The following is a 55,572-nucleotide window of genomic DNA, read 5'->3' on the forward strand; positions in this document are numbered from 1 at the left end:
TCCTTCACGCCGAGGTGGCGGCGATCCGAAGTGACGCTGGCGCCTCGCGCCAGTTGTTGGTGGCGGCTTTGGGGCGCCGGCTGACGCTCATCGCTCCGTGCCGTTGGTGATCGGTACCAAGCGGTCAAGACAAGGCCCGAGCGCCTTGAGGCTCCCAACCTGTCCGCCGAGGATGTGAACGCGTGCTAGATAAGCGCGGGGTTCTGTCGGCAATTTGTCAGTAGGCGCGTAGAAGCCTGCTTCGATCTGGTCACGCGGCGCATCTGCGACCTCCGAAACGAACGACCTGCGGGACGTTCGATGTTCGACCTGCTGCATGGGTCCTCCAACTTTTGCGGGCCATGACGTCGCATACTCCCGGCGCAAGATAAAATCGAAGTCATCATACGAAAATTCAGCTTCCGAGGGCGAGATTGCTAAAGTCATCATGTGCCCTCTGCTATGCACCGCATCTCGCTCGCCGGTCGGCTGCGCGCTTTTCCAGCAGGCAGAACTGCGGGCGATGGCGGCGATGATTGTCCTCGGATAGCGAGCTGAGCGCGTGCAAGCCGCAGGTATCAATTAGCGGACATCAGCTCAATGCAGTAATCGGCCGAAAGGGGCCCGCCATAATTCGCCTGGCCTATTCGAAGGAATAGGTAAACCCTTGGCCTGAGGCGCCAACCGTGACCTTCGTCATCTTTTCGCCCGTGAGCGACCGGTTCAGCACGCCGCGGCTCAGTTCCGGAAGAAGCGTGTTGGTTAGGATGGCGTCAATCATTCTGCCGCCGGATTCGATCTCCGTGCAGCGGGTCTTGACCAGATCCATTACACCGTCGCCGATCACCAATTCCGCATCGTTGGTCGCGCGCAGCCGGCGAGCAATCTTGGCGAACTGATGACGGGTGATCGCTTCGATCATCGAATCCGAAAGCGGAAAGTAGGGGATGGTCACCACCCGGCCGAGAAAGGCCGCAGGGAAGACTTTCAGCAATGGGCTGCGTAATGCGGTGTCCAGTTCGTCGAGCCCTGCCCGGACCGTGCCATTCCTTGTCCGGTCCATAATCACTTCGGAGCCGACATTCGACGTAAGAAGGATCAGCGTGTTCTTGAAATCGATGCGTCTACCTTCACTGTCGTCCATCATCCCTTTGTCAAAGACCTGGAAGAAGATTTCGTGCACGTCTGGATGCGCCTTCTCGACCTCGTCGAGCAGGATCACCGAATAGGGTTTGCGTCGCACCGCCTCGGTGAGAATTCCTCCCTTGCCGTAGCCGACATAGCCGGGCGGCGCGCCCTTCAAGGTAGAGACCGTATGCGCCTCCTGGAATTCAGACATGTTGATCGAGATCAGGTTCTGCTCTCCGCCGTATAGCGTTTCGGCCAGTGCCAAGGCGGTTTCGGTCTTGCCGACGCCCGAGGGGCCGCAAAGCAGGAATACACCCACCGGCTTTTCCGGAGCGCCGAGACCGGCGCGGCTGGTCTGCACGCGCTTGGCGATCATCTCCATGGCGTGATCCTGTCCGACAACGCGCTCGGACAGAGTGGCCGCGAGCCGCAGCGCCTTCTCGGTCTGACTCGACAGCATCCGCCCCGTCGGGATGCCCGTCCAGTCCTGGACCACGGCCGCCACGGCGTTGCGGTCGACCGATGGCAGGATCAGCGGTGTTTCGCCTTGCGCCTCGGCCAGTTCGCTCATCAGTTCGCGCAGCCGAGCGAGATCGGCAGCCGGATCGGGAGGAGAAGTACCGCCTCCCGCCGCAACCTTCGTCCCGGCGTTGGACCGTTCGGTCTCCGGCAGGTCCACGCTCTCTGTCTCAGTGGCGGCCTCCTGCCCTTCCACGGCATCGAGAGGCACGCCGTCACCGCGTAGCCTGGCGCGCAGTTCGAGTATCTCGGCCACCAGCGCCTTTTCGCGCTCCCAGCGCTGTTGCGCGGCTGCTAGCGTGCGTTCGGTCTCAGCAAGCCCAGCCTCGACCCGTGCCTGCCGCTCAGCCACTTCGATGCCGATTGCAGCCTCGCGGCCGATAATGCCGCGCTCGACCTCCAGCGCCTGACGACGGCGCATGATGTCCTCGACCTCGGCCGGCGTGGCGTGCTGCGATACGGCGACACGCGCGCAGGCGGTGTCGAGAAGGCTGACCGCCTTGTCCGGCAACTGCCGCGCCGGGATGTAGCGATGCGACAGGGCGACCGCCGCGTCGATCGCCTCGTCCAATATCTGCACTTCGTGGTGCTGTTCGAGAACGCCGGCTACGCCGCGCAACATGAGGATGGCAACCGATTCCGAAGGCTCGTCGATCTTTATCACCTGGAAGCGGCGGGTCAGTGCCGGGTCTTTCTCGATGTGCTGCTTGTATTCCGACCAGGTCGTTGCCGCTATCGTGCGAAGTTCGCCGCGCGCCAGCGCCGGCTTGAGCAGATTGGCAGCGTCGCCGGTTCCGGCAGCACCACCGGCACCGATCAGGGTATGAGCTTCGTCGATGAAGAGGATGACCGGCGCTTCAGAGGATTGAACTTCGTCGATTACGGCCTTCAGCCGCTTTTCGAATTCACCCTTTACGCTAGCGCCTGCCTGCATCAATCCAACGTCGAGCATGCGCACGCTCACTCCCTGCAGTGGGGGCGGCACATCGCCTTTGGCGATGCGCAGAGCAAAACCCTCCACGACTGCGGTCTTGCCGACACCCGCCTCCCCGGTCAGGATCGGGTTGTTCTGGCGGCGCCGCATCAGTATGTCGACAATCTGCCTGATCTCCGGATCGCGGCCGACGACCGGATCAATCTTTCCGTCGCGGGCGCGCTGAGTCAGGTCGGTGGCATATTTGGCCAGTGCCGAATCCCCGCCCGGAACCCGCCGCGGCGCCTCTGCCGCGGCGACCGTAGGCGAAGCGCCGGCTTCGAGTGAGCCCTCCGTGATATCGGCGAAGCGCGCCACTACGGCGTCGGCGTCAATTTTGTCGAACTCGCCGCTGATCTTCGACAGCAGGCCTTCCAGTACCGGTGTCTTCAGGCAAGCAAGCAGAACATGTGCGCTGCGAACCTCCTCCACGCCGAATTCCAGTGTTGCCAGATTCCATGCCTCCTGGATGGCGTGGAAGATATGGTCCGAAAACTCTTCGATCGAGGTTGCGCCATAAGGCAGTTTGTCCACCGCGCGCGTCATATCGGCCGTAAGTCGGCTCGCATCCAGTCCCGCATCGGCGATCATCATTTGCACATCCGAGCGGTCGGAGAGCACGAGCTGCTCAATGAAGTGGACGAGTTCGACGTAAGGATTGCCGCGCAGCTTGGCGCTGTCGGCCGCTGCCTTGAAGGCGCGCAACCCTAGAGGATTGAGCTTGCCGACCAGTTCCTTGCGCTTGAAACTCTGCGATGACCGGCGCTGTTCCATCGAACGTGCTCCTGCACTCTGCAAGTGGATAACCTGCCACATAAGCAGCCGCTTGACAAAGTGCGGGATGAACAAAGGTTTCGATCCCCGATTATGCGGGCTCCCATCATTGGTGGAAGATCCTGCATCGCCGGCTGCAAACAACCACGAGCCTGAGATCCCAGGCACGACATTTCCGGTCCAGGGCTCGGCAATCACGCCTTTCGGATTCCACAATCAAGACAAGGCTGCATTAGCTTTTGTTAATTTTTCCGCACTCGCTGAATTGTGGAAAAGCGCAACCGTGTGATAACGTAGGGGCAGGTCGGCCTCAGGGCCGGCGACTGGGGGATCGGTGTGATCGACGTCGCACTCTGGCTTGCTCCGCTCGACGGTGAAAATCCGTCGGGAGAGGATTTGCGTAACGATCCGGCGTTTCACGAACTGGAGCGCCTGACGGAGCCCCAGGTCAAGGTTGTCCATGACGGCAACAACAGGCCGGTCTCGCAAAGCACCATTCCCGTTGACTGGCCAGCAGTGCTCACCAAGGCTGAGGAATTGCGCGCGCGTGGCCGCGACTTGCGCCTGATTGTAATTGTCACACGCGCACTGGCCAACGAGCAGGGACTGGCCGGGTTGGCGCAGGGTCTGACGCTTATTGGGCGGACGTTCGACCTGCATTGGGAAACCATGCACCCGGCGCTGCGCCCCAACACGTCGCCTCGCGAGGCCGCCTTGCGCCGCATCAACGCGCTGCTCGACCTTCAAAATGGTCAGGACGGGCTGCTGGCCAACCTGCGGCAAATGACTTTCTTTGCGCCACGCTCGATCGGGCCGATCAGCGGACGCGACCTGGAACACGCTGCGCTCGACGACCGCGTCATGCTGCAAGAAGCAGCGTCAGGATTGAATGCGGCCGAAAAGGCAGCGCTTGTCAGTGCGCACGGACAACTGTTGAATCGGGTCCGTGCCGGGTGCGCGGCACAGGCGGATCAAGCCAATGAGGAAATGCAGTCGCTCATCGCCAATGCGCGCGCGGCGGTCGCGGCACTGGAAGCCATCGAGACAGCCCTCAACGCTCGCCTTGAAGGCAGCGGCGGGACCACCGTTCCGGAATTAAAACGGTTCCTGCAGCGTTTGTTGACAACCCTCGAGCGCAACTCGGCTGCCGGCGCGATGGCGAATGGCTCGGCAAAGCCGTCCCCTTCGCTTGCAGAACCGGTAATGCCTGCCCGAAACGGTCATGGAGCCGATGCAATGGCAAGTGTGGCTGGCTGCGCGGACTCGAGCACCGGACTCCCTGACAGGATTTCATCGCGCGACGACGTGGTGAAATGCCTGGACCTCGTAGTCGCCTTTTATGACCGCACCGAACCGTCGAGCCCGATTCCCCACCTCGCCCGCCGTGTGCGCCGGATGGTGCATATGGATTTTGTAGAACTGATGGAAGATCTCGCCCCGTCGGGATTGAAGGAGTTCCGGCTTCTTGCCGGCGTTCCCGATGCCAAGAAGACGGCTCAGAAGGATGAAAGGTAGCAAGCAATGCCAGCCGAAAGCAAAGCCAAGGTCATCGAACGAAATCGCGCGCCGCGGGTGCAGATCGCCTATGACGTGGAAACCTATGGCAGTCCAACGACAATCGAGCTGCCGTTCGTCATGGCCGTCATGGCGGACCTTTCAGGCGCTTCGCAGACCAAGGAAGCGTCGAAGTCGATACTGGACCGCTCCCTTGTCGAGACCGATGCGAACCGTTTCCCGCGTTTCATGGAGGCACTTGGACCACGCGTGAAAGCCCGCGTGAAGAATACGCTGCCCCAGGCCGAAGGCGCCGAGCGGGACGAGGAGCTGGCGCTCGACCTCACCTTCACCAAGATGGGCGATTTTGCGCCGGACAAGATTGCCGAGCAGGTGCCCCAATTGGCCGAAATCCTCAAGATGCGCCGCCAACTCGAGGAACTTCTCGGCTTCATGGACGGGCGCGTCGACGCCGAAAAGCGTATTGCGCAACTGCTGAACAATGAACCGCTTCTTGGCCAGATCGCCAGCCAGGCACTGGCGGACGACAAGGCAGGGGAATGACCATGGCCGAACAGCAAAAAACCGCCGCCGTCGCCGAGGCGGAAACCATTGATCTTGGAGAATTCAGCGGACTCCTCGAGAAGGATTTCAAGGTCAAGAAGGACGACAGCGAAAAGCTGCAGCAATTGGTGCGCAATCTCGCACTTGCAGCGCAGACACGTTCCGATACCACGACCATCTCGTCGAATGCGATCAAGTCGATCAAGTCGCTGATTGCCGGAATCGACAAGATGCTTTCCGAACAGGTCAACGAGATCCTGCACGCGCCGGAAGTGCGCGAAATGGAGGGCACATGGCGTGGCCTGTGGTATCTCGTAAACAATACCGAGACGGATCAGAAGCTGAAGATCCGGGTGATGAACATCTCCAAGGAGCAGCTGGCCGACACGCTTGAGGATTATGAGGGCCAGATGTGGGATCAGAGCCCGATCTTCAAGAAAGTCTACACGGACGAGTATTCGATGCTTGGCGGCGAGCCGATCGGCTGTGTGATCGGTGCGTACGAATTCTCCAACCACCCGCGCGACGTCGGTCTGCTGCGCAACATCTCCGGCATCTGCGCCTCAGCGCACACGCCTTTTATCGCAGCTGCCTCGCCTCGCCTGTTCCGCATGGATAGCTGGCAGGAATTGCCGAATCCGCAGGACCTGCAGCAGATCGTCTCCAACCCCGCCTATGCCTCCTGGCAGTCGCTGCGCGAGAGCGAGGATGCACGCTACATCGGCCTGACCATGCCTCGCGTTCTGGCGCGGCTGCCGTATGGCACCGATACCGTTCCGGTGAAGGGCTTCACCTTCGAGGAGGAGGTGCATGGCGACCACAATAAATATGTCTGGATGAACGCTGCCTTCCCGATGGGCGTGAACATAAACCGCAGCCACAAGCTCTATGGCTGGGGTACGCAGATCCGCGGCGTCGAAAATGGCGGCACGGTCCTCAACCTGCCAGTGCACAGCTTCCCGACCGATGATGGCTCGATAGCGATGAAATGTCCGACGGAGGTCGCCATCGACGACCGGCGCGAGGCGGAGCTGGCCAAGCTCGGCCTGATGCCCATCCTGCATCGAAAAAACACCGATCTCGCCGCCTTCATTGGCGCCCATTCGCTGCAGGACGACGAGACAAGGGCGGGACGGCTGGTCGACCCCGATGCGCAGGCCAACGAGCGGCTGAGCGCCAACCTGCCCTACCTTTTCCCGGTCTCGCGCTTTGCCCACTACCTCAAGGCGATCGCGCGCGACAAGGTCGGTTCGTTCAAGGAGCGCTCCGACATGCAGATCTGGCTGACCGAATGGATCAACCGGTATGTGCTGGCCAACCCGGCGTTTGCCGATGACAAGGCGCGCGCCAAGCGCCCGCTCGCCGCCGCCGAGGTTCAGGTGGACAGCGTGGAGGGACGCCCAGGCTACTACAATGCCCGCTTCTATCTGCGCCCGCATTATCAGCTGGAGGGTATCAATGCCTCGCTCCGGCTGGTTTCGGAACTTCCGTCCGTAAAGACTTGATTTGCAGCAACAACATCTTGGTTTTTGAAAGCGGTGGAGAAAGACAATGCCCACAAATACGAAGATTGATGGCTTTCTAAAGGTTCCGGATATCAAAGGTCCAAGCACTCGTGATGGCCATGAGGACGAAATCGAAATCCATGGCGTCGATTACAAGATGATCGCACCCTATGATCCAAACTCGCTCTCGCGCCGCGGTCGTGTATCCTTGGGTATGATCAAGTTCACCAAGCATTATGACAAGTCCTCGCCCTACCTGAAAAAGGCGCTGTTCGAAAACAAGGCCCTGGACGAAGTCGTGTTTTCGGCACGGCGGACCATTGATGGCGAGACCAAGGATTACCTGGTCGTCACACTCACCGACGCCTCGATCATGGAATACGACATGTCGCAGGCCGAGGATGAGGAGGACCTGATCGAGGAAGAGGTCAGCTTTGCCTACAAGAAAATAAAGTTCGTCTACGACGACAACGACGAAATCGAAATGGATGTCTATGTCGGCAAGTGAGGCCCGGCGGCCCGGCGCGGACAAGTCGCTGGGTAGCGGCAGCTCGCGAGCAAAGCGCGAAGCCGTCCAGCCCTCTCTATGGGACCGCCTCGTAAACGATCTGCCGGGTATGACCTCCGAGATAGACGGGCTGCGCCAGGCACTGCAGGACGAGCTTGGCGCGGAGCGGCTGGACAATCTTGTTGCGGCCAGCGCGCGGCTCATCGACGCCGACGCGGAGTTGGCGGCCGACCAGAAGCGGCGTCTGCATCGCCTGGCCTTTCAGAGCCAGCACCGCGCTGAAATCGAAAGCCGCGGCGTGGTGGTGTCGGCGCGTGTGCTCAAGGAAGCCGTGCGGCGCGATGTCGAGGCTTTGTTCAATACCGAGCGCTTCGAGGCCGTTCCGCTGCTTTCCGACCTTGAAAGCGAACAGGCCACGGACAACCCACCGTCGCTCGCCGATTTTCCGGAGGTGCGTCGCAGCGTCGTCAATTACGGAGTGCCTTCCTTCTCGGGCCGTTCTTCCCGCGACTTTGATCGCGAGGCCCTTGCGCGCGAGATCCGCTCGGTGCTTGCCACCTTCGAGCCGCGTCTCAAGGACAGTGCAACAAAGGTTGCCGTAACCCTTGGCGACAAAACCGTGGGCCTGAGGATCGAGATAGATGCGGTGTTGATCATGACGCCCACGCCCGAACGTATGCGCCTGCGCACCACGATCAATCTCGATAACGGCTTGGCTCGGACCGAATTTAGGGAAGCCTGAGATGGACCGGGTCTTCGTAGAATATTACGAGGAGGAACTGACCCATATCCGCGCGCTCGCGGCAGAATTTGCCGACATGCATCCCGCGGTGGCGCGCAACCTTTCACTCGATACGGTCCCCTGTCCGGACCCTTACGTCGAGCGGCTGCTTGACGGCGTTGCTTTTTTGGCCGCGCGGACCCGACTCAAGGTCGATGCGGAACGCTCGCGTTTCTCGCGCGCCGTCCTTGATGTTCTCTATCCCGATCTTGTCACGCCGGCGCCGGCAACGGCCGTGGTGGTGTTCAAACCCGGCCAGCAGGTCCAGACAATGATTGGGGGCCATGTCGTCAAACGCAATACGCGTCTGGTTTCCAGCCTCCAGCCAGGCCTGTCGACGCGTTGCACGTTCACCACCGCCCAGGACATCACGCTGTGGCCGATTGCCATCACCTCGGTCGGCTATTTTCAGGATCGCAGCGCCTTGGCTGCAGCCGGCATCGCGCGGATCGGCGGTGTGGATGGCGAGGCGGCGCTTCGCATCACGCTGGCTCGTACCGGAAAAGGCAAGCTCGACGAACTGTCGCTCGACCGGCTTGATCTCTACTTTTCCGCGCGCACCAAGGCACCACTGCTTTTCGACGCGATTTTCGGCGCCTGCGCGGCCGTTGGTGCACGGCCGGAAGGCAAGGCCAACCCGATATCGCCGTTGCCGGTACCTGAAATGGTCGGCATCAACGATGACGAGGCGCTGATGCCTCGTACACGTCCGACCTTCGAAGGGTACCGTCTTCTGCGCGAATATTTCATGATGCCGGAGCGCTTTCATTATGCTCGGGTTTCGGGATTGCAGCCCATCGTGCGCACATGCACAGCCGAACTCGAGATAATCTTCATCTTCAGGCGTCCGGTGCCTGAAGTTGCCGATGTGACGGCGGCCGATTTTGAACTTTTCGCAACGCCGATCATCAATCTGTTCGAACGTGAGTGCAACGTCGTCGAGCTCGATCCACGCAAGACGCGGCAGGTGCTGCATGCCGACCGCACGCGAGCGCGGGACTTCGAAATCTATCGGGTTATCCGCGTCGAGGACGCCGACAGCGAGGGGAGCGACGCCGCAATCCCGGAGCTCTTCAGCCTGGGACAGAACCGCGGCAGCGGTTGGGTTTATTCCACCGAACGGCGCCCACGCCGCCCGACGGAGGAGGAACGGCGCGACGGCCTCACCCGTACTTCATACACGGGCGACGACGTTTTCCTGGCGATTTCGCGTCCCGCGGAAAGTCCTCCGAACCGGCCGCTGAAGCGCGTCGACGTCGTGGCGCTCTGCACCAACCGCGATCTGCCGATTCTTGACGACAACCCTACCTTGACTCTGGAAGCCGGCGATCCGGTCGAGACGATCCGGCTTCTCGGCGCATTGCGCCCGCCTCGCCCAGCCATCCCCGCAGCGCTGCCGGCGGGCGCGGCGGGTGAATCGCGAGCCGACAATCTCGCCTGGCGGCTTGTAGCGCAGCTCGCGCTCAACTTTCTAAGCCTTGCAAAAGAAGGTCGCGGCGTCGATCCGCTGCATGCGCTGCTTGAGCTTTACGCCGACAGGGGAGACCCGAGCCTCGCCCGCAATGTGCACTCGATCGTGCGCATCGACTCCCGGTCGGTCATCGAACGGCTGCAGATCGATGGGCCGATGTGCTTCGGACGAGGCACGGAGGTGACATTGCATGTCGATCAATCGGTTCTGGCGGGGCAGAGCACCTTGCTGCTTTCGGCCTTGCTGGCACGGCTGTTTGCCCGTCATGCCGGAATAAACGGCTTTGTGCGAACCCGCACATGGCTGCTGCAGAAGCAGGAGGATGTGCCATGGCCCATGACGCCCGGCAATCGCTACCTGATCTAGACAAGCCTGGCCGGTCCGAAGAGCTGTCGGATGCATTCGACTTCTTCGAGTTGTTGCGGCGACTCGAACGAAGAGGCGGGCTGTTCGGCTATTCCGGCCCGCCGGAGCGCGAGCCGTCGCGGCTCGGGCAGCATGTCCGTCTCAGCTTTTTCGCCAAGGACTTGGCAGAATTCCGCGAAGCGACTGACAAAGCGCCCGCTCGGGTCACGGTCGCAAACATTGGTCTGATGGGGCCTGAAGGTCCGATGCCCCTGCATTTGACGCGCTGGGTACTCGATCGCCTGTCGCAACGCTGGTTCACCGGCGCCGATGCGCAGCAGACCAGCGACACGACGTTCATGGACTTCGTCAACATTCTTCAGAACCGCATGATTGCGCTGTATTACAGGGCGTGGGCGGATGCGCATCCGGCGGTTCAGGTCGAGCGCCCGGTAGGTGGGCGCGTTCGCGCCATGCTTGAAGCCATGGCGGGAATAGGGCTTCCCGGCACCTACAACCCCGAACTGGACGCAGTGAAGCTGCGCCAGGCCGCTTCGCTTGCCAATCAGGTCGACGGCCCCGAGCGGCTGACATTGTTCCTGGCTGAGGCGTTCAAGGTGCCGGTCCAGATCAGGGAGTTCATCGCTGCCTGGATGACCATACCAGCCGCGCTCCAGACCCGCGTTGGCAAAGCCTACGCAGGGCTCGGTCGGGAAGCGACGATCGGTCCGCGCGTCTTCAACCGTCAAAGCAGGATCGAGCTCCGCGTCGGCCCGCTGGGCTATGAGGAGTTCAAGGCGTTCCTGCCGGGCGGTCAACGCCTCAAATTGTTCAAGCAAGCCGTTAGGGACATGGTCGGCGCATCGCTCGACGTCGATCTGCGCATCGTGCTGGCGCGCGATGCCGTTCCGCCGCCGCGTATTGGAACCGTGCAACTCGCCCGGACCGCGTGGCTTGCGCGGCCCGCTGAAAGGGGCGATGCTGACGACATGCGGCTGCGGACACTAGTCGGCTGGCGGCAGGAAGGGGCGGAGGTCGCGGCATGAGTCTGCTGCTGACGCTGGAGCAAGGGCCACGCACCCAGGCGGTACGGCAGACCCGGCTTGACGAGGGGGAACTGGTGATCGGCCGCAGCGCGGACGCCGGCTGGCAGATCGACGATCCCGACATGTTCGTTTCGCGCGCCCATTGCAGGATCAGCGGTGGGCGCGACGGATATTTCGTCACCGATACGTCGAGCAGCGGATTGTTCATAGACGACTCCGACAGCCCGCTCGGCGCCGGCAAGTCGACGCGTCTTCGCAATGGCATGCGGCTGAGACTGGGCGATTACATCGTGCATGTCGATCTGCAGACGTCTAGTGCCCAAGCTACAGCAGCAGCCGCAGCGCCGGTTCCGGAGCGCTCACCGCTGGCGTCTCGGGCGCCGGTCAGCATCGGCCGTGACGATTTCTTTTCAGCCGCCGTGGAAGAGGAGCCGCAGCGGCCACGTCCAGCCGAGCTGCCGAACCCGTTCGAGCAGCCGATCCCGGGTGCGTTCGAACGCGCCAATTCCAGACAGCGCAGCTCGCCTGCTTTCGACGACCCGTTCAGCCTCGATCCGATCGCAACACCAGTATCCAAAGGCACCGCAAACTATCCAGAACCAGCCAGCGCACCCAAGCAGACAGACCCATTTGGCCTCGAGTCGGTGTCGTTCCCCAACGGCGCTACGGAGCCTGCGACGGCAAAGCTGCCGGAATTCAGCGACGACTTCGGTTTTGGTCCAGCCACAGCGCCCAACCCGGGAAGCGGCGCCAGCTCAACCGGGCAGCGCGAGGGCGACGCCCAGCCACAGCAAGCGGCCAATCCCTGGGACGTGCCCGTGCGAGGGGCAGATGCCCCTCCCCCAATACGGGCAGGCGCAGCCGCCAGCCCAGCCCGCCAGCCGCCTGCGAGGCAGCACGCCGACATGGCGCTTCGCACCGCATTCCTGCGCGGTATGGGTGTCGCGGAAGCCGATTTTCCCGGGCGCGACGCCGTCGCCGAGATGGAAAAGTTCGGCCGCGAATACCGGCTTATGATGGAAGGATTGATGCAGCTGCTGCGCAAGCGTGCCGAAGAAAAGGGAAATGCCCGCGTTGCCCAGACAATGGTCGGAGCCTCCGAGGTCAATCCACTCAAGTTTCTGCCCACGGTCGACGACTCAATCGTGATGCTTATCGCCGAACGCAGCCCCGGATTTCTCGCCGGCGAAGCGGCTATCGCGGATGCGGTTCGCGATCTGGCACAGCATCACGTGCGCGCCTGGCGCGGCGTGCAGGCTGCCTTGCGGCGGATGGTCGACCGTTTTGAGCCGGCAGCCATCGAAGAAGAGCTGAAATCGAGTTCCGCGATCGGCACGCTGTTGTCGGGCGGGCGCGGCGCCAGGCTGTGGGAGCTCTACCAGAAACGCCATCGTGAAATCGCCGAGAGCGCGGAAAAGAGCTTTCTCGGCGAAATCGGCGCCGATTTTCGGGATGCATATGAGGAGGAGTAAGACATGATCGATCGACGAGAATTTATCGTTGCCTTGGGTGCGACCGGGCTGCTTACGGCCTGTCAAAGCGCCGGGCCGCCAAAACCGTCGGTCATCACGGTCAAGCTGACAGGAGCGGCCGGCATGAACCCTGGACCAGGCGGCGGCGACCGGCCTGTGACGATGCTGGTCATGCGGCTGCGCAGCACCGGTAAGTTCAACTCTGCCGACTACTTTGCCTTGCAGGGGGATGCCGGCTCGGCACTGGCAGGTGATCTCATCGGATCCGACCAGATTGCCGTCGCGCCTGGAAAAACTGCGACCAAGACCATTACGGTCGAACCGGATGCGACGGCCCTGGGCTTCGTTGCACTTATCCGTGAGCCTGGCGGGCGAAACTGGCGGACGACCAAATCGGTTTCGTCCGGATCAAACTTTACGATCAATGTCACACTCGGCAGCGGCGGCATTTCCGCCTGACGGCCAAGGCAAGGGGAGCTCGATGCAGAGAGTAGCCGGATGAGCGATGCAAACAGGGTGCTGTGGTCCGAGGGCCTTTTTCTGCGGACCCAGCATTTCCAGCAGCAGGATCGTTTCTTCGAGGCGACTGTGCGCGGCGCGTTGCAGGCCGGCCAGTTGCATACGTTCGGCTTTCAGCAATTGACCCTGGATAAGGCATTGCTCGATGCCGGCCAGATCTCGATCCTGTCTGCACGAGGCATTTTCCCGGACGGAACCCCCTTCTCCATTCCGGATCTGATGGACGCGCCGCGTCCGCTGCCGGTCACCCCGGATACAGGCGCCGGCCCAGTGCTGGTCGCCCTGCCCCTCGAGCCGGCCGGCGGCGTTGGCTTCGATCCGGCGCATGCGTCACCCAGCGGTGCGCGCTATCATGGACGGATCGTTTCGGTGCGCGATGCCGTCCAGGGCGGTTCAGATCCCGAAGAAATCGAAATCGCCCGACCGCAATCGCTGTTGCTTGCACCCGGCAAATCGGTCGGCGGCTATACCGCCCTGCCGATAGCCGGCATCAAGGGGGTTCGTGCCGATGGCGGCGTTTCGCTAGACGAGACGTTCCTGCCACCGGCCCTGGTTACTGGTGCAGTGGCCTGGTACCGGCAATTGCTTCTGGAAGTCGTCACAGGCCTTGACCAGATCGCCGAGGCGCATGGCAAGATGGTCATGGGCGGGCCAGGGCGCAGCGTCGAAGACCTGTTGATGCTCAACCTCGCCAACGCGGCGCGTCCGCGACTGGCCCATATGCTGGCGCAGGATGTCTTCCATCCGGCCGAACTTTACTTGGAACTGGCCGGGCTTGCCGGCTCGATGGCGACCTACGGCTCGAGCGCGCGGCGACTGGGCGAGCTGCCGGCTTACGATCACATGGCGCCCGGCCCACCGTTTTCGGCGCTGGCGGATGCATTGCGCTCACTGATCCTGAGCCTGCGCTACATCGAGCCGAAATCGCGCGCGCTGCCCGTCATGCGCCATTCGACCAATGTTTGGAAAATCCGCATCGACAATCCGAAGCTGCTGGTGGCCAGCCGGATCGTCATCCGGGTCGGTTCGGAACTGTCGGAGGACGCGCTACGCAAGATATTCGTCAACCAGGCGACCGTGGGCTCGGCGGATGAGTTCGAGGGCCTGTGGAAGTCCCGCCTGCCCGGCATCCCGCTGAAACCGCTTCATTCGCAACCGCGCGAGATTCCTTACGACGGCGATCGGCTGTGCCTTGAGCTCGACCAGAAAAGCGAGCACTGGGCATCGCTGCTCGGTGCCCCAGGCTTCGTCATTGGCGTTTCGGGTGTACTGCCGAGCGAACCGCAGGTGGACTGCTATTCGGTGAACAGGTGAAACCATGAGCCGGGATGATCCTTTCGGACTGTCGGAGGATCGCGAACGCACTCGCATCAGGCTGACCGGCACGCCGATGCCGCGACCGATGGCGGCATCCTTGCCGGGCGGGCCGGTAAAACGCTCGCGCACCCACCCGAACGGCCTTGTCAACGCCTTCGCGCCCCTGCTCGAGTTTGCGCCGGAGCTTGAGAGCGCGCTGCCACCGGAGAATCCGGAAGTGTTACGCACTCGGCTGCTCGAAGAACTGGTTCGGGCACGCGACACGGCAATGGCGGCGGGGTCGTCGATGGAACGGGCCGATCAGGCAGCATGGGTAGTGGCTGCCTTGCTCGACGATCTGGCCCTGAACACGCCCTGGGGCGGGGCCAGCGTATGGCCGCGTCAGCCGCTTGTGGTCATGTTGCGCGGCGACGTCGACGCCGGCACGCAGTTCTTCACACGGCTCGACGAACTGGAACGCCATCCGAACCGCGATCGCGAATTGCTGGAACTTCAATATGACTGCCTGGCACTCGGTTTTCGCGGCAAGTATCGCGTGCCCGGCCGGTCGGGCGATCGCTCGCTCAATGCCGTTCGTGTGGCGGCGGCACGTTTCCTGCGCGATGCCGACGCCGAGAATGCCCCGCTGTCGCCAAACTGGAAAGGCGTCATCACATCCGATGAGCCGCAGCGCTTCATCGTTCCGATCTGGGTGATGGCCCTGGCCGCAGCGGTTATCGCCACCGCGACTTATGTCGGGCTCTCGGTGGGACTAAGCAGCCAGGCGGTTGAGCTTTCAGCGCTGGTCCGCGCCTTGCCGCCGCCGACACGGGGCGACATCAGGCGCGTGTCGCCAACGGTCGATGTCCCGCCGCCGGAGACCGTGGATTTCGCACTGCTGCCCGAATTTGAGGCCGGCGCGCCGGGCAATCTCAGATCGGCTCTGAGCGGCACGGAGAGCGTTTCGCTGGCCAAGCTGGTCATCCAGGCCTCCAATCCCGAACTGTTCCAGTCGTCGCGGCCAACGCTGACGGAAGGATTCGAGCCGCTGATCGGCTCGATCGCCAAGGTGATCCTGGCCAATCAGGACCTGATCGGCAACATCACTGTGCTCGGACATACGGACGGCGTCCCTCTGCAAAGAACCAATCCGCTGTCGACCAACCAGCGACTGTCAGAGGCTCGCGCCCAGACCATTGCCGACATGCTGGTACAAAACGGAGTGCCGCAGGAACGCGTCCATTCCGAGGGCCGGGCAGCCACGGATCCAGTGGCCGACGACGGCACGCGCGACGGCCGGGCCCTGAACCGGCGCGTTGAGGTGCTGGTCGAAAAGAGGCTGTGAGATGTTCATCCTGCGCTTCCTCTGGGCGGTCCTGACATCGCGCTGGCTGTGGACACTGATTGGGATCACGCTGCTTTCGTTGGTGATCTGGGTATTCGGGCCGATCGTCAGGGTCGGGCCCTACGACCCTTTCGCCTCGGACAATGTGCGCATCGTCATCATCGCGCTGCTGGTCATCTTCTGGCTGATCTGGCTGATCGTTGCCCAGCGTCGGGCGATCCGTGCCAACCGGATGTTCGTCGCCGAAATCGCCGCGCCGGCGGTAGAGAAGCCACTCAGTCCCGGCGAAGAGAATGTCGCTGCCGTCGGTGCCAAGTTCGCCGAGGTCATGGCCGAGTTGAAGCGCCGCAAACTGGGCGGTCGCAAGTTCCTGCGCGAGATGCCTTGGTACGTTATCGTCGGGCCGCCGGCCACCGGCAAGACCACGGCCTTGCGCCAGTCGGGGTTGAATTTTCCGATCGACCTGACCGACGACCTGCAAGGGGTCGGCGGCACGCGCAATTGCGACTGGTTCTTTTCGGAGAGTGCGGTTCTGATCGACACTGCAGGCCGCTATGTCCAACAGGAGAGCCAACCCGACGTCGACGCAGTGGAGTGGCTGGGCTTTCTCGACCTTTTGAAGAAGCACCGGGGCCGTCGCGCGCTCAACGGTGTGATCGTCGCGCTTTCGATCGATGTGCTTTCGGAGGGCGACGACACCATCAAGGCGCATGGCCGCAAGATCCGCCGTCGGCTGGCCGAGCTCAACGATCGCCTCGAAATCCGCCTTCCGGTCTATCTGATGCTGACCAAAGCCGACCTGATCAAGGGGTTCGAGGCTTTCTTCGGCGGTTTGTCGACGGCTGCGCGCGAGCAGGTCTGGGGGACTACGTTCGCACTCGACGCGCATGTCGATGCAAGGACCATCGAGCGGGAAATCGCGACGTTAGCAACCGAGCTCGAGCGGCGGCTGGTGCCCCGGCTGGAGGACGAAGACAAGCTTGCTGCCCGCGCCGAAATCTTCAGGTTTCCCGCCCAACTCGCCAGCCTGTCCGAGCCGATCCAGGTACTGATCGAGGCGATGTTCGGCGAAAGCCGGTATGAGGAGGCCGCTTGGCTGCGTGGCCTTTATCTGACGTCGGCGACCCAGGAAGGGGCGCCCATCGATCGGCTGACCGCAGCGCTGTCTGCCTCCTTCGGCCTTCCGCCGCGCCGGGCGTTGGCCGCGCCGCGTGTCGAAAAACGCAGCTTCTTCCTAAAGAACCTGCTCACAGAAGTCATCTTCAAGGAAGCCGGCCTCGGCACCTTCGATCCGCTGGCGCAACGCCGCCGCGCCTGGATCTGGCGTGGCGCGGCCGCCGCATGTGCCGCAGCCGCCCTGCTGGTCAGCGGCCTATTCACCTGGTCCTACTACGACAACCGCAACGCGATCACGGCCCAGGCAAGCCAGTTCGAGGCGCTGCAAACGCCACTGACCTCGGCCGCGGCAAACCCGGCATCCGTAGAACAGCCTGCCATCGATGTCGCCCTCAGTGCCCTGGATGAGGTCGCAAATGCCCGCACCCCGCCGCCTGGCGCAGCACAGGATTTGCTGGGGCCATCATCCTCGGCGGAACTGGTGCGGGCACAGACCGACACTTACGACCATGCTTTGCGTAACGTTCTCGAGCCGCACATGGTGGCGCTGCTCGAAGCGACGATGTGGCGGCAGATCCGCGATCCGGATTTCATGCTTGGCGCGCTGAAGACCTATCGCATGATGACCGGCCTTTCTCAGATGGATCCAGACTTCGCCCAGAGCTGGTGGGTCAACAGTCTGCCTGAATTCGCCGCGGCTGCCCCCTTTCCGACAGCTGACGCCGAAGAGCACCAGCTTGCCGCGATCCGTCGCATGGCGGTTGACGCCAGTTATATCGCCCCGGACCAGGCACTGGTTGCAGAGGCACTGAAAACCGTCTGCACGATTTCCTTGCCGGCGCGTGCCTACAAGCAGCTGCTGGCCGACCCGGCGGTGGCTGCGCTCAAGGAATGGATTCCTGCCAACTTCGCCGGCCCCAACGGCGCCAAGGTCTTTGCGCGGCGTTCCGACAAGACGCTTCGGGTCGGCATTTCGGGAGCATTCACCTATGCCGGCTTCCATGACGCCATTCTCGACCGGGTCGAGGATGTCGCCGCCCAGGCAGCACTCGACCGGGCGGTGTTCGCCGGCGGTTGCTCGGAAAATTCCGAAACCTCGGTGTCGGCGCTGTCAGAGGATATTCTGAAGCTTTATTACGACGACTATATCGCGCAATGGGACAGCTTCCTGCGCGACATGAGGCTCGCGCCATTGACCGACCTCAATGTCGCCAGTGAGAACCTCAAGGATCTTTCAAGCGCCGACTCCGCGCTGAAGCGCCTGGTTACCGCGGTGGTCCAGGAGACCGAGCTTACGCGATCCGATGAAGCGCCGACAAACGACAAGGCCGCGGCGGCAGGTGGCTCGAAACTGCTCGGCAAGCTGGGCAAGCTTGGCAAGATCGTAAAAACCGGAGCAAAGCTTTTGCCGCGTGCGGGCTCCGCCGACGAAGTGGATCTTACCGGCAGTCTGGTAGCCGAGCATTTCAAGCCGCTCAAGGGTGCCATCGCCGAGGTCGACGGCCAGCCGCCGGCGCTCGACGCCGCCATTGTCGCGCTCACCGCACTGTCCAACGTGCTGCAGACGGTGACGGCCAATCCCGATCCCCAGGACGCCATCAAGAAACAGGGCGGCCTCGCCGAACTGACTGGAGCGGTTGCCAGGCAGGCGCAGATCCTGCCCGACCCGGTCGACGACTGGTTGGGCGGCATTGCTGGCGATACCAGCGGGCTGACGCAGAAGGCGGTCACCTCGGAGCTCAACGCCATCTGGCGCGCCGACATCCTGCCGTTCTGCCAGGCAGCACTCAACAACCGCTATCCTTTCAGCCCGGACAGCGCCGTCGACGTCAATGTCCGCGACTTCGCCCGCCTGTTCGGACCAGCAGGACTGATCGACACCTTCATCAACGACCACCTGATCAGCTATGTCGACACGTCGGCGCAGCCATGGAAATGGCGCGCTGATTTCGGCCTCGACCCCTCGGCACTGGCCGCGTTTGAACAGGCAAGGCGGATCCGCGATGATCTCTTTCCCGGCGGTACTGGCCCGCTTATGAGCTTCACGCTCGAACCGAAGGATCTGTCGCCCAATGTCGCGCGCGTGACGCTCAATCTCGATGGCCAGAACCTCGTCTATTATAACAACGCAACGAGGCCGCAGCCGATGACGTGGCCTGGCAAGGACGGCACGGGCGTCATCTCGCTTGCCTTCCAGCCGATCGATGGCTCGCCCGAAATCTTGCTCAACGAGACCGGCAGCTGGGCGTGGCTGAGAATGTTGCGCAGCGGTCGCTTCACAGGCACCTCGCTGTCGGACGTCTACAGCCTGCGCCTTGGCACAAAAGGCATGTACGCCGATTTCCAACTCAAGGCCGCCAGCGTCGAAAACCCGTACAACCTGCAAATGTTCAAGAAATTTTCATGTCCGCCGCAGATATGATCCTGCCCGGCTTTTACGGCAAGATGCCTGCCACCGGCGATTTCGTCACGCGGCGGCTGCCGGGGGATTTTGTGCGCGTCTGGGACCGCTGGCTGGCGCAGCACATTGTGCCGCTGATGGGCTCGGAAACCTGGCCGCGCGGCACGGCGCTACGGTTCCTAACGGGTCCGGGCTTTGTCGACGCGTCGGCGGGCATTATCTTGCAGAGCGTCGATAGGGTTGGCAGGCAGTTTCCGTTGAGCGTCGTCGCGCAGCTTTCTGAGGCTTCCGTTCAGCTGGCTCGCGCCGATGCGTGGTTTTCCGGGATCGAAGAAGCGGCCGTCGCCGCCCAGCAGGGCGAGCTGACGCCTGGCGAATTGGATACCGCTTTAAGCGCACTGCCAGTACCGCCTGTCGAGCCGGGCGAAGAGGTCATCAGCGATATGGTGATGTGGACAGCGCGTTCGGACATTTTCGACGTCGATCCGCTGTCGCCGCAAGCTACGCTGGAGCAGATCTTTGCCGCCAACTGGGAGACCAGTTGATGCAGATCTGGAACCAGATGGGGTATCCGCACGAATTCACCATGGGCATGGACAAGGCCGGCCATGAGTGGATCGTCGTGGTGGTCAAAGGCACGTTCGACTTTCCCGCCACGCCCGGCGGACCGGTACAAAAATCGGTGGAACAGATTCCGCTGGTCATGGCCGACACGCACACCGGCGTGCCTGGTTATTCGGCCACGTTATGGGAAACCGATTTCGCCTTCCGCAAGCCGCGTTGTGACGTGATTGCCAATGCCTTTGCCTATGCGCCGGGAGGACGTCCGGCCGAACGCGTGCCGGTCGGCATCAAGGTGGGCAATTGGTCGAAGCTCTTCGAGGTCGTGGGCCACCGCGAGTGGCGCTCCGTCGGGCCAGTGTTTACTGCCACGTCGCCACAGCCCTTCTTGCGCATGGCAATTTCCTACGATGTCGCCTGGGGTGGCACCGACCGGCTCGATCCAGAGGACAAACTGCCAGCGAGTCACAAATACAACCCGGTCGGCACCGGCTGGTCGCGAACCAAGAACCAGCGCCTCATTCCCGGCCTGCGGCTACCGAATACGCAAGCTGTCGGTGAAGAAATCCGCTCGCCATTCGGCGACTATAAGCCGATGAGTTTCGGTCCGATGGGCCGCGGCTGGCCGGGACGCATCGAATTTGGCGGCACCTATGACCAGAACTGGATCGACAATGTCTTCCCCTTCCTGCCCCAGGATTTCGACGAGCGCTACTTCCAGATGGCACCGCCGGACCAGCAGATCGACCTGCCAAGAGGTGGCGAAGAAGTGCAACTGGTGAATCTGACACCTGACGGGCGGGTGAGTTTTCGGCTGCCATCGACAGCATTGCCGTTGACGCTGTTCGAGGGTAGGCAGAAGGCCCCCGAGCGCGTCACCTTTCCAGACACTGTCCTCTTCGACCCGGAGAACAGACGCTTCTCGTTGGTCTGGCGCGTATCGCAGCGCATTCACCGTACTATTCTCGATTTCAGCGAATGCTGGATCGGCCCGCCGACCGAGGCAATGGTGCGGATACGAGCTGCGGCTCGTGCTTATTCTCTCTTCGATGAAACGACTGCGGCGCAGAAGGCGGAGAACACGTGAGGCCGGCACTCGACATTCTTTCGGTCGGCATGGTTACGGCGGTTGGCCTTGACGCACCATCGGCTTGCGCAGCGATCCGGGCTGGGATTGATGGCTTTCAGGAAACGCGTTTCAAGGATGAAAATGACGAGTGGCTGATCGGCGCGCCGGTACCTCTGCCACGCAATTGGATCGGCGAGAAACGAATGGCGCATCTCGCCGCAGGCGCAATTGTCGAGGCATTCGAAGAAGTTCCGGAAGCGCGTGGGCAAGCCGCGCTGATCCTTTGCTTGGCAGAGGAAGACCGCCCAGGGCGGCCGGTAAGAAGCACGCTGCGTCTGCTCGACCGTATCGCCGAGATCACCGAAGTCGAAAAGCATTCGCGGTCACGGGTGGTTGCCCATGGGCGACCGTCCGGACACGTGGCGCTTGATCATGCGCGTCGGATGATTGTATCGGGCGAAATACCATACGTGATGGTTGCCGGCGTTGATAGCTATTTGACGACCTTGGCCACGACGTATTACCTTAAGGAGCGTCGACTCCTAACGTCCGACAATCCAAACGGGTTTATTCCTGGGGAAGCGGCGGCGGCAGTTTTGTGCGGGCCACCGAGGCGGGGGGGATTTCGGCTAGCGGGACTAGGCCTTTCGCGCGAGGCGGCCTCTATTTACAACAAGCAAGACTTGCCGCTCAGGGCGGACGGTATGACGTCCGCTTATCGCCATGCGTTGGGTGAGACTGGAATAGAGATGAACCGCCTCGGCTATCGAATTTCAGATCTCATCGGCGAACAGTATTGGTTTAAGCAGACGGCGCTGGCATCGATACGGCTGGTGCGCAATCCGTGTCCGTCCCAGGATCTGTGGTCGCCTGCGGAAACCCTTGGCAATGTTGGTGCGGCGGTCACGCCTCTGATGCTCGGAATGGCACTAATGGCGGCAAGAAAGAACTACGCGACGGGGAACCCGGTGCTTGTCGAGGCTTCCAACGATGCAGGCGCTTGTGGAGCTGCCGTGCTGGCTGCGAGGGCCGCCTGGTGACTGTCTTCGCCAACGGACTGGAGGTGGCCGCAAAGGCCCAGGGCAACAAGGTCATCGCGGCCTTTCCAGATGTCTGTTTCACTCCGCCCGAAAATCCAGCGACACCGCCAGGGGTACCGATCCCGTATCCGTCATTTGGAATGGACTCGGATACTGAGAAGGGCACCGGTACCGTCAAAATCGGCGGAGAGAACATCACCCAAAAGGACAAATCGGACTACAGCAAGACCACTGGCACGGAAGCCGGCAGCGCAGCCAAGAAAGGAGTCATCTCGTCCACTAACACCAGTAAGGAATACGCGCGAGCGTGGTCAAGCAATGTAAAGGCGGACAGCCTCCCTGTCAGCCGGTTCTCAGATATCTCGACAAACAATCATACAAGCGATCAGGTTGGAAACACACCTCCGCAGGCTAAGGTGGGGAGACCGGGACCTGGTGGCGGGTCGGCGCCAAAGACCAAGTGCCCGTGCTGCGGGACAGAACCCGCCCACGCCAATCAGGTGAAAGCCAACGGCGAGATGTGTGATACTGTCCCCGAGGCCGAATACTACAAGGAGCGCATGCAGCGGGCGAACGCTAAGATCGTCAATATTGAGGAAACAGCCAAAGCCGGTACGTTAGGCTTGGTGCCTCGCATGAAAGCGTGGGATCAGTACGAAAAACGCAAGGAGGCGTCTAAGACCGTAGCAAATGCACGAGCAACGGGAGAAAAATGCCCAAACCTGCATGAGGAGGATAAAGATTGCGGTGTCCACTTCAAGGGAACGCGTAGCTATTCCGAAATTCTTGAGCAAGCAGACCCGGAAAAGAAGAGAGAATTAGAAACCAAGCACGCTGGAAGAAAGAACGAAAAAGACCTTATTCACGTCGACATACTGCATCATGTCCGTACAAAAATACTTGGAATTACCGATTCTGTGAAAAAAGCGATAATAAAACGGGACGGCAAAGGCACCGGAACAAACACGGGCAAAGTGCACCACATGACCCCCATAGATGCCGGTGGATGTCCCGATTCCCCCAAGAACTTGATAGGCCAAGGCGCCCTTTCCGGCGAATGCGACAAAATCAATGAGGCGCAAGGCACGCTTCAAGGAATAAACCCTTATCCATGACATTCTCGGCGCGCGGCAAACTTTTCCACTTCGGGACGAACGAGTTTCGCAGCCGTTCGACGCCAGCCGGAGCGCGGCTGCTGCAGATATTTGAAGAGTGCAAGAAGGGAAACTTCGCATCATCTGCAATGTTTCCAACAGTCTTCGAAGCCTCCCCCTCGGTGGAAGTAGTTATCGACGCGTTTGCGCTGTTGCCGTACGTCACACCAAGGACCTTGCTCCTGGATGTGGCGGACCCAATTCGCCAATCGCTGCAGCAAGATAGCCAATCCATTGAATGGCTCTGCATCGCTCTCTCAAGGAGCGGCATTTTGGATGCGACGCAGAAGGCGGTCTGGTTCTACAGAGATGAAGTCACCGTCGACAGCGATACCGACCTTCCATACCATTTGTCGATCACCTTGGAGGCTTCGGTCGGAGATATCTTCGATGGACCGCAAGTTGTGCCGGATTCGATCGATGAGTATGAACCTGGGCGTCGCCAATATGACGTAGTTGAATACGCGAAAGCCGTTGAGCTAAAAATCAATGAGATCCGTGCAAATTTTCCTAATTCTTCGCGCCAGTCCTTTCTCTACGGCAAGCCCGTAAACATTGAGGATCTGGCGCTCAATTTGTTGAATACCCTTGGGGAGACCTATGACAACGAAGACGTCGTTACCGCCAGAAACCTAATAGAGGCATTCACCGGATTCGACCTTTCGCAATTTTACAAGAATATTCAGCTGAACCGAAAACCTGCGGCCGCTGCCCTTGAGCAACTCTTCGACGAAGTCGACCTGTTCGAATTCAGACCGGGAGTTCGCTATTTCTTTGGGAGGGAAATACCAGACTGACCAGGAGCACGTACGCTAGCCGCAACCGATGTGCCCGCATTGGTGAGATATTTTCGAACCTTCTCAAGATTGAGATCGACGATGCGAACAGTCGATCTGGTCGTCAGCATTCGAAGGACGAAAAGCTCTCCAGCCTCAGGAAACTCGTCGTAGCGCTCCTTGACGATTTCCTTTCCCGCATCTCCGGCCAACCGCAGCCCATCCAGATGTGCTTCTAGTCTCTCGACCAATCTAGCCATCCGCTCATCGTCCATCTCGGGATTTTCGCCGGGATGCAGCAGATTGTAGTCGTAGACAGTCCATAGAAACGCCGCCATTTCGGCGTGCTGGCGGACGATTTCGCGTAGGATGGGCGCCGGCATCAGTTCAGATTCACGGAACCGCCCCGGATACGATTCGCGGCACTGGCATGACTCGTCACATAGGTGCCGCGAATGGTGATGCGGCCATCCTTTTCCATGATGATCACGGCCTTGCCACAGCGCAGTTCGATGCGTTCCTCGCCTGTGATTCTCACCCGTTCGCCGTCGCGGACGACATGAGGAGCTACCGATTTTCCCTTTGGTTCAACGATACGCCCGACAATTAGTGGCCGGCCTAGGTCGCCGTCCTCAAACAACAATGCGACCTCGGAGCCAATCATATCGGAATTCAGCTCAGCGAGACTACGAGCCGGAAGGGCCGTATCCTTCGGATTGCCCGGAAACACAACGAGCGGGCCACCTTCGCCGAAACCGAGAAAAATCCCGATTACGACGCCTTCGATTCGTTCGATGATCTTTGCCACCTGACGGTTTCCTCAGTTTTGTTTGATTTCCGAACCCTTCATGACAATGTCACCGGACGCTTTGGCGAATATCTTGCCGCTGCCGGTTATTGTTATGTCCTTTCCTTTGATGCCGATCGTTCCATCCTTCTTCATTATAATGGAGGCGTCGCCGCATTTGATCGTGATCTCGTCTCCGGCGTCTATGACCAGCTTCTTCCCGACACCAATCGAGCCGTCCTCGGCAATGGTAATCCCGCTGCCCTTTGCTATCTTGAGCGCGTGGGCTCCGCCGATATCGGTGATATCATCCGCGGCTACCTTGGCTGTCCGAGCCTTGCCGATCTCTGTTGATTGCCCACCGCCGATGTTGACGCTCTGGTTGCCAGTTATGTCGATGCCCTGGTTGGCTCCGATCTTCCAACTGTCGGAAGCGCCGATGTCGTGACTTTGGCCGAGACCCACGCTGACCGACCGTGTCGCCCCGATAGTGTTCATCTGCACCGCCCCGACGGTTCGGGTCTCGGCGGCGCCGACCGAATCGATACGAGCCGCGCCAACAGTGATTGTTTGAACTAATCCTACGGTCTGCGAATGGTTGGCATCGATATTCTCGGTCGAATTCGCCACAACGTGAATCGTCTCGTTCGATCCGACCGTCAGCGACCTGTTCACCCCCACCGTCTCGGTATCGTTGTTGCCGATATCCGTGGTCTGGTCGACGCCCACCTTGACCGTCTTGTTGTTGCCGACGTCCTCGTCGAGGTTGTGGCCGACGGAGTGCTTGGCGTCGTGGTCGATGCGGTCGGACTGGTCGTGCTGCACAAGCTTGGTGCGGTCGTTCTTGATCAGAAGGTTGTGGTCCTTCTGCGCCTGGAAATTGACCAGTTCGGAGCCGGCCTTGTCCTCGAACATCAGCTCGTTGTAGCCGCCGCCGCCTTTCGACGAGTCGGATTTCCAGCCGGATTGCGTGGCGCTGCCCGGCAGTCCGTAGGGCGGCATCTGCGAGGCGTTGTAGACCCGGCCGGTGATGATCGGCAGATCCGGGTCGCCTTCGATGAAGTCGACGATCACCTCCTGGCCGATGCGCGGGATCTGGATGAAACCCCAGCCGCTGCCGGCCCAGGTCTGCGAGACCCGCACGAAGCAGGAGCTGTTCTGGTCCTTCTTGCCGAGACGGTCCCAGTGGAACTGCACCTTCACCCGTGCATATTTGTCGGTGAATATTTCCTCGCCGGACGGGCCGACCACCGTCGCCGTCTGCGGGCCGCGCATGATCGGCCGTGTCGTGACCCGCGGCGGGCGATAGGCCAAGGCGGTCGGCGCCACGCCGAGGATCACCTTGAAGTTTTCGCTTTCGACATCGGCAAGGGCTCTGTAGCCCGGATCGAACAGCCTGTATTCGGCGCTGACCACCAGATACTCCTGGTTCTGGTCTTCGCGCGGAAAACCGTCCAGCTTGAACGTGCAGCCGGAATACAGGCCGCGCACGGTGCCGACTGCAGCAATGCGCTGGTGCACCGCCTGGATTTCCTCGCGCCGGATTGCCGCCAGGCTGTCGCCGCGGCCTACTTCGAGATGCGCGCCGGGCTGACGGTAATTTTCACCCGTAGCCAGCTTATGACTGAACGGCTGGGCCGATTTGGCCATCAGGTCGGCGCCCGGCTTCTTGAAGTCATAGTCGGTATGGACATAGGCGCCCGGCCGCACGGAGCTGCCCGGAATCCATTCGGTGATGTATTCGACATCGCGCCGGGAGCCCTGCCCTTCAAAGTGATAGGGCACCTTCTCGTACCCCGGCGCCGGCTTGAGCTTGTTCATGGCATCGGCGAGCACAAGCGTGTGCTTGCCCTCGCCATGCTCGAAGAAATACAGGATGCCCTCATGCTCGAGCAGCCGCTGCACGAAGTCGAGATCGGTCTCATCATATTGCACGCAATATTCGCGCGGCGGATAGGAACCTTGCAGGCGTTTCTCGAATTTTGCCGTGCTGTATTTCGAGAAAACCTCTTCGACGATTTCGATGACGCTCATGTTCTGGAAAATACGGCAGTCGGTCGTATTGCCGAGAAACCAGAGCCATGGCCTGACGACTGCTTCGTAATAGGCCAGTCGATCCTCGATCCGGGTGAGGCGAAACTCCGACACGATGCCGCTGAACCAGCGCTGGGGGTCGGCTTCACCTTCGATCGAGACGGGGCCACCCAGCATCTCCAGCGGATCGATATCGTGGCTGGGGCTCACGAACCCGACCGTATAGGCCAGACAACGACTGATCTCATCGCGCCCGACGAGATGTGTAAAGGTCAACAGTTCAGCGCCAACTGGCGTTTGCACAACCGTGGCACGTTGTTCACTTGGCATGGGTCGTGCCCCTCCTCGGCCTGGCGGCCAGCCCAGTGGATTTGAAGATCCTAATCAGGAACTCGAAATCACATCAAACCCTGATGGTTGCCAGTCCATTTCGAGCGTACCACATGTTTGTTGTGCAGGCCAAAGCTGACCACGAATAGGACCGACTGGGATGCGAATATTGGGATTAGCCACGCTAAAAACATGGAGTATCCTGTCGGCAAGGCCGCCAGCGATCACACAGGCGATTTCGCATGTTAATCAGTCTGCAGATCAGCAACGTCGATGCCCTGCCCGCTGGCGTGTCGCCCGGTTACAGATCGCGTAATCGCAGCTTCAAAATCGGGCGCGAACATTGCGACTGGATCTTGCCCGACCCTGACAAGTTCATCTCCGGCCGGCATTGCCAGATCCGATACGAGGCAGGCGCGTTTTGGCTGCACGACATTTCGCGCAATGGCACTTTCATCAATGGATCGAGCCAACGCATCACCGGTCCGCGCCGGCTAGACCACGGCGACAGGCTCCTGGTCGGCCGCTATGTCATCCTTGTATCGATTGACGACGAGCACGCAACGCCAGGTCATCCGGAGGCTGACCGAGGTTCGACGCAACGACACATGCCGGTCGCGGCCGATCGGCTGCCCGATTCCGGAGGCGAGCCTTTTTTCAGTTCGGCAGAGCGATGGCTCGGGCAAGCGCCGCCATCGACATCGTCGCTGCCTGCAACCTTGCCTTCGACGACAGACGAGGTGCTGCGGGAAATTGCAATCGCCGCAGGCATTTCGCCGGAATTGTTCCAGTTGCGTGATCCGCATGAAGTCGCTGCCGAAATCGGCGCGGTGCTGCGCACGGTGGTCGAGCAACTGGCCATGCTGCTGAAGGCACGTGCGGCTGCAAAGACATTAGCCAAGAGCCCACACCGGACGATGATAAGCTCCGCTGAAAACAATCCTCTCAAATTTGTCCCAGGCACCGACGACATACTCGAAATCATGTTCGCGCGGCGCAGGGCCGGCTATCTCGATGCCAGGCACAGCGTCGAGGACGCATTCCGCGATCTCAAGGCGCACGAATTTGCCACCTATGCCGCCATGCAAGCAGCGCTCTCGCGACTGCTTGATGACCTTTCGCCGGAGGCGATCGGTAAAAAGCTCCCGCCGACATCGTTTACCTCGAAGAAGGCCCAAGCATGGGACGCGTTTGTCGGGACGTGGAGGAGCATGGAGGAACCACACGAAAACGGCATGCTTGATATATTCTTGGCCTATTTTGGCGAAGCCTATGCAAAAGCTGACAAGCAAAAATAGACCGGCCCAACAGACTGCGGCGCTTTAGCAGACGAAGAAAGACGCATCGGCGCGCCGCATCATGTTCCAATCGACAACATCTGGGATTACGATCACATACGACAGTTCGCCAAGCGGGTAAGCCTGATTGACCTGGGGGTCTGCGGCAAATGTCACATTGCGGCGCCATAGTTTCTTGTAGCTCCGGACCGCCTTGCCGGAAGGACCATTGCCTGCCCTATCCAGCCAGGAAAGATCTGGCGCCTCTCGCACGCGAGCGCGGACACTGCACGGCAGCGGCATATCGGCGATGAGCTCGAAGGACGATCCTTTCGGCCCGGTCCGCAAGACCGTCATCCGCACCAATCCACGACGCGGGCAGAATGCGAAACCAGCCGCAAACGAACCGATTGCGAAGACCGTCGCGCCCCCGCATGTCAAGGAATCGACAGTTTTCGATCCTGACATAGGTCGGCATATGCCGCCGGACTGGAGATCCGGAACCATTCTTTATCAGGGAGCATCGTCCGGTACAGCGGCCAGAGCCGAGGCGGCCGGGTCAAGGCCGAGCATTCAGCAGGAGGTGCTGCTCGGCGCCACAGACACGGTAAAATATTCGACGGCAAATCCGATCCTCGCTGGGTCAGCACCGTTGCTCGTCCTGTTCGGGCATCTCAGGCTCGTGCCGGTCGAAAGACAGGCGGCGCCATTGGCCGAACATATCGCCGATGCGATCGAGAGGTTCGACTGGACGCTGGAGAAGTCAGGGGTTCCCGAAGAGGATACGCGGATCGCGAAGTTTGCCCTTTGCGAAACGGCCGACGATCTTGTCGGCAACCTGCCTTGGGCCGGCGAGGACACCTGGGCACAGCACAGTATGCTGTCGCGGTTCTTTCACATCGAGCCCACCGGCGCCGGCTTTTACGAAGCACTGAACAAGGTGCTGGCCAATCCTGAGCCACACTTAGACCTGCTCGAGCTGATGCATGTCTGCCTATCCCTGGGATTTGAGGGCCAGTATCGTGGCCTGGCGCGCGACGATACCAGTCTCGAACCTGTGCGGCGCGACGTCTACGAGACGCTTCGCTACTTCAGAGCCCGCGCCGGAGAGGACATCTCCCCCCGCTGGCAAGGCATGGCCGCTATGATGGTGCCGTCTTCGACCCGCCTGCCGCTCTGGGGAGTTGCTGCAGCGGCGTCAGCCCTGGTGACGGCCGCGTTCTTCACGTTGCGGGCGTTCATGACCGATGAAGGCGATGCTGCAGCCAGACAATTGCTGGCGCTCAATCCCTCGACGCCTGTGACGATCGAGCGCGCCAGTGTGGTACCCCCACTCGCCAAACCGGTGACAGCCGCCTCGCCTGCCGTGACCGGCCAGATCGACCGCATCCGCTCAGCACTGCCCACGCAAGTTGAGCGCGGCGGGATGACCATCGGCACAAAAGGCGACTTCATCGTAGTGGAGATCAACAATCAATTGTTGTTTCAGCCAGGCAAGACCGAAGTGAAGCCCGAGTTTCTGCCACTGGCCACACAGATTGCCGCAGCCCTTGAGCACGAGCCAGGGCCAATCACGATCGTTGGCCACACGGATAATGTGAAACCACGGAAATCAAGCACGTTCAAATCGAATTTTGACCTTTCGGTCGCCCGCGCGAAGGCTGTTGAGACAATGATCGCCGCGAAGCTTAGCGATCCCTCGCGAGTAACCGCCGAGGGCAAGGGCGAAGATGAGCCAATTGCCGACAATGCGACGTCCGAGGGCCGCGCCAAGAACCGCCGTGTCGACGTGATGATCCTCAAGGAGGAAACGCTGTGAACACCGCCGGTGGGAAACGCCAATGATGCGTTGGCTGCCGCGGATATTCAGCACGGCCGCGTTGGCCGGTTTTGCGGCGGCGATCTGGTTTGCTGGACCTTTGATCCGCTTCGCCGATATCCGGCCGCTGGGACCTGTCTGGTTGCGTGCGACAATCATCGGCACGATCATGGCGACCGCGGCCCTCGTTTACGGAGTGCGCGCTTGGCATGTGAGAAAGGCGCAAAAAGCGATCGAGACGGTCATTGCCCGCAACGACGGGCGCAATGACGATTCACCGGTGCTCGAGGCGCGCATGAGTGAGGCCATCGCAACACTCAAGCGGTCGAGCGGCAAGCGCAATTTCCTTTACGACATTCCCTGGTACATCGTCATTGGCCCGCCGGGCGCCGGCAAGACGACGGCACTGGTCAATTCGGGTTTGAATTTTCCGCTTGCCGGTTCAGGACACGCCCAGCCGGTGGCCGGTGTTGGCGGCACCCGCTCCTGCGACTGGTGGTTTACCGAAAAGGCTGTGCTGATCGACACGGCGGGACGCTACACCACGCAGGATTCCAATGCTGGAAGCGACAGCAAGAGCTGGCTTGCGTTTTTGTCACTGCTCAAAAAACACCGCACCAGACAACCGATCAACGGGGTTATCCTGGCCATCAGCCTTGCCGATCTCATCAGCCTCGATGACCAGCAGCTTGACGCCCATGTCGTTGAAATGCGCAGTCGCCTGAGGGAGATCCACGAGACGCTGAAAATCCAGTTTCCGGTGTACCTGCTGTTCACCAAGGCCGATCTTGTTGCCGGCTTCATGGATTATTTCGGCAGTTTCGAGGAGCCGCGCAGGCGCAAGGTCTGGGGCGCGACATTCCAGACCACGGACCGCAACAAGAACATGGCCGGTGAGGCTTCGGCCGAATTCGATGCACTGGCGATCCGCTTGGCGGACGAGATGCCTGATCGCCTGCAGGAAGAGCCTGACCCGGTCTCGCGCATATCGATCTTTGGCTTTCCGGCCCAGTTTTACGCGCTCAAGGGCCGAATTGCCAATTTCGTGACCAGCCTGTTCGATCCGGTCCGTAGCCAAGTGAACGTCAGCTTGCGTGGGCTCTACTTCTCGTCGGGGACCCAAGAGGGAACGCCGATCGATCAAGTGTTGGGCGCAATCGGCCGCAGTTTCGGCAACAATTCCCGCCCCCACCTGTCCGGGACCGGCAAGAGCTTCTTTTTGCACGATCTCCTGACTGATGTCATTTTCGCCGAATCCGGATGGGTTTCCTATAACCGAGCGAGCGAGAGGCGGGCAGCGGCCCTCAGATATGGCGGCTTTGGCATCATAGCCTTGATCACTGCAGCGGCCCTTGGCGCGCTCGGGATGAGCTTCATGGCCAACCGCTCGCTGATTGCCTCCACGACGCAGGCCACGAGCCAATATCGCGAGACAGCCGACGCTCTGCTCAAAAGCACGACGGTCACCTATGTCGACCTTGAAAACGTCATCGGGCCGCTCGACCAGTTGCGCAACATGCCGGCCGGTTTTGAAACCAGTGACTTACCGACCCCGATCGAGGAAACGATCGGCCTTAGCCAGCGGGAAAGGCTTCTTTCGGCATCGACAACGGCCTACCGGCAAGCACTGGAACGAATGTTGCGGTCGCGTCTGCTTGTGCAGGCGGAGCGGACCGTCCAGGCGACGACGGCTGAGCCCGCCGCGCTCTACGAACCGCTCAAGATCTACCTGATGCTCGGCGGCAAGGCACCCAAGGTCGATGACGCATTGATCATCTCCTGGATGAAGCAGGATTGGGAACAGAACCGGTATCCAGGCGAGAGCAACCGCGAAGGACGTGCGCAGCTCGAAAAGCACCTGCGCGCCATGCTTGCGTTGGACGATGCCTATGATCCGGTTTTCGAACTCAACCAGCCGCTTGTGGAAGCCGCCCAACGTTCACTCGGGCGCATGAGCCTTACCGATCGTGCGTCCGCATTGATCAAGTCGGCGGTGTACGCGGCTGCGCTGGACGATTTTTCTGTTTCGCAAAAAGGCGGGCCGGAAGCGCAGCTTGTGTTCGAGCGCGTCGATGGCGGCGATCTGTCGAAGCTTCGTATTCCCGGTCTCTACACCCATGCCGGATTCAACAGCTTTTATCTCGGACAGCTTTCGCGCATTGCGCAGACGCTCGTCGACGACCAGTGGGTCCTGGGCGGTGGCGGCGAGCAAGGCGGCATCGATCAGGAGTTGCTCCAGCTCGGCCCCGAACTTCTCGATCGCTACGGCAAGGAGTTCGCAGCCGCGTGGAACAGCGTTCTCGATGGTTTGAAATTCAAAGCCATGCTGAACGACAAGCCGCACTATGTCGCGCTTTCCGCCGTTGCCGCACCAAGCTCGCCGATCGAACAGCTTTTTACCGCGATTGCCGAGGAAACAGCCCTGGCGCGCGACCCTGTCTCCGGCGAAGACTCGGGCACTGGGGTGATAGCCGGCACCCTCATGCGCCAGTATCAGGATGTCGCGGACATGGCCAAGGGCCTGGCTCGCATCGGCATTCAAATTAGCTCCGCAAAGTCGCAAAGCCGTGCCGGTACGGGGTCCGCGAAATTTCAAAGCCAGAGCCCTGGGGCAAACATCGAAGCGCAGTTCAGGTCCTTCCAGGCTCTGGTAAGCGGGCCTTTTGGACACCGACCCATCGATGCGCTGACCCAGAATTTTCGCGACATCCACCAGAGTCTGCAACTGGCAACCGAGGTCCCCTTGCAGACGGAACGTGTCAACGCCAACCTGCAGCTGCAGATAGCCACCCTTCGCGCCAATGCATCGCGTCTGCCCAAGCAACTCGGCAGAATGGTCAACGCAACTGCAAACGAATTTGAGGGCAACGCGGCTGAAATTTCCTTGACGAATTTGAACGAGATGCTCGGCCAGGCCGTCACGCAGCCCTGCGAGGAGGCGGTCAACGGCCGCTACCCCTTCGCCGGCGATGGTACCCAGGATGTTGCGATGGCGGACTTCGCCAAGTTGTTCTCTCCAGGCGGCCTGATGGACCGGTTCTTCGCACAAAACCTTGCTTCCTTGATCGACATGAGCGGCCAGGACTGGAGCTGGAAACGGGATGCGCGCTTTGGGCGCGACCTGTCGAAGTCGACGCTGAAAAACTTTCAGCTGGCTGCTGAGATCCGCGGCGCATTTTTCCCGTCGGGTGGGTCAATGCCGTCGGTCAACCTGACCTTTACCCCGTTCTCGCTGAACGGTGATGCAGATACTGCGGTGCTCGACGTCGATGGCCAGATCGTCCAGAGCAATCAGGCGGGTAACACGCCAAGCACTGTGTCCTGGCCGAGCGGTGCGGCCTCGGCATCCGCCAGTCTGAGACTGATGCCGGAAATGCCGGGCCGCGAATCCGCTATCAGCTTCGAAGGGCCGTGGTCGCTCAAGAGGTTGCTGGACAAGGCGACGATCACCAGCAAAGACGGCACTGTTGAGGCGCGCTTCGTAATCGGCGGACGCGACGTCAGCTACACGATCCAGACCGGTTCCGGACCCAGTCCCTTCTTACTTCCCGCACTTTCCGCATTCAGCTGCCCGAAGGCGTTTTGAGAGGATTTGAGCCTCACCTGGTGCAACTAGGGCGCCAAAGCTGGCTGCGATCCCGCGTCACGGGCTCAAAGCTAAATTTCGATACTTTAATATTCCAGCCTGTGGCAAAGTGGCAGCAGCGAGCGCCTGAAGATGCGCCGCAGAGGACGCTTTGAGAAGCGCTTGGTGGCAAGGTGAGCGATGTCGCCCTTTCCTTTGAAAGCTTCGGCGTGAGCCACAATGGCTGTGTCCGTGAGCACAATGAAGACAACTATCTAGTCGAGCCACGAACCGGCCTGTGGGTGGTGGCCGACGGAATGGGTGGACATGAAGCCGGAGAGGTCGCTTCAGCCAGCATTGTCGATCATCTGGCCACGATCGGCATTGCTAGTTCCGCGCCGGATCTTCGTGCGCGCTTCGAAGACAGGCTGAGCCGCGCCAACGCCGACATCCGCAGGATCTCCGAATCTCGCGGCATAACCATCGGCTCCACCGTTGCCGCCCTGTTGGCGATGGATGGGCGATTTGCCTGCCTGTGGGCGGGCGACAGCCGGGTTTATCTGGTCCGTAATGCCTCGATCTCGCAGATCTCGAGGGACCACACCGAAGTTCAGGAACTTCTCGATCGCGGCATGATCAGCGCAGCCGAGGCGCTCACCTGGCCGCGCCGCAATGTCATCACGCATGCGGTCGGCGTCAGCGACGAAATCGTCATCGATTTCCAGCAAGGCGAAATTATGCCGGGAGACATCTTCGTGTTGTGCACAGATGGGCTGACGGCGCATTTGACCGACGCCGAAATCGGGGCCGTGGTGGTGTCTGCGACCCCTCAGGCGGCTTGCGAAAATCTGCTGCAAATGGTGCTGGCGCGGGGCGGAACAGACAATGTCACCATTGTGCTGGTGAAGTTCGCAAACGGGCACAACGGACACCCCCCCTACCCTGATCTGTCCAGAGCGGAGGGTTGAGGCTGATGAGCGCCGACGACAAGACGCGAATATCGCCGCAACTGGCCAATACCGCGGTCGGCACGCAACTCAGCGGCATCTACGAACTTGACGAGCGGATCGCATTCGGTGGCATGGGCGAGGTCTACCGTGGCCACAACATCCAGACTGGCGACCACGTCGCGATCAAGATCGTCCTGCCCGAATTTGCCCGCGACCCGACGATCTTGTCCTTGTTCCGCAAGGAAGCGTCAATCCTCAATCACCTGTCGCATGATGCGGTCGTGCGATATCACGTCTTCACCATCGATCCAGGCATCGGCCGTCCCTACCTTGCCATGGAATTTGTCGACGGCGAGTCGCTGTACGACATCATGCGACGTGGCCCGATGCCGACTGAAGAGGTACGCAAGCTCTGCCATCGCCTCACGTCGGGTCTGAGCGCCGTGCATCAAGCGGGAGCAATTCACCGCGACCTCTCGCCCGATAACATCATCTTGCCAGGGGGTAGAGTCGACCACGCCAAGATCATCGATTTCGGTATTGCGCGATCGGCGACCGTCGGCGGGGAGACCCTGATCGGCGGAAAATTCGCGGGAAAGTACAACTACGTTTCGCCCGAACAGCTGGGGCTGTACAGCGGCGACGTCAGCGAGCAATCCGACATCTACAGCCTGGGGCTGGTGCTGGTTGCCGCTCTGCGCGGGAAGCCGATCGACATGAGCGGGTCGCAATTCGAGATCATCGAAAAGCGCCGGACCGTGCCCGACCTGTCCGACATCGAGGACGATTTTCGTGGCATTGTTGAAGCCATGCTGCAGCCGGATCCGCGAGACCGCCCAGTGAGCATGGCGGAAATCGCCAGAATGACGCGTGACGAGGACGAAGGGACAACGCCACCAACGTTCGTCCCGACCCGCGATCGGCCGGGTTTGCCACGAGCGGGGCAAACCCTTGCGCCTGAGCCCAAGGCCCAGCCTTCCTATGATTTGGGGCGCAACGCGCCTGTGACGGCAGCTTCCGGTGGGCAGCGCTTCGTCCCGCATGTCCGGCCTGCGCTGCTGTCCGAACCGCGGGCTTCAGCAGTCGCCAGCCCGGCACGCGCGGTCGCGCGTGGCGGGCCTGGAAAATCCACAAAGACCCGAACCATCGCGATTTCTGCCTTCGCGACGCTGGCTCTCGGCGCGGTTGCTGGCCTCTATGTCAGCGGTTTTATGACGCCTACCACGCCGAGCGCAGGCACGACATCGTTGTCCGCCCCAGAACCATCAGAGCCCGCACCAGAGGCATCAAAGCCGGTCGCGACGGACAATGTGCCGCCAGAGGTAGCTCCACCCGCGCAGCCGCAAACGCAGACCACCGCTTCGCCAACTGAAAATCAGGCAGAGGCGGCTGTGCCTCAAAAGCAGTCGGCAGCGTCGCCCAAGATGCTCCCACAAACCGGGGAAGCCCCGAAGCCATCAGCTAGCGCAGCGCTGCCGCCGGCCGAAAACGTATCGCCGGCAATTCAGCCCGATACCGCGGCCAACGCCAGCCCGACAACGCTTCCGCCGCCTGACAAGCTCGTTCCAGCCCCAACACCGGCCGAAAAAACGTCATCGCCGCCAGCGCCGCGCACCGACGTCGCGGAGAGCCAAAAGCCGCAGCCGGAAGAGCCCACCAAGATCCCTCTGCAAGCCAGGGAAACACCGAAATCGTCAGCAAGCGCGACACAGCCGCCGGCCGAAAAAATGTCGCCGGCAGTTCAGCCCGACATCGCGGCCGGCGGCAGCCCGAAGACGCCTCCCCCGCTTAGCAAGATCGCTCCAATCGCTCCACCAGCCGAAAAAGCTTTAACGCCGCCAGCCCCTCAGCCCGATGTCGCGGTGAGCCAAAAGCCTGAACGACAGGCAAGCCAGCCGGCGGAGGCGAAATCGGCCGCGCCCTTTCCCGAGCCGGCTGCAGGCCAGGCGGATGCGATGAGCGCAAAGGGGCAGCAGGCCGACCAGCAAGCCGCCAGACAGCCAGACCAGGCCACGGTCGCCTTGAACGTGCCCAAGCCGGAAGTTCCTCCGGTCATCGACGACGTAGCGCAACGGGTCTCGTGGGTTCGCGACTTCAGCGGCGGCGACTGTTTCTATGCGGCCGTCACGTCGATAACCGACAAGACGGCGGCCATCGAAGGATTTGGAACGGCGGTTCATCCATTCGAACAAATGTTGACTGATTTCCAGGCAAAGTTCCACGTTGAACCGGACATAAGCGTGCGCCTCATCGAGCCGCCCCAGTGCGAAGTCACCAACTTCCTGCGCTTTCTGGGCCAGACTGCAGTCGTCAAGCCGCAGCTGGTTCTCGATCGAACATCGGTGCCGAACGGCACGCCGATCAGCGGCACGCTGGTGACGCATGGCGGGCTCATTTCCAGCGTGCTGTTGATCGACCACAAAGGCATGATGTTCAACCTCGACGATCGCATGGTCGTACAGTCGGACAAGGCCACCTTCAGCATCCCGATCGGCCTCGGCGCCGCCGACAGGGCTGCAGGCAAGGCCGTACCGCAGATCATTATGGTGATCACCGGCCCCCAGGACATTCAGGCGGCTGCGTTCTCTACGCCAATGCCGGCCTCGCAACTGTTGCCCAAAATTCTCGAAGAAATCGAGACCAACGGGTCTCAGTTCTCGGCCAGTGCCAAATATTTCCGGCTCGGCGGTTAACATGGCCGCCCGATGGAACGCCACCGCTCGCCTTTGCCCCGCTCGTCTGACGGCCTGCCCGTAAAGCAGCGCGATCGGTTTCGAGCGTTGCTTGTCTTGACAGGCCGCATGAGGCTTGCGGTCGTTTCGGGCGCGGCACTCCTGGCCGTGCTCTCATGCAATGAAGCGCGCGCCGAATTCACGGTCTGCAATCAGACACTCGACGTCGTCAACCTCGCTATCGGCCAGACAATCGACAATGCCGACCAGACCGATGGCTGGTGGACCATCGGCGCAAATCAGTGCGTGAACGTCATTCGCGAGGAACTGACGAACCGCTACATCTACATCTACGCCACGGACGTTTTTGGCCACGCGATCCTGACCGGGTCGACCGAAATGTGCATCGAGCGTCGACGGTTCTCGATACGCGGCATCGACGAGTGCTGGCAGCGCGGCCATATCGCGGCGCGATTTGTTGAAGTCGACACACTTGAACAGGTGCGGTGGACGTTTTTCCTGACCGGAAGCACTCCGTGACGCACGCGATCGACACCAGCTTCAAGGCGAAAAAGCAGGCGCGCGCCGCCCTTCGCCGGCGCACGCTTTGGCGCAGGCTTTTTGCCGGCTTCGCCTTGATTTTCCTGTGTTCGATCGCCGTCGGCTTCTACCTCACCGCGGACTATTGGTCATTTGGCGACGAAGACGAGGAGTTGCGCGCGGTAGAAGGAGCCGACGATGTGCCGGCCGATGCATCTGTCTACGTGCCTGCGATTATCGGCCTGGCGGGGGACCCTATGTGGATCACGCTCGCACCCGATAACGGCGCATCAACGAAAGGCCGCGTGATTCCGCGTCCGGCAGAACTCGACCCGGCAGGGGTTTCGCCACAGATCGAGATTTTGTCCGACGTCATGCTTAGCGCCAGCGTGAAATTCATGACCACCATACCGTCGACGCAGGAGGATTTTGCATTCTTCCAGGCGCAACGAAAGACGGCTCCAGCAGCCTCCAGCGATCTGCAGAACAATCTTCAGCCATTTCCTGCCCCGGATGAACCCGCGCCTGCTGCCGATCAACTGGCCGAAGCCGACGACCCGGAGGCCGGCTGGGGTGAGACAATCGATGCAGGCGATGCAGCTCTTCCGGCGTTCCACAAGACCCAGATCGAAAACAACACCAGCGTCGCAACTGTCACGAATGAATATCAGCGGTTCGAGGCCACCGAAGACACTTTCGTGAAGATCCTCAACAGTCGCAGTCTGGACAGCGTTGCGCTCGATGCGCATTTCTCCGCCGAGGACGCCAGGCTGGCAGGCGAGGCCCTGAAGGCGCTCTTTAGCCGGGACGGCCTGGAACCGGGTTATGTCGTCGCCCTGCGTGGATACCGACCCAACCGCGAGACGACAACAATGTCCCTCATGCAGGTGTCGATCTACGCCAAGAACGTTTTTGTCGGGACGCTGACGCGCGATGGCGCAGGCGTGTTCGTCTCGGGGGCTGATCCCTGGGTACGCGAAGATTTGTTCAACTACTCGGGTGCGCCGGAAGAAGGCGCACACAAAAGGCAGTATCGTCTGCTCGACGCGATTTACTCGACAGCGGCACGCAACAGCGTTCCGACCGGCGTGATCGGCGAAGCGATCATGTATCTGTCGAGAGGACAGGATCTGGACGCTTTCGCAAGCGAGGACCAGCGTCTTGTGCTGATCTATTCGCAGACGCCGCGCGGCAAGGACGAAGGCGCCGGGCGGGTGCTATATGTGGGTGTCCAGGGCACGACAAAAAGTCTCGACTGTTTCGTCTTTCAGCAGGGCGATGGCCAGTTTGCATGCGTGACAGGCGACGATCAGGTCCGCTCGCTGACGGTCACCAACGGCATGGTCACACCGGTCAACGGGGTCTTGACCTCGACCTTCGGGCCGCGCAAGCATCCAATTCTAGGCACCGTTCGCATCCACAAGGGCGTCGATTGGGCGGCGCCGGTCGGCACGCCGATCGCAGCCGCCTTTGATGGCGAAATTACCTTCCAGGGCGATGGGGGCGGCTACGGCAATCTGGTCAAGATTTCGCACGGAAACGGGCGCGAGACGCGCTACGCTCATATGCAGAAATTCGCAATCGAGGGCGGCGTCGGCACCAAGGTGAAGGCTGGCGACATCATTGGCTATATCGGCACGACCGGCCTTTCGACCGGACCGCATTTGCATTTCGAACTCTATCAGAATGGCGCGGCGATCGACCCACTGGGCACGGTTACCGCGGTCGCTTCGGATCTTTCCGCCGTGGAAACGCTCACCGACCGTATCGTTCATGTCGAAAGTGGCGGCAGCGCCCGTGCCAAGAACCCAAATTCTTCAGCGACCGGCGCCGGCCAATTCATCACAAAGACCTGGATCCGGATGATGAACACTTACCGCCCCGAACTTGCACGCACACTCTCGACTGCCGACCTGCTCGCCCTACGATACGACGCCACGATCTCGCGCGAGATGGTTCGCAATCTGGCGCGAGAAGGCGAAGCCTATCTTCGGGCGCGCGGCCACCAGATCACAGCCGGCCGGCTCTATCTCTGCCACTTTCTCGGCATGGAGGGCGCGCATCAGGTGCTGTCGGCATCGGGTTCGGCGCAATTGAGCGCCGTGCTCGGGTCAGCCGTCATTCAGGCCAATCCCTTTCTGACGGGCAAGACCGCCAGCTATGTCGCGGACTGGGCCGAAAGAAAGATGGGTCGCAAGCTGAGCCCAGCCACAACCACCGCGGGCCAGCAGACGACGACCACCACGGAGGTCCGGCAGACATCGCCCGAGTTCGCAAAGTACAAACAGGTGATCACGGCGATGCTGAGCTCTGTTCAGAATGCGCTTTGAGCCTGTGCATGGCCCCGGCAAATCGTAACCGCATGGGTGCACGCAGACGACCGGTTTTCGGTCCAACGAGTGCTGTACTTCGACCTTGTTAGCAGATGTTTTTCTGGTCTGCGCACTATCGAACCGTGGCCAAGACGCCACGGCGGTTGTATTCGTCACGTTCTGCAAGAATGGCCGGCTATTTTCGAGTAGAAGCGTCCGGCAGCGAGAGAATTCAAGGCGATCGCTGATGCGGCCGATGGCGGTGCTGAGCCGAGCCTGCCCGGTTTCGACAATTTCAAGGTGAAGCAAACACCTGAACGCGAGGGCCGCAACCCGTCGACGGGCGCGACCATCAAGATCTCCGCCTCGAAGAAGCTGTCCTTCACCCCGGCTAAGGCCACCAACGGCTGATCCTTTGCCGGTATGTACCCTGACAGAAAGAGCCCCGCGGTCTACCTTGTGGGGATCAGGTGCAGTGTAGTCTTCCCGGCCTTCACCGCCGCCGCTGACAGCTTGCGGTCAAAGCTGGCAAGTTGGCCGCCATGCGCCTTGGCGAGCGCAAGAAGATAGGTATCGGTGACCTGTGCCGAGGTCAGGATTTTCGCCGCATCGATATCGCCGGAGCCAGCCAGGCTCACATCGTCGGACCAGAAGCTGTGCCCGTGCAGGGCTCGCAACTTGGTAACGATTTGCGCAACGATTGCGGGCGAGCCGGGAGAATTAGGATATTTTTGGTTTCCGACGATGCGCAGGACGCCGTTTTCGGTAATGGGGCAGGTAGCCCATGCGGCATGACCGGTCACTTCGAACCAGCCATGCGCGTCGTCATGGGCGACATGGCCAGGATCGATCAGCGCGATCAGCACATTGACGTCGAGCAGGAAGGTCACAGCAACTCGTCACGCAAGGCATTGACCGTCTCAAGCGTGACAGGAGGTGCATCCGGCCGAGGCGACAGCAGAGGTATCCCGTTGCGCTCGCCGCCGGCTTGCGGGCGGCGCAGCGAGCGCCGGGCGAGATCGGTGATGATCTCGCCCACGCTTCGGTCCTGCTGCCGGGCCATGGCCTTGGCCGCGATCAGGACGTCGTCATCGATCGCCAGTGTCGTTCTCATATCGCGCTCCTCGGTGCGCATCAATCATCACGCATCATATAGAGTAGCGACGACGGATACTCAAGCGGTACAATCGCGCACGAAATGGAGGCTCGATCCCGCCGCCGATAAGCGGGCTTCCGACCGGCGCCGCATCCCTTGCGAGACCGGCTACATACGAAACATAGCCCGGCACCAGCGGCAGCATGCAGGGCGAAAGAAACGACACGATGCCCGTCGCGAAGGCGGCCAGCCCGCCGATATTCGAATTTCGGGCATTGGTCAGCACCACCCCATCGTTGGGTTCATGCTCATTATCGATCAGTTTCCGAACGGTCGCTTCGCCGCTGTGCGCGGCTGAGCATCGATAAGTTGAACACGCCCAAAGCCCAAAACTAACAGGTCGCGGCGCGCGATGAGGACCAGGCGAATGCCAGCTCGGATTTTGCGGTGCGCACATCGGTCGGCGTTTCGGACCAGGTAAGCAAACAGCGGGCACCGAATTGACAGAAAGTGCGATCGGTCTTGACCGCGAAAGCCGCATCGACCTGCAACTGCGCATCGAGGGATTGGGCAACGAACTTGGCCGCATCGACGGAAACATAGGTCCGCAGACCCGCCGGGCGATCGGCATCTGGCAAGCCAAGAATGGTCTTCCGCCGACCACCTATCTGCCGCGCGAGCAACTTGCATTCCTCGTGGTTCGGACAAATCCGACGATGGAAGCCGTGCGTGCCGGATATACTGCCGATCAAGCCCGTACGACGCAGCCGAAAAAGCAGGTTGCGCAGAAGGTCCGCACCCAGCGGCCGGTGGCGCAGAACCCCGCAAACAACAGCAGGTCGTTCAGAAACGGCGCTTCCGCAAGACCGTGGTGCGGCGGGACGATCCTCCGCCGCCCCAGGATAACGACTTCCTGACCAAGGCGTTGCTCTTCGGCTCCGGTGTGGTGGTGGGCGGCGTGCTCAAGAACTGCCCGGGATCGTTCCAAGCCTATTCGCCTGACTGCCGCTGCGCTTGCCACTCAGTTCCTGACGCACTGCTGCACAGTTTCAGGCGGCATCCGTACGCTACTCGGCCTTTATACGCATTTCCACGCGGCGGTTGACGGCGTCGTATGGATTGGGGCTACGCGGATGCGCTTCGCCCAACCCGATCGCGTTGATGCGGTCAGCCTCGATGCCACTGGACGTGAGGAAGGACGTCACCGATTGCGCTCGTCGCTGCGACAGCCGCTCATTGTAGTGCGCCGGACCGGAAGCGTCGGTGTAGCCTTCGACGACGAAGTGGAAAGTACTGATCCGGCTGTCCTTCAGGGCCTTGGCATACTCCTCGAGTTCAGCGCGTGCGGTCGCGTCGAGTTCGGCCGAATCCAGCCCGAAATTGATCAGCATGTCGAGACTGGATTTGTCGGCCGGCCCCTCTTTTGCCTTGGTCTTGCTCTTGCACTGCTCCTCCGTGCCGACACAAATCCCCCGAGACTTGCCGAGGTCGGCCGCGCCAGCAAAAAACTTGACGATGTCTTCTGATTTCTGGACAGGGTCGGCGGAAACATGGGTCGAGAAAGCCACGACCGCCAACACCAAGGGTGAACTGGCCCACCGCATAGCGGTTACTCCTGTTGAGCATCCGATATTACCAAGCGTGAATATACCAAATTCCCACGCATTTGTCTGTCAATAAACGCCGAGCCTGGCTGCGTCGGCCGATCTCCCGTCCCCACGAGTTGAGACTTGACCGGCGCCACGCCGGGGGCTTGAGTACGACTGGTCCTCGATGAAGGCGTGGCGTCATGGCCAATGGGCTCCGATTCAAAACGGCACGGGATCTTTTTGTGGCTTGTCCCGCTGTCGCCAGAGACATGAGAGCCCTTCCAACCGAGCAGCGTTCGATCGAGTTTTGCCGCGATCTCCTCGCCGGGCCCATTCCCGAAGAGGCGATCACGTTTTGTGCCTACCTGCTTCCTGATCGGGCTGCGGTCTGGTGGGCCCATGAATGCTTGGGGCATCTGAGCGAGCTGCTCGATAAGACAGATCAAGAGCTGCTCGCGCTTGTTCGCGACTGGGTCAGCGAACCGGACAGTCCCCGCCACCGCGCCGCAGTAAGCGAGGCTGCGGCAACCCCGCCGGCAACGCCGGGCGCCTGGATTGCCTTGGCTGCCGAATGGCGTGACAATGGTTTTGGCGTTGCCGGATCTGTCGTCGGCGCAGCCGCGCCAACGGCCTTGCAGCGACATCCTGCCGCCCATGCAGTCAATGCCGGTGTTCTAGCAGGGCTGGCGCGCGTCGCACTGGCGGACCGCTTTGCCGTTCTCTCCGCCTTTGTTGAAATGGGCCTGCAGTTGGCCGAGATCGAGGCGCAGCGCCAATCGGCTGATGCGTATTAGACCCGAACCATTCCAATAGAGGCAGCTCCATGGTCTTGATTGACCAGGGGTTTTCGAAGCGAAGGGCGCAGATCTCACTTGCAGCCGCCTTGCGCCCATTTGGCCAGCGCCACCTTGAAGCGTGTCCCAAGCGGATGTTGCAGGCGTAGAACGGAGACATCGTTGGCGGCGAAATTTTTCGCCTGTTCGCATAGCCGATCCTCACTCCACTCATGACAGCCGTTGCAGTGCTTGCCCTCCCACACCGCCTTGTCGAGCCCTTCCACGGGAGTGAAGAGTGGTTTGCCTGTGATCAGCTCGGCGATACTCTTGCCGTCGATTGCTGGATCTCCGAAATCGACAGGTTGGTCGAAAAAGATCGGCTCGTCCGAAGCCAGTCTCGGGATTTTCTGACGCAGCACATTGAGCGCAAGCTGGGCATCGTCAGCGCCAGACGGATTTGCGGCGGCGTTGCGCCCATCCGAGCCGTCTTCCGCTTGTTGCGGAGCCGTCGCGTCGCCGACGATCAGCGGCGCGTTGAGATCGACTGTGTGCAAAACGACCTCGGTGGTCAGCGAGACATTGATCCACGGGCGCTGCTTGCCGGCGGTTGCTTTGAAAACATCGGCGGTGACCATGTTCATCGCGTCGGTGATGGAGATGTTCGAAGCCCCGATATGGGCAAGCAACGCGGACGTGAACGGCGAATGTTCGCTCGATCCGTCATAGGCGACCTGATTGGGACTGGTGGAAAAGGCGACCAGCGTACCCGCACCGCCATTCTCGATCGGGATTTCGGCAAGCCCGCTTCTCGCTCCCTTGACGCCGGCGGCCTTTGCCAACACTTCGGCCAGGGGATTGTCGCGACAGGCATCGAGGAAAATCAGTCTTATACTGGTCTCGCGCGACATTTGCCGCAAAACGAACTCGACAGGCACCGCCTCGAAATCAAGCGAGGTCTCGTCTTCCAATGCGGCATCGACCGGAAGCAGGTAGTTGCTGCCTGAAACCTGCAAACCGTGGCCGGCGTAAAAGAAAAGGGCAATGTCGGCGCCGCGAACCTGCTTTGCGAACTGCGCAATCGTCGTCTGGGTCTGCAATTTGGTCAGATCGAAACCGGAGACGACTTCAAAGTCCAACTTCGCAAGGCGATCGGCAACACCCTGCGCGTCGCGGACCGGGTTGGTCAGCGCCGGCGCATGCTGGTACTGGGAGTTGCCAAGGACTAGAGCAACACGGCGTTCCGCATTGGCCGCCGTCAATGTCCATAATAGCGAGAGTGTCACCAGCCCGATCGCGCGCAGGGCACTGCCAAAACAGGCAATCAGATCGAAGCCCCACCGGAACAAGAGGTCCTTCCTCAGTTGACGAGCTTGGTGGCGGAAAACTCGATCCGCCGGTTGAGCGCCTTGTTCTTCGGCGTATCGTTGGTCGCAACGGGCCGCTCCTCGCCATACCCGGTTGCCGTGATCTGCGTTCGTGCAATACCCGCGGCAACAATGGCATCGGCAACGGCCTGGGCCCTGCGCTCCGACAGCAGCTTGTTGGTTACAGGCGAACCATCGGAATCGGTGTGGCCGGAAACCTCTACCTTCAGGCGGGGGCACTTGCCGACCACGCCAACCACCTCTGCCAGCAGCGGACGGCTTTGGTTGTCGAGCCGCGCGCTCGCCGACCGAAAGTAGATGGCCCCAGTGCGGGAGAGCACCGCGAACCGGTTGAGGCACTCCTCATCACTGAAATTCGCTTTCGCGGCATCGGTGGCGACGGGCCCGACGTCGGCAGTACTTGCAGCGATCGTCTGCACGGCCGCGGGCTTGCTGCCGCCGGCGTTGAAAACGAAATCGAAAGACACGGAAGCGGTCGGGACAATGTTGGTCACATTGGCGGCCTGCTGTAGCTTGTCGACATTCGGCAGCAGTCCGAAATCCTCGACATGTACGGCAACAGGCGTCTCCGAAGCGACGGAGACCATGCTGTCGCTGATCATGGTCACGACGATATTGGCCTCGAAATCCTTGTCGACCCCGTGCAGGTTGAGGCGGAATGGCAGCACTGCCTTGACCCTTCGCTTGGTCGCCAGGTCGGCAAATGCCCCAGGGTCAACTTTTGCGGTCAGTTCGGCGGACGGATACTTGAATGTCTCAAAGAAAAGGAACCGCATGCGGACATTGCGAAGGTCGACACCCGTGTCGACAGAGTTGAGGTCGAAGGTGATCTTGGCCTCACCCGTCGACGAAAGAGTGCCGGCTATGTTCCTGATCTTGTTGGTTTCGACGATCGTGTTCTTCTTGACCGACTGGTAGGTGAGCACGGAGGCCGTCGGGTCGAGTGTCCAATTCGTCTGTGCATTCGCGCTTTCCAGCCCAGGCAATAACAGCACCGATAGCGCGACGAACAAGCCAAGGGTGTTTAGGGCTAACCAGCTTCTCGAGCCCGTTTTCCGCCAGTCTCCGACGACTTCGAACATTGAACCCCCACCAGGACAACAGCCTTCCGTGTCGCAATCACCACCATGCCGTGCCAAGGAGAGCATAGAACAATTGTCAAGGCTTGGCGAGCATCGGCCAATCGACCGCAATGGTGTAAATTCCGCTCAGGTCCCGGGCTGCGGAACTCCGGCAAAATGGTGTTGCGGGAACAAGCAGTCTTGTTGGCGAACAATGGAGCTGAGTGGAGAATATTCGCTGCGCTACCTGCCGCTGTCTTGAAGCCGGTCACGCTGGACCAGCCAAGCGAGGGAAACGCCCGGCTTACTCCATCCTGCTTCTCCCGCGGAATGCAGCTGGCGGCTCTTCGATTGAAGATTTCGACCATACGAAGCAGGCCGCGAAGCGCGTCCGGGCCTATTTGCAGGCACCTGCTCAAAGCCGCGACATGAGCCAGCCGCTAGCCCTTTATGTTCGACAGCAGTCTTTCAGCTGCTGCCGCCGACCGTTTGAAAACGATGGTCACCTTCGTCCCTTTGTTGGGGCTGGACTCGACAGCTAACTGCGCCTTGGCGTTCTCGGTCAGCGATCGCGCGATCAGCGCTCCGAGCTTGCCTGGCTTGGGCCACACCTCGCCTTCCGGCAGGCCGATTCCGTCGTCCGCCACTATAACCCGGCAGCCGTCGCCATCGACGATGCTGTGCAGCGTTATCGTGCCGCCGTCGCGCCCCCGGAAGGCATGCTTTAGTGAATTGGTCAGCAATTCGTTGACGACCAGCCCCGCCGGCATGGCGACGTTTATTGACACCGGATATGTATCCACCTTCATATCCAGCCGGATCCCCTCGACTGCATGCGAGCTCATCACCGCGGACGCAATCTGGCTGAGATACACACCAAGATCGACCTCCTCTTTCGGCTCGTCGGCCGTTAGCGTCTGGTAGAGGATCGCCAAAGCGTCGACGCGACCGGCAAGCCGCTCAAACCGTCTCCGGTCGGCCTCGGTCGCGTTGCGGCTTTCCAGCCGGATCAGTGCGGTGATCATCTGTAGGTTGTTCTTCACCCGGTGCTGCAGTTCGCGCAGCAGTGTGTCTTTCTCGCTGACAAGCTCCTCCACCGAGCGCTCATCTCCCGCCTCGCCATGGGCCGATACGTCGACCAGCGCCACCAGCCGGAAGCACATCTTGCCGTTGTCGTCCTCGATCACGTTGGAATAAACGTCCACGATCGTCGGCTTATCTTCGTTGCGTTCCAGCCTGTAGGTGCCGACAAAATCGGTTTCCTCGACCACGGCCTCGGCAAGTGGCCGGTCCTTCTGCTCGTGGAGGCCTTTGCCCAAAAGGGCTGCCCAGTTTCCTCGTGTGAGCATAGCGGCCGTCAGGCCTGACAGTTTCTCGAATTCCGGGTTGGCGTAGACTACGCGCTCCTCAGCGGCCAGGTTCGCAACGGCAATGGCGATCGGCACCTGGTCAAGGAATTTTTTGAACTGTTCGCTTTCCAGTGCCGTTGCAAGCTCAGGTGTATCAAGCAACTGCTCGACCGCCTCGGCCTTTTCTGAATCCGGTGTCATTTGCGCGCCTGTTCCGTGCGGAGAATATCAACAATGCAGCGCGCCCGCCATCGCCAAAGCTGCATTTGACGCACCGCGTCATGCACCTGACAACAAGCTTGCGTCGTGCGCAACGGCCATACGTCTAAGATTGCGACCGGCCGAAGGAGAGCGGCAGGCGCCGGGTGCCACGCCTTGTGCCCTTGAAGGGGTGAGGCGGCCCCCGCGGCAAGTGGCTCCGCTGAATATTAAGCTTTTGGTAACCCTCCAAACTCGAAGGCTAAATGGTAATGGCTCCTTTTGCTCTCAATAGGTGTTAGGCCCGATATCGAGGCGAGCAAGAGGAGAAAGGACCAAAATGGCCAACGTACTGAACGCCAAGGGTGTTCCACTCCCCTACAGCGGATCCTCCGTAAAGTGGTATTCGGCGACGAATTCCGGCCCGACACTTTATGGCAGCATCTACAACGACTCAATGTACGCCGACGGTAGCGTCACCGTGACGATGTACGGCGGCAAGGGCGATGACATCTATTATCTGTATTCCTCCAAAAACAAAGCGGTCGAGCTGCCCAACGAGGGTGTCGACACCATATCGACCTGGATGAGCTACAAGCTCCCAGCGAATTTCGAAAACCTGACGGTCACCGGCGACAAACACTATGCTTTCGGAAACGAGCTAAACAACATCGTTGCCGGCGGCTCCGGCCAACAGACGCTCGACGGCTTGCAGGGCGATGACGTTCTCAAGGGCGGATCCGGGGCGGACATTTTCGTCGTGACCCCCGGCAATGGCAGTGACCTGATCCTCGATTTTGGCGTCGATGATACCGTGCGTGTCGGGAGTTACGGCTTCACCTCCTTCGAGCACGTGCACGCCAACATGGTTCAGTCGGGAGCGAACGTCCGACTTAATCTGTCCAATGACGAATTTCTCGTTTTCGCCAACAAGACCGTCGACCAGTTCACCCCAGGCCAGTTCGATCTGGCCCTGGACAGGTCGCATCTGGAACTCACCTTCTCGGACGAGTTCAACACGCTCAACCTGTGGAATGGCTCGAGCGGCACCTGGGACTCGAACTTCTGGTGGGGTGCCGCGAACGGCAGCTCGCTCACGAGCAACAAGGAGCTTCAATGGTATATCGACACCAACTACGCCCCGACGCGTTCGGTCAACCCGTTCAGTGTTCAGGACGGTGTTCTCACGATTACCGCCGCCCAGGCTCCCGCGGCAATCCAGCCCTACATAAACGATTACAAATACACGTCAGGTTTGCTGACGACCTATGAGTCCTTCGCACAAACCTACGGCTATTTCGAAATTCGGGCTGACATGCCCGAAAAGCAAGGTGTATGGCCGGCCTTCTGGCTTCTCCCGGCTGACGGCTCCTGGCCACCGGAACTGGACGTCGTGGAAATGCTCGGTCAGGATCCAAACAAGCTCATTCTGACAAGCCACTCCAACGAGACGGGAACTCATACGACAGTGTCCTCGACGGCCTATGCCGCCGATACCGAAGGGTTCCACAATTACGGAGTGCTTTGGACAGAAGACGAACTCGTCTGGTATTTCGACGACGTCGAAGTTGCTCGTGCCGCAACGCCTTCCGATATGCACGACCCCATGTATATGCTGGTCGATCTCGCGGTTGGTGGCCTGGCGGGAGCGCCCGCCGACGGGCTTGCGACACCTGCGGAAATGCAGATCGACTACATCCACGCGTACGCGCTGAACGATTGGCATATCTAGGCGCAACACCTGACGGTGGCTGCGGTATGGAGACACCGAGCCTGATTGCGGGCACGATCCTTGCGCCGGCGACCGAACTGGAACCGATGTGAAGGCGATGTCGCATTCCCATTCGTCCGAGCCGCCACGAACAACCCTCGCTGCGGTTTTGGCTTCTTTCCGCCGCGCGTTCGCTGGAATTGCCCTGATGAGCGGCGTCGTCAATGTTCTGGCGCTGACCGGCTCGTTCTTCATGCTGCAGGTCTATGATCGGGTCGTACCCGGCCGCAGTGTGCCGACGCTTGTCGGGCTTGCCATATTTGCCGGCATGCTGTTCATTTTCCAAGGCGTTCTTGAGCTTATCCGGTCGCGGTTGCTTGTGCGCATCGGGATGGCTTTGGATGCGCGATTGAGCGGGCAAGTCTATACCGCCCTTATGCGTTTGCCCTTGCGCACCAAGCTCCCAGGCGACGGCCTTCAGTCGTTGCGGGATCTTGACCAGGTGCGTTCGTTTCTGTCGAGCACTGGTCCGACTGCGCTTTTCGACCTGCCCTGGATGCCGCTGTATCTGGCAATATGCTTCCTGTTCCATCTCTGGATCGGCATGACGGCGCTGGCAGGCGCCGTCATTCTCTCTAGCCTGACTGTGCTTGCCGAAGTTCGCACCAGGGAGCCTGCGAAGAGGGCAAACAGCCAGGCGGCCGCGCGCAATACGCTTGCGGAGGCGACGCGTCGCAATGCAGAGGCTCTGCAGGCGATGGGCTTTGGCGCGCGCATGGCCGAGCGCTGGTCAAGCGTCAACGCCGACTTTCTCAACACGAACGCAAGAGCCAGCGATCTGGCTGGGACGCTCGGCACGATCTCGAAGATCCTGCGCATGATGCTGCAGTCGGGTATACTGGCGATCGGCGCCTATCTGGTCATTCATCAAGAAGCGACAGCCGGTATTATGATCGCCAGTTCGATTATGATGAGCCGGGCGCTCGCACCGGTCGAACTGGCTATCGCCCACTGGAAGGGTTTCGTCAGTGCTCGCCAGGCATGGACCCGGCTGAGCCAGCTTTTGGCCCTGCTTCCTGAAACTGCCACGAGTGTCTCGCTGTCTGCACCTGTATCTTCTCTTGCGGTAGAAAGCATCTGCGTCACGCCACCCGGCGAGCGTCGTGTGGTTGTGCAGGATGTCGGGTTCGCGCTAGAAACGGGTGCCGGCCTTGGCATCGTCGGACCGAGCGCGTCTGGAAAATCATCGCTTGTCCGAGCAATAGCCGGGATATGGCTTCCAGCCCGCGGGACCGTCAGGCTGGACGGAGCAACGCTCGACCAGTGGTCGCCGCAAGAGCTGGGCAACCATGTCGGCTATCTGCCGCAGGATGTGCAACTGTTCGATGGCACCATTGCCGAGAACATCGCACGCTTCGAACCTCAAGCCTCTTCGGACAAGATACTGGCGGCTGCGCGCGCGGCCGGCGTTCATGACCTTGTCGTCCATCTGCCGGAAGGCTACGAAACGCGGATCGGCGAGGCCGGATCGGCGCTTTCGGCGGGCCAGCGACAGCGGGTTGCGCTCGCACGGGCCCTTTATGGCGATCCGTTCCTGGTTATCTTGGACGAGCCCAATTCCAACCTCGATCCCGAAGGGGAGGCCGCGCTGGCGGCTGCAATTGAGGGCGTGCGGGCGCGAGGCGGCATTGCTGTCGTCGTCGCCCATCGGCCGAGCGCCCTAGGAAGCCTGGATCAGGTACTCGTGATGGCCAACGGCCGTGTCCAGGCGTTTGGCCCCAAGAATGAGGTCTTGAGCAAGGTAACCCGTTCGGGCGGCGTTCCCCTGAAGGTCGTCTCCGGCCCTGAGGAGGCGACACACTGATGACCCAACACGCGGCATCCGCGATCGACCGGACCATCCGACGCTATCTGTTCGGCGGTGTCGCGGTCTGCATGCTCCTGGTTGGTGGGGCAGGAAGCCTGGCCGCGGTCACGGAGCTTTCCGGAGCCGTCATTGCTTCGGGAAGGCTGGTTGTCGATTCCAGCGTTAAAAAGGTGCAGCATCCAACGGGTGGCGTGGTCGGTCAGATCCTCGTGCGAGAAGGCGATGCCGTGAAGGCGGGCCAGGTTTTGATCCGTCTCGATGGAACCGTGACCCGCGCCGATTTAGCCATCGTCACCAAGGGCCTGGATGAATTCGAGGCCCGTCTGGGCCGCCTCGAAGCCGAGCGCGATGGCACTGACACCATCGCCTTCCCGTCTTCGCTGACGTCGCGGCAGGACGATCCTGAGATCCGGCGTGCGATGGCCGGCGAGCAGTCCTTGTTCGAATTTCGTCGCCAGGCACGCGCTGGCCAGAAGGCTCAGTTGAGAGAGCGCATTGCTCAGCTCGCCGAAGAAGTCGCCGGCTTGAGCGAGCAAAGGGATGCTAAAAGCCAGGAAATCAAATTGATCGGGCTTGAGCTCGACGGCATGCGCAAGCTCTGGGAACGCAAGCTGGTTTCAATCGATCGCATAACGACGCTTGAGCGTGACGCAGTCCGGCTTGAAGGCGAACATGGGAAGCTGACTGCGGCAATCGCGCAATCGAAGGGCCATACATCCGAAATCCGCTTGCAGATCATTCAGATCGGCCAGGATTTGCGCAGCGAGGTGGCAACCGAGCTCCGTGACGTCCAGGCAAAGCTCGCCGAGTTGGTCGAGCAAAAGGTCTCGGCCGAAGATCAGCTCAAGCGTATCGATATACGCAGCCCGCAAACTGGCGTCGTCCATGAGCTTGGCGTGCATACGGTCGGCGGCGTCATATCCGCGGGAGAGCTCATCATGCAGATTGTCCCTGTGACAGACGATCTGACCGTCGAGGCGCGTGTGGCACCGCAAGACATCGATCAGCTGATGCCAAGGCAGAGCGCAACGTTGCGACTTTCGGCCTTCAACCAGCGGATAACGCCAGAGCTGAATGGTCTCGTCAGTGAGATCTCCCCCGATCTCAGCATCGATGAGCGAAACGGCGCGAGCTTCTATACTGTGCGTGTCAGCCTGCCGCGCACAAAGCTTACAAGGCTGAAGGGCCTGACCTTGTCGCCCGGTATGCCTGTCGAGGTGTTCTTCTCGACCGGCAGCCGCACAATGCTGTCTTACCTCGTAAAACCTCTGGCAGATCAAATCCAACGGGCGTTCAGGGAGGATTGAGTTCGCGTGACGGACTCGGCCATAACCCATGCCGTGCTTAGAGCGTGACGATTTTAGGTTGCGGCATACTCGGCCTCGGTGAAGGAGTTGGCGCATTCCTTTGATGTGAGAGTGTCGTGGATTTTCCCGATGCTCGCAGACGGCGTCGGTGTTGCGTCTGGCGGCCGTTCTCAGCAGGTGTTTGGTTTGGCGAGGAGCATCTCGATCGGATCAGGTCTGGCGAGTATTTCGGCAGGAAGAAGAGCTTGGCGCCGGCGTTGCTGACGGCGTGCCGGACGGCCTTGTCGATGAGGACGATGTCGCCCGGCTTGAGGGTCGGCAAGAGCACCTTCTCGACATAGAGCCGGAAGCCATTGATCGGCCCGTCTGTGAGCATGGGGCGGCCCGGTCCACTGCGCCCGCCGACGCGCCAAGTCGGGCCGATCTTGCGCGCCCCGCTGGATGATGACGAACGGCTATCGACATCTTCTTCCTTGTCGCTCCAACCGTCGGTTGGTGGACGCATTGCCGGTGATACGCCTAAGGTTCCCGAACGGTCCGCGCGCACCGGGCAAGCCCAACCCGCATCCCCCCGCCTGGTGCAAAGGCGCTCGATCGGTCCCGCCGTCCTGGCATGTGCGGCGGGACTTTTTGTGATCGACCTTGGAACACCGCCTCGCGGTGAAGGTCCAACTTCCCCTCACACGATTGCTGCCAGGTCGGTTCCCGAAGCCGGCGTCCCCTGGGGGATACGGGCTTTCATTTTCAGCCTGCTTTGTCGCAGTGGCGCTAAGTACGAGCTGCTCCTGGTACCTCGTCCAAGAGATTTGGACCGTTGCCCGCGGGCATCTGGCCGTCGGGCGTAAGCTTGTCTACCGCGTCGGGCAGTTCCCTCGTGAGCCGGTCGAGAAGTTCTTCATTAGACAATCCGGTTTGCTCAGCCAAATCGCTCAACGTTTGCGGGTCAATTGCTTTCTCAACCTGGTCGCGCTGAACGGGCCGGTTGGATCCTTTTCCCACCCAAGAATCTACCTGATCGCCCGCACCCGCATTTCTGAGACGGTCCAGGATGTCGCCGAGGCCGCCAGGGGAGCCAGCGCTAGTGTTGGGATCTGTCGATTTCCTACCAGCGATCAACTCGCCAATCTTGTCTCTATTCTTGTAGGCAAGCAGGCCCAGCAACGCTATGGCGACCTTTCCTATATCAAGGCTCATTTCGCATCTCCTTCTATGAGCAAGGGAGAAGGCATGCGGCTTTGAAAGGTTCCACGGTTGTGCTGCTGGGCCGATATTCGGCTCGGTTTTAGCCGGGCGATTGCGGCTTCTCGGCTCGCTTCTGGCTAGACTTCAGCATCCGTGCCTCCGCAGAGTCAGATCGCAGCTCGCGTCCTCGCTCCGGAGGCGCGGGCTTTCCATATTCCGTCACCGATTGTGGGCGACACCCTTATCAAAATCTTGCATTAGAAACTTGGAACATAAGTGAAGCAGAAAACACTGTTGGCGCCATGGACAAGAACGATGGCGACACAATCGTCCTGGTTGGCTTCCGAGCCGCCTGCCTGGAGTGTGATCCGAGCAGATAGGCGACAAGGATTTCGAGAGAGACCGACGGCAAAATGGGCTGGACGATAATGGTCACGAAAGCCAGGTGAGATCACAATCTTGGCGAGGAACAGGAGGACGCCGCCCTCGACAGCCAACCATCCGTGGTTCCGTTGCTCCTGGTCTATGTGCTCTCGATGTTGGGACTGATCGGTACGCGCTCGCTCCTTCGTAATTTCTACGACGCCCGCTCACTTCCGGCTCGCGCGGCTCTTCAGCATTCAGGCCTCGCGCAGCAATGATGCATGGTCGGTGCCGATCATCGATCTGCTCGCGCGCCTGCGCCTGCGTAATGCCGGTTTCATCGGCTAAGACTTGGGCCTGCCCTCCTTCAGTCGCTCGCGGGCGGACATGTCTTTTCCCATGTTGAAAGCCTGCCAAGTTTATGTTCGGCCCTTTGGAACCCAATGATGGCAAAGCGGCTTGTTCCTTGAGCTGCCAGCGCGCAAAGGCTAACTCGGCTCATCGGGCTCGGAATTGTTCAACAAACGTGCACTGCTGCTGAATATGAAAAAGCCGCTGGTCCTTGTCGCTGAGGATGAGCCAATGATCGCGCTCGATCTGGAAGTGAACCTTCGCAAGGCCGGTCTTACAGCCGCTCTGGCACCAACCTGTGAGAGGCTCAAAGGTGGTTGGCAGAGGAACGTCCGGGGTGGCGGGCCGCGGCGTCCGACTAGAGTGGGGCTTATGTTCCAATCAACGGAACCGTGACGGTTGTCGCATAATTAATCGGATACCGGTCGAAATACGGGAACTCGATTACGAACGCATATTGGGCGGTCAGATGTGCCATGCGAAAGCCGCCGCTGGGGGCGTCGATTGCTATCGTTACGTCGACATCGGTTAATCCCAAACTCAGCAATTTTGCCGTGGCTATCGCTTTTATCTCGGCTTCGGTCAGCGAATTCTTCATTTGCAGCGCTCGTGAGGACGTTTCCAAAGTATAGCGAACACTTGACATGGCATTCAGAGCCCAGCCGAATGCGAAGATGCCGATCAAAAGCATTATCAGAATAGGCGCGATCAGCGCGAACTCCAGTGCGGCTCCGCCTGATGCCTCACGTATGAAGGCTCTCCCTTTAGCGAACACGTATCACCTGTTTGTGGCTGAGCTCGCGCGAGAGGGAAAACGCGCCGAAACTGAAGGGCGGGGACCAGGTGGCCGTCGCCTGTATTACGAGGAAGACCGAGGGGGCTTTCAAAGTGTCGCACAGGACCGATGGATCGGCCACGATGTTCCCGCACATGTATTTCCGGCTCACTGCCACCTGCGCGCCATCAGGATGGTTTTCCCAGCTCGAAAGAGCGACAGCTTGGATGGTCGTATCCTCGACTGCTCCTTGCATCACGAGGTTCGCCGCGGTTTTGACGCCTGCACGCATCGACAATGCGCTCGAGACAAAAGACCAGCCGTCGATGATGCCAAGAAGTACCAGGCAAAGGATGGGCAGAACCAGCGCAAACTCTACCGCGGCAACACCCGAATCACTCCGGAACATCCGGACTTGTAGCCGATCCACGAAAACTACT

Annotated in this window: 47 protein-coding genes and 2 pseudogenes; 32 read left to right on the top strand and 17 right to left on the bottom strand. The window is 60.6% G+C overall.

Going from position 1 to position 55,572, the window contains the following annotated elements; all coding sequences use genetic code 11:
- Window positions 1-622: 622 nt before the first annotated feature.
- Window positions 623-3,373, bottom strand: a complete 2,751-nt coding sequence (tssH, locus tag NKI70_RS25260) for a type VI secretion system ATPase TssH (RefSeq protein ID WP_352725097.1) — start codon at window positions 3,371-3,373, stop codon at window positions 623-625.
- A 67-nt stretch (window positions 3,374-3,440) separates the two neighbouring features.
- On the opposite strand from tssH, the gene NKI70_RS25265 reads away from it, so the two are divergent.
- Genes NKI70_RS25265 through NKI70_RS25350 form a run of 18 tightly spaced genes read left to right on the top strand, consistent with a single transcriptional unit; the run spans window position 3,441 to window position 23,857 of the window.
- Window positions 3,441-3,662: a hypothetical protein gene (locus NKI70_RS25265; RefSeq protein ID WP_352692803.1), complete on the top strand. Its 222-nt coding sequence runs from the start codon at window positions 3,441-3,443 to the stop codon at window positions 3,660-3,662.
- A 47-nt stretch (window positions 3,663-3,709) separates the two neighbouring features.
- A complete protein-coding gene (tssA, locus tag NKI70_RS25270; RefSeq protein WP_352692805.1) occupies window positions 3,710-4,888 on the top strand; it encodes a type VI secretion system protein TssA in 1,179 nt (392 codons plus the stop codon).
- Window positions 4,889-4,894: 6 nt separating this feature from the next.
- Entirely contained in the window at window positions 4,895-5,431 is a 537-nt protein-coding gene (gene tssB, locus NKI70_RS25275; RefSeq protein WP_352452817.1) for a type VI secretion system contractile sheath small subunit, read from the top strand.
- Between the two features lie 2 nt (window positions 5,432-5,433).
- Window positions 5,434-6,936, top strand: coding sequence for a type VI secretion system contractile sheath large subunit (gene tssC, locus NKI70_RS25280; protein ID WP_023720342.1), 1,503 nt, complete (start codon window positions 5,434-5,436; stop codon window positions 6,934-6,936).
- A 46-nt stretch (window positions 6,937-6,982) separates the two neighbouring features.
- A complete protein-coding gene (locus NKI70_RS25285) occupies window positions 6,983-7,444 on the top strand; it encodes an Hcp family type VI secretion system effector (protein ID WP_023678576.1) in 462 nt (153 codons plus the stop codon).
- On the top strand, window positions 7,431-8,186 hold the full coding sequence (gene tssE, locus NKI70_RS25290) for a type VI secretion system baseplate subunit TssE (protein ID WP_352692808.1): 756 nt from the start codon (window positions 7,431-7,433) through the stop codon (window positions 8,184-8,186). Before NKI70_RS25285 ends, tssE begins: the two co-directional genes overlap by 14 nt.
- A gap of 1 nt (window position 8,187) precedes the next feature.
- Window positions 8,188-10,062, top strand: a complete 1,875-nt coding sequence (gene tssF / locus NKI70_RS25295; protein WP_352692810.1) for a type VI secretion system baseplate subunit TssF — start codon at window positions 8,188-8,190, stop codon at window positions 10,060-10,062.
- The gene (gene tssG, locus NKI70_RS25300; protein WP_352692812.1) at window positions 10,026-11,087 is read left to right on the top strand and encodes a type VI secretion system baseplate subunit TssG; all 1,062 of its coding nucleotides are present in this window, start codon (window positions 10,026-10,028) and stop codon (window positions 11,085-11,087) included. The genes tssF and tssG overlap by 37 nt, the downstream gene beginning before the upstream one ends.
- On the top strand, window positions 11,084-12,559 hold the full coding sequence (tagH, locus tag NKI70_RS25305; protein ID WP_352692814.1) for a type VI secretion system-associated FHA domain protein TagH: 1,476 nt from the start codon (window positions 11,084-11,086) through the stop codon (window positions 12,557-12,559). Before tssG ends, tagH (NKI70_RS25305) begins: the two co-directional genes overlap by 4 nt.
- A 3-nt stretch (window positions 12,560-12,562) precedes the next feature.
- Window positions 12,563-13,018, top strand: a complete 456-nt coding sequence (gene tssJ, locus NKI70_RS25310) for a type VI secretion system lipoprotein TssJ (RefSeq protein WP_352692816.1) — start codon at window positions 12,563-12,565, stop codon at window positions 13,016-13,018.
- Between the two features lie 39 nt (window positions 13,019-13,057).
- Window positions 13,058-14,392, top strand: a complete 1,335-nt coding sequence (gene tssK, locus NKI70_RS25315; RefSeq protein ID WP_352725099.1) for a type VI secretion system baseplate subunit TssK — start codon at window positions 13,058-13,060, stop codon at window positions 14,390-14,392.
- Window positions 14,393-14,396: 4 nt separating this feature from the next.
- Window positions 14,397-15,719, top strand: coding sequence for a type IVB secretion system protein IcmH/DotU (gene icmH, locus NKI70_RS25320; protein ID WP_352725101.1), 1,323 nt, complete (start codon window positions 14,397-14,399; stop codon window positions 15,717-15,719).
- A 1-nt stretch (window position 15,720) separates the two neighbouring features.
- Window positions 15,721-19,257: a type VI secretion system membrane subunit TssM gene (gene tssM / locus NKI70_RS25325; RefSeq protein ID WP_352725103.1), complete on the top strand. Its 3,537-nt coding sequence runs from the start codon at window positions 15,721-15,723 to the stop codon at window positions 19,255-19,257.
- Window positions 19,254-19,781: a type VI secretion system-associated protein TagF gene (gene tagF, locus NKI70_RS25330; RefSeq protein WP_352725104.1), complete on the top strand. Its 528-nt coding sequence runs from the start codon at window positions 19,254-19,256 to the stop codon at window positions 19,779-19,781. Before tssM (NKI70_RS25325) ends, tagF begins: the two co-directional genes overlap by 4 nt.
- Entirely contained in the window at window positions 19,781-20,884 is a 1,104-nt protein-coding gene (locus NKI70_RS25335; protein ID WP_352725106.1) for a DUF2169 family type VI secretion system accessory protein, read from the top strand. Before tagF ends, NKI70_RS25335 begins: the two co-directional genes overlap by 1 nt.
- Complete coding sequence (locus tag NKI70_RS25340) at window positions 20,881-21,906, top strand: beta-ketoacyl synthase N-terminal-like domain-containing protein (RefSeq protein ID WP_352725107.1); 1,026 nt, start codon at window positions 20,881-20,883, stop codon at window positions 21,904-21,906. The genes NKI70_RS25335 and NKI70_RS25340 overlap by 4 nt, the downstream gene beginning before the upstream one ends.
- Window positions 21,903-23,021: a DUF4150 domain-containing protein gene (locus NKI70_RS25345; RefSeq protein WP_352692830.1), complete on the top strand. Its 1,119-nt coding sequence runs from the start codon at window positions 21,903-21,905 to the stop codon at window positions 23,019-23,021. Before NKI70_RS25340 ends, NKI70_RS25345 begins: the two co-directional genes overlap by 4 nt.
- Window positions 23,018-23,857: a hypothetical protein gene (locus NKI70_RS25350; protein WP_352692832.1), complete on the top strand. Its 840-nt coding sequence runs from the start codon at window positions 23,018-23,020 to the stop codon at window positions 23,855-23,857. The genes NKI70_RS25345 and NKI70_RS25350 overlap by 4 nt, the downstream gene beginning before the upstream one ends.
- Here NKI70_RS25350 and NKI70_RS25355 read toward each other — a convergent pair.
- The 3 genes from NKI70_RS25355 to NKI70_RS25365 are packed head-to-tail and all read right to left on the bottom strand — an operon-like array spanning window position 23,827 to window position 26,987.
- On the bottom strand, window positions 23,827-24,219 hold the full coding sequence (locus NKI70_RS25355) for a hypothetical protein (RefSeq protein WP_352692834.1): 393 nt from the start codon (window positions 24,217-24,219) through the stop codon (window positions 23,827-23,829). The genes NKI70_RS25350 and NKI70_RS25355 overlap by 31 nt on opposite strands.
- A complete protein-coding gene (locus tag NKI70_RS25360; protein WP_352692836.1) occupies window positions 24,219-24,644 on the bottom strand; it encodes a DUF6484 domain-containing protein in 426 nt (141 codons plus the stop codon). Before NKI70_RS25360 ends, NKI70_RS25355 begins: the two co-directional genes overlap by 1 nt.
- A 12-nt stretch (window positions 24,645-24,656) precedes the next feature.
- On the bottom strand, window positions 24,657-26,987 hold the full coding sequence (locus NKI70_RS25365; protein WP_352692837.1) for a type VI secretion system Vgr family protein: 2,331 nt from the start codon (window positions 26,985-26,987) through the stop codon (window positions 24,657-24,659).
- Between the two features lie 242 nt (window positions 26,988-27,229).
- Here NKI70_RS25365 and NKI70_RS25370 point away from each other — a divergent pair.
- Window positions 27,230-27,451 (top strand): annotated as a pseudogene (locus tag NKI70_RS25370) (FHA domain-containing protein); the annotation flags it as partial.
- Between the two features lie 144 nt (window positions 27,452-27,595).
- A complete protein-coding gene (gene tagH / locus NKI70_RS25375; RefSeq protein ID WP_352725139.1) occupies window positions 27,596-28,285 on the top strand; it encodes a type VI secretion system-associated FHA domain protein TagH in 690 nt (229 codons plus the stop codon).
- A 24-nt stretch (window positions 28,286-28,309) separates the two neighbouring features.
- On the opposite strand, the gene NKI70_RS25380 is transcribed toward tagH (NKI70_RS25375), so the two are convergent.
- On the bottom strand, window positions 28,310-28,621 hold the full coding sequence (locus NKI70_RS25380; RefSeq protein WP_352725146.1) for a hypothetical protein: 312 nt from the start codon (window positions 28,619-28,621) through the stop codon (window positions 28,310-28,312).
- Window positions 28,622-28,742: 121 nt separating this feature from the next.
- Here NKI70_RS25380 and tssL point away from each other — a divergent pair, with 121 nt between their 5' ends.
- From tssL to NKI70_RS25415, 7 genes and pseudogenes are all read left to right on the top strand, one after another.
- On the top strand, window positions 28,743-30,083 hold the full coding sequence (tssL, locus tag NKI70_RS25385) for a type VI secretion system protein TssL, long form (protein WP_352725141.1): 1,341 nt from the start codon (window positions 28,743-28,745) through the stop codon (window positions 30,081-30,083).
- 22 nt (window positions 30,084-30,105) lie between these two features.
- Window positions 30,106-33,669 (top strand): type VI secretion system membrane subunit TssM, encoded by a 3,564-nt coding sequence (gene tssM, locus NKI70_RS25390; RefSeq protein ID WP_352725109.1) that lies wholly within the window; start codon window positions 30,106-30,108, stop codon window positions 33,667-33,669.
- A 173-nt stretch (window positions 33,670-33,842) separates the two neighbouring features.
- Window positions 33,843-34,616 carry a PP2C family protein-serine/threonine phosphatase gene (locus tag NKI70_RS25395; RefSeq protein ID WP_352725110.1) on the top strand — a complete coding sequence of 258 codons (774 nt, stop codon included), beginning with the start codon at window positions 33,843-33,845 and terminating at the stop codon, window positions 34,614-34,616.
- A 5-nt stretch (window positions 34,617-34,621) separates the two neighbouring features.
- Window positions 34,622-37,291 carry a serine/threonine-protein kinase gene (locus NKI70_RS25400; RefSeq protein ID WP_352725112.1) on the top strand — a complete coding sequence of 890 codons (2,670 nt, stop codon included), beginning with the start codon at window positions 34,622-34,624 and terminating at the stop codon, window positions 37,289-37,291.
- 108 nt (window positions 37,292-37,399) lie between these two features.
- Window positions 37,400-37,810 carry a DUF1036 domain-containing protein gene (locus tag NKI70_RS25405; protein WP_352725114.1) on the top strand — a complete coding sequence of 137 codons (411 nt, stop codon included), beginning with the start codon at window positions 37,400-37,402 and terminating at the stop codon, window positions 37,808-37,810.
- Window positions 37,807-40,140 (top strand): M23 family metallopeptidase, encoded by a 2,334-nt coding sequence (locus tag NKI70_RS25410; RefSeq protein ID WP_352725116.1) that lies wholly within the window; start codon window positions 37,807-37,809, stop codon window positions 40,138-40,140. Before NKI70_RS25405 ends, NKI70_RS25410 begins: the two co-directional genes overlap by 4 nt.
- 213 nt (window positions 40,141-40,353) lie before the next feature.
- Window positions 40,354-40,533: pseudogene (locus tag NKI70_RS25415) on the top strand (HU family DNA-binding protein); the annotation flags it as partial.
- A 41-nt stretch (window positions 40,534-40,574) separates the two neighbouring features.
- On the opposite strand, the gene NKI70_RS25420 reads toward NKI70_RS25415, so the two are convergent.
- The 4 genes from NKI70_RS25420 to NKI70_RS25435 all read right to left on the bottom strand — a co-directional run bounded on the left by NKI70_RS25420 (window position 40,575) and on the right by NKI70_RS25435 (window position 41,901).
- Window positions 40,575-41,012 carry a TA system VapC family ribonuclease toxin gene (locus NKI70_RS25420; RefSeq protein ID WP_352725118.1) on the bottom strand — a complete coding sequence of 146 codons (438 nt, stop codon included), beginning with the start codon at window positions 41,010-41,012 and terminating at the stop codon, window positions 40,575-40,577.
- The gene (locus NKI70_RS25425; protein WP_023678612.1) at window positions 41,009-41,236 is read right to left on the bottom strand and encodes a hypothetical protein; all 228 of its coding nucleotides are present in this window, start codon (window positions 41,234-41,236) and stop codon (window positions 41,009-41,011) included. The genes NKI70_RS25420 and NKI70_RS25425 overlap by 4 nt, the downstream gene beginning before the upstream one ends.
- A 34-nt stretch (window positions 41,237-41,270) precedes the next feature.
- Window positions 41,271-41,504 (bottom strand): hypothetical protein, encoded by a 234-nt coding sequence (locus NKI70_RS34045; protein ID WP_502896724.1) that lies wholly within the window; start codon window positions 41,502-41,504, stop codon window positions 41,271-41,273.
- Between the two features lie 106 nt (window positions 41,505-41,610).
- The gene (locus tag NKI70_RS25435) at window positions 41,611-41,901 is read right to left on the bottom strand and encodes a hypothetical protein (RefSeq protein ID WP_352725147.1); all 291 of its coding nucleotides are present in this window, start codon (window positions 41,899-41,901) and stop codon (window positions 41,611-41,613) included.
- On the opposite strand from NKI70_RS25435, the gene NKI70_RS25440 reads away from it, so the two are divergent.
- The gene (locus tag NKI70_RS25440; protein WP_352725143.1) at window positions 41,785-42,135 is read left to right on the top strand and encodes a peptidoglycan-binding domain-containing protein; all 351 of its coding nucleotides are present in this window, start codon (window positions 41,785-41,787) and stop codon (window positions 42,133-42,135) included. The genes NKI70_RS25435 and NKI70_RS25440 overlap by 117 nt on opposite strands.
- Window positions 42,136-42,285: 150 nt before the next feature.
- Here the strand turns inward: NKI70_RS25440 and NKI70_RS25445 are convergent, their stop codons facing one another.
- Entirely contained in the window at window positions 42,286-42,822 is a 537-nt protein-coding gene (locus NKI70_RS25445; protein ID WP_031212166.1) for an OmpA family protein, read from the bottom strand.
- A gap of 185 nt (window positions 42,823-43,007) precedes the next feature.
- Here NKI70_RS25445 and NKI70_RS25450 point away from each other — a divergent pair, with 185 nt between their 5' ends.
- Complete coding sequence (locus tag NKI70_RS25450) at window positions 43,008-43,601, top strand: DUF6931 family protein (protein WP_031212167.1); 594 nt, start codon at window positions 43,008-43,010, stop codon at window positions 43,599-43,601.
- Window positions 43,602-43,675: 74 nt separating this feature from the next.
- Here the strand turns inward: NKI70_RS25450 and NKI70_RS25455 are convergent, their stop codons facing one another.
- From NKI70_RS25455 to NKI70_RS25465, 3 genes are all read right to left on the bottom strand, one after another.
- Window positions 43,676-44,929: a caspase family protein gene (locus tag NKI70_RS25455; protein WP_352725120.1), complete on the bottom strand. Its 1,254-nt coding sequence runs from the start codon at window positions 44,927-44,929 to the stop codon at window positions 43,676-43,678.
- A gap of 11 nt (window positions 44,930-44,940) precedes the next feature.
- Complete coding sequence (locus NKI70_RS25460; RefSeq protein ID WP_352725121.1) at window positions 44,941-46,050, bottom strand: OmpA family protein; 1,110 nt, start codon at window positions 46,048-46,050, stop codon at window positions 44,941-44,943.
- Window positions 46,051-46,469: 419 nt separating this feature from the next.
- Window positions 46,470-47,579: a sensor histidine kinase gene (locus NKI70_RS25465; protein ID WP_352725123.1), complete on the bottom strand. Its 1,110-nt coding sequence runs from the start codon at window positions 47,577-47,579 to the stop codon at window positions 46,470-46,472.
- Between the two features lie 337 nt (window positions 47,580-47,916).
- Between NKI70_RS25465 and eglC the strand changes: the two genes are divergently transcribed.
- The 3 genes from eglC to NKI70_RS25480 all read left to right on the top strand — a co-directional run bounded on the left by eglC (window position 47,917) and on the right by NKI70_RS25480 (window position 52,461).
- Complete coding sequence (gene eglC / locus NKI70_RS25470) at window positions 47,917-49,308, top strand: endo-1,3-1,4-beta-glycanase EglC (protein ID WP_352725125.1); 1,392 nt, start codon at window positions 47,917-47,919, stop codon at window positions 49,306-49,308.
- Window positions 49,309-49,405: 97 nt separating this feature from the next.
- Window positions 49,406-51,151: a type I secretion system permease/ATPase gene (locus NKI70_RS25475; RefSeq protein ID WP_352694419.1), complete on the top strand. Its 1,746-nt coding sequence runs from the start codon at window positions 49,406-49,408 to the stop codon at window positions 51,149-51,151.
- Window positions 51,151-52,461 (top strand): HlyD family type I secretion periplasmic adaptor subunit, encoded by a 1,311-nt coding sequence (locus NKI70_RS25480; protein ID WP_352725127.1) that lies wholly within the window; start codon window positions 51,151-51,153, stop codon window positions 52,459-52,461. The genes NKI70_RS25475 and NKI70_RS25480 overlap by 1 nt, the downstream gene beginning before the upstream one ends.
- Before the next feature lie 37 nt (window positions 52,462-52,498).
- On the opposite strand, the gene NKI70_RS34050 is transcribed toward NKI70_RS25480, so the two are convergent.
- The 4 genes from NKI70_RS34050 to NKI70_RS25500 all read right to left on the bottom strand — a co-directional run.
- Window positions 52,499-53,008, bottom strand: a complete 510-nt coding sequence (locus NKI70_RS34050) for a hypothetical protein (RefSeq protein ID WP_502894716.1) — start codon at window positions 53,006-53,008, stop codon at window positions 52,499-52,501.
- 221 nt (window positions 53,009-53,229) lie between these two features.
- Window positions 53,230-53,655: a YidB family protein gene (locus NKI70_RS25490; RefSeq protein WP_352725129.1), complete on the bottom strand. Its 426-nt coding sequence runs from the start codon at window positions 53,653-53,655 to the stop codon at window positions 53,230-53,232.
- A 1,072-nt stretch (window positions 53,656-54,727) separates the two neighbouring features.
- Window positions 54,728-55,132 (bottom strand): TadE/TadG family type IV pilus assembly protein, encoded by a 405-nt coding sequence (locus tag NKI70_RS25495; protein ID WP_352725131.1) that lies wholly within the window; start codon window positions 55,130-55,132, stop codon window positions 54,728-54,730.
- Window positions 55,122-55,572: TadE/TadG family type IV pilus assembly protein (locus NKI70_RS25500; RefSeq protein WP_502898933.1), on the bottom strand; the 451-nt coding region annotated here is incomplete at its 5' end. The genes NKI70_RS25500 and NKI70_RS25495, both read right to left, overlap by 11 nt.

The organism is Mesorhizobium sp. M0500 (genome assembly GCF_040321165.1).
Lineage (GTDB): Bacteria > Pseudomonadota > Alphaproteobacteria > Rhizobiales > Rhizobiaceae > Mesorhizobium.

Coding starts and splice junctions, on each gene's coding strand:
- tssH (WP_352725097.1), bottom strand. CDS start 3,373: ATGGAACAGCGCCGGTCATCGCAGAGTTTCAAGCGCAAGGAACTGGTC.
- NKI70_RS25265 (WP_352692803.1), top strand. CDS start 3,441: ATGAACAAAGGTTTCGATCCCCGATTATGCGGGCTCCCATCATTGGTG.
- tssB (WP_352452817.1), top strand. CDS start 4,895: ATGCCAGCCGAAAGCAAAGCCAAGGTCATCGAACGAAATCGCGCGCCG.
- tssC (WP_023720342.1), top strand. CDS start 5,434: ATGGCCGAACAGCAAAAAACCGCCGCCGTCGCCGAGGCGGAAACCATT.
- NKI70_RS25285 (WP_023678576.1), top strand. CDS start 6,983: ATGCCCACAAATACGAAGATTGATGGCTTTCTAAAGGTTCCGGATATC.
- tssE (WP_352692808.1), top strand. CDS start 7,431: ATGTCGGCAAGTGAGGCCCGGCGGCCCGGCGCGGACAAGTCGCTGGGT.
- tssF (WP_352692810.1), top strand. CDS start 8,188: ATGGACCGGGTCTTCGTAGAATATTACGAGGAGGAACTGACCCATATC.
- tssG (WP_352692812.1), top strand. CDS start 10,026: ATGGCCCATGACGCCCGGCAATCGCTACCTGATCTAGACAAGCCTGGC.
- tagH (WP_352692814.1), top strand. CDS start 11,084: ATGAGTCTGCTGCTGACGCTGGAGCAAGGGCCACGCACCCAGGCGGTA.
- tssJ (WP_352692816.1), top strand. CDS start 12,563: ATGATCGATCGACGAGAATTTATCGTTGCCTTGGGTGCGACCGGGCTG.
- tssK (WP_352725099.1), top strand. CDS start 13,058: ATGAGCGATGCAAACAGGGTGCTGTGGTCCGAGGGCCTTTTTCTGCGG.
- icmH (WP_352725101.1), top strand. CDS start 14,397: ATGAGCCGGGATGATCCTTTCGGACTGTCGGAGGATCGCGAACGCACT.
- tssM (WP_352725103.1), top strand. CDS start 15,721: ATGTTCATCCTGCGCTTCCTCTGGGCGGTCCTGACATCGCGCTGGCTG.
- tagF (WP_352725104.1), top strand. CDS start 19,254: ATGATCCTGCCCGGCTTTTACGGCAAGATGCCTGCCACCGGCGATTTC.
- NKI70_RS25335 (WP_352725106.1), top strand. CDS start 19,781: ATGCAGATCTGGAACCAGATGGGGTATCCGCACGAATTCACCATGGGC.
- NKI70_RS25350 (WP_352692832.1), top strand. CDS start 23,018: ATGACATTCTCGGCGCGCGGCAAACTTTTCCACTTCGGGACGAACGAG.
- NKI70_RS25355 (WP_352692834.1), bottom strand. CDS start 24,219: ATGCCGGCGCCCATCCTACGCGAAATCGTCCGCCAGCACGCCGAAATG.
- NKI70_RS25365 (WP_352692837.1), bottom strand. CDS start 26,987: ATGCCAAGTGAACAACGTGCCACGGTTGTGCAAACGCCAGTTGGCGCT.
- tagH (WP_352725139.1), top strand. CDS start 27,596: ATGCCGGTCGCGGCCGATCGGCTGCCCGATTCCGGAGGCGAGCCTTTT.
- NKI70_RS25380 (WP_352725146.1), bottom strand. CDS start 28,621: ATGACGGTCTTGCGGACCGGGCCGAAAGGATCGTCCTTCGAGCTCATC.
- tssL (WP_352725141.1), top strand. CDS start 28,743: ATGCCGCCGGACTGGAGATCCGGAACCATTCTTTATCAGGGAGCATCG.
- tssM (WP_352725109.1), top strand. CDS start 30,106: ATGATGCGTTGGCTGCCGCGGATATTCAGCACGGCCGCGTTGGCCGGT.
- NKI70_RS25400 (WP_352725112.1), top strand. CDS start 34,622: ATGAGCGCCGACGACAAGACGCGAATATCGCCGCAACTGGCCAATACC.
- NKI70_RS25405 (WP_352725114.1), top strand. CDS start 37,400: ATGAGGCTTGCGGTCGTTTCGGGCGCGGCACTCCTGGCCGTGCTCTCA.
- NKI70_RS25425 (WP_023678612.1), bottom strand. CDS start 41,236: ATGAGAACGACACTGGCGATCGATGACGACGTCCTGATCGCGGCCAAG.
- NKI70_RS25445 (WP_031212166.1), bottom strand. CDS start 42,822: ATGCGGTGGGCCAGTTCACCCTTGGTGTTGGCGGTCGTGGCTTTCTCG.
- NKI70_RS25450 (WP_031212167.1), top strand. CDS start 43,008: ATGGCCAATGGGCTCCGATTCAAAACGGCACGGGATCTTTTTGTGGCT.
- NKI70_RS25460 (WP_352725121.1), bottom strand. CDS start 46,050: ATGTTCGAAGTCGTCGGAGACTGGCGGAAAACGGGCTCGAGAAGCTGG.
- NKI70_RS25465 (WP_352725123.1), bottom strand. CDS start 47,579: ATGACACCGGATTCAGAAAAGGCCGAGGCGGTCGAGCAGTTGCTTGAT.
- eglC (WP_352725125.1), top strand. CDS start 47,917: ATGGCCAACGTACTGAACGCCAAGGGTGTTCCACTCCCCTACAGCGGA.
- NKI70_RS25475 (WP_352694419.1), top strand. CDS start 49,406: ATGTCGCATTCCCATTCGTCCGAGCCGCCACGAACAACCCTCGCTGCG.
- NKI70_RS25480 (WP_352725127.1), top strand. CDS start 51,151: ATGACCCAACACGCGGCATCCGCGATCGACCGGACCATCCGACGCTAT.
- NKI70_RS25490 (WP_352725129.1), bottom strand. CDS start 53,655: ATGAGCCTTGATATAGGAAAGGTCGCCATAGCGTTGCTGGGCCTGCTT.